Genomic DNA, 57,671 nt, shown 5'->3' on the forward strand with positions numbered 1-57,671 from the left:
GCACGCTCGTTGCCTTCTTTTGCAGCAGTCGTAATATCGCGAAGGTCGCTTGATAATCCGGAAACTCCAAGCAGTCCGCTTTTTTTGTTCAGGATATTCAATACTTCATCCGCAGAAGACCCTGTCTTCTCCATAATGAATGGAATAAGCGCCGGATCGATATTCCCTGAGCGCGTTCCCATAGCAACTCCTGCCAAAGGGGTAAAGCCCATTGATGTATCAATTGATTTTCCGCCTTCGATTGCTGCAATACTTGCACCGTTTCCTAAATGGCAGGAAATCAGACGCAGGTGCTCAAGAGGTCTTCCAAGCATTTCTGCGGCACGTTCAGACACATATTTATGGGATGTTCCGTGGAATCCGTATTTACGAATGCCGTATTTTTCATAGTACTCGTAAGGCAAGCTGTAAAGGAAAGATTGATCAGGCATTGTCTGATGGAATGCTGTATCAAAAACGGCTACTGCCGGTACATTCGGAAGAACTTCCTGGAATGCTTTAATTCCGACAACGTTTGCCGGATTGTGCAAAGGAGCCAAATCCGAAAGCTCTTCAATCGCAGCAAGCGTTTCTTCGTTGATTAAAGCAGAATCACTGAATCTTTCGCCGCCGTGCACAACACGGTGTCCAATTCCTTCAATTTCAGCAAGCGAAGAAATGATGTTCAGTTCCGTCAGCTTGGACAGAAGGATTTTTACTGCTACAGCGTGATCTGGAATATTGGTTGTTTCCGTCTGTTTTTCCCCGTTAACCGTAATCATGAATGTAGCATTATCAAGACCGATTCTTTCTACAAGTCCTTTTGTGACTACTTCTTCACTCGGCATATCAAACAGCTGGAATTTAAGAGAAGAACTCCCAGCATTAATTGCAATTATTTTTGCCATCGTTACCGCTCCTTTAGATAATCGTCCAACAACTTCTTGCAAACGATCCATTCTTATCATTTGTTAAAAATCCGAAAAATATCTGACTTTTCCATTTAAACATTGCCCGGAACACATTGCAATACAAACTCCCAAGTGCAATCGTTTACAACTAAAAGTCAATGTTTTCGGACTTTTCCCCCTATTTTCCCGAAACAAAAAGTCCGGGCAGCCCCCGGACTCGAGATTGTATTAAAATAGCTTCGAAAAATTTGTACCAAGTGTTGAGATGCTTAGAGCAGCCATGATTACACAAATTATGACACCGAAAATCGTAAGGGCAATTGGATGCTTATAATCCCCGACAATTGTTTTTTTGTATGCGGCAATCAGCATGACAGCCAGTGTAATCGGCAAAATCAGCCCATTCAGTGCACCTGCCAGAAGCAATAGCTGAACAGGATTGCCCACGGCTACAAATACAATGGTGGAGATTAAAATGAACCCAATGATTGTTGCCTTCTGGTATTTCTCTACTGCTGAACTGAACGTCTGAATAAAGGTTACAGATGTGTAGGCAGCACCAATGACAGAAGTAATGGCCGCCGCAAGGAGAACGACTCCGAAAAATTTGTAGCCTATGTCTCCGGCTGCATGCTGAAACACAGAGGCAGGAGGGTTATTTTTGTCAATCGTCAGTCCCTGGGCAACAATTCCAAGGGATGCAAGGAAAAGAAAAATTCTCATAAGGGATGCAACAGCAATTCCTGTTACGGCACTTTGATTAACCTGCGGAAGTGATTTTCGCCCTTTAATTCCTGCTTCCAGAAGACGGTGTCCTCCCGCAAAGGTAATGTACCCTCCAACGGTCCCTCCCACTAAAGTGACAATCGCCACAAAGTCGGTTTTTTCAGGCACGAAGGATCGGGTAATCGCCTCTCCTACAGGAGGGCTGCTTGAAAACGCGACATAAATCGTCAGCAGAATCATCAAAAAGCCCATGATCTGTGCAAATTTATCCATCAGTTTTCCAGCCTCTTTCACAACGAATACCGCAATGGCGATCGCCGCTGCAATTATTGCCCCTAACTTCTGGTCAATACCGAAGAGAACATTAAATCCAAGACCGGCCCCGCCGATATTCCCAATATTAAAAGCAAGCCCGCCGAATACAATCAGGATCGCGACAAAGATTCCGAGGCCAGGCAAAACCATATTGGCGATATCCTGGGCCCTCTTTTCAGAAACCGCAATTATTCTCCACACGTTCAGCTGGACCCCGATGTCCAAAATAATCGTAATTAAAATGACAAAGCCGAAAGAAGCGGCAAGTTTTTCTGTATAGAAAGTGGTCTGTGTTAAAAAACCGGGTCCGATTGCTGATGTGGCCATTAAAAAAGCGGCTCCCATCAAGATGCTTAAACGATTTTCTTTCATTTTTTACCCTCCCGTCATTCAACTGATTTTATTTCAATTCCTGATTGCTGCAGTTCTCTTCCTATTTTCTCGGCAAATTCCAGCGCGTGGGCTCCATCTCCATGGATGCACACAGTATCTGCAGTAATCGGTATTTCTTGCCCATCCGTACTCATCGTTTTTTGCTCCAGAATCATCTTCTTTACCTGCTCAATCGCCGTGCCGTGATCTGTTATGAGCGCATGTGGATGTGTCCTCGGCGTAAGGGCGCCTGAGCTTTGATACGTTCTGTCAGCGAATACCTCACTTGCCGTTTTTAACCCCGTTTCCTTCCCTGCTTTTAAGAGTTCGCTGCCGGACAATCCAAATAAAATAAGGGAGGCATCATATTTATATATGGCTTTTGCAATCGCTTTGGCAAGGAAGGGGTCAGCGGCTGCCATATTGTAGAGCGCTCCGTGAGGTTTCACATGATGCATGCGGCCGCCTTCAGAACGGACAAAACCATCAAGGGCCCCGATTTGATACAGAACGATGTCATACGCTTCATCAGGTGACAGTGTCCAAGCCCTTCTGCCAAAGCCCTGCAGATCAGGGAGGCCCGGATGAGCGCCGATTGCAGCATGACTGTCCAGAGCCTGTCTGACTGTCTTTCTCATAACAGAGGGATCGCCTGCATGATACCCGCATGCAATATTCACAGAGGAAACAAGGGGCAGGATTGCTTCATCGTTGCCGATCCGGTAGGAACCGAAGCTTTCTCCCAAATCGCAGTTTAAGTCTATTTGCATGCTATAAAACCCCCCTTTCAAATTTGTCCTTTACCATGGAACGGAGAAATTCAATTTCCTTTTCTCTTTTCACAAGCAGAATTTGCGCTTCCTCGACCGTTGTTTCCTCAAACCTGATTTTCTCTCCGGGCTTGAGCTGTGCAAGAGCCGGCAGGCAGTCTGCAATGACCTGGCCGATTTTCGGATAGCCTCCAGTGGTTTGATGATCAGCCATCAGGATGATCGGCTGGCCGCCTGCCGGAACTTGAATGGTTCCGAACCCAACCGCTTCAGAAAGAAGTTCTCTTTTTTCTTTTAAGGTTAAAACCGGTCCATCCAGCCGAAAGCCCATCCGGTCTGATTGACTGCTCAATGAAAATTCTTCTTTCTCAAAAGCTGTTTGAGAATCTTCTGTAAACCAGTCATATTCTCTTCCCTTTATGTATTTAATTGTTTTGTTATCCGGATTATAGAATGGTTTCATATACCAGCCTGCAGAAATAGCCAAGTCATCCGTATCTTTAAACTCTGCTTTATCCAGTAAATCAGAGTTTTTGATACGCAGTTCATCGTTTACTTTAAGGGCCCGTCCATGAAAACCTCCTATTCCCGCCTTTAGATATGTAGAAAAACTTCCCATCTCCGGTTCAAGATCATAGCCGCCTGCTGCGGCCATATACGTTCTGCATCCCGAAACAGGTGCTCCAAATTCTAGCTTTGCCCCTGCCTTTACATAGACAGGCCGCCATAGCGGGATAGGCTTTCCGCTGATTTTGGGAGAAAGATTGCCCCCTGTCAAAGCAATTACCGTATCTTCTGTGAATTCAATGGTCGGACCAAGGAGTGTCATTTCAATTGTAGCTTCGTCTTCGGAATTTCCGGTTAATACATTGGCAAGGCGGTGCGCATATAGATCCATGGCTCCGCTTTTAATGACTCCATATTTCTGGTAGCCGGATCTGCCCATATCCTGAATTGTGCTGTGCAGACCGGACTGAAGAATTTTTAAACTCATACTAGGACTCCTTTAGACGGTAATATTCTTCTCTGCTGATTGGATAAAACTCCACAGAATCTCCCGCCTGCAAAAGAGTGGGCGGCTCGTTTTCCGGATTAAATAACGAAAGGGGCGTTCTGCCGATAATCTGCCATCCGCCTGGAGTTTCCATCGGATATACCCCCGTTTGAGTACCAGCAATTCCTACGGAACCGGCAGGAATTTTTGACCTTGGCTTACCTTTGCGAGGCGCGGCAATTTTATTGTTCATTCCGCCGAGGTAGGGAAAGCCAGGTGAAAAACCAATCATATATACAGGATACTCTCTTTCAGTATGAAGGCGGATCACCTCTTCTTTCGTTAAGCCATTCAAAGATGCCACTTCATCTAAATCCATGCCAAAATCGTCTTCGTAGCATACCGGAATTCTCACAAGGGAGGAATTTTCGCTTACTGGCGCCTCCTCTCCTATTTCCGCAAGCAGTTTCTCCAATTCGTTTTGGATCAAGAGATGAGATTGTTCAGGTTTGTCTTTAAAATAAAGAAGATTGAAGATAAGTGTAATGTTGGTGAAAGCAGGTATGTACTCAACCAGCCACGGATAATTCTGCTGATCCAGCAAATCTGTAAATTGTCTGATTCTTCCACGAAGCTTTTCACTTGATTCTGTTCCAAACTCAATCAGGAGCGATTGTTCGTTTACCGGAAAAAAAACGGCATGTTCCATTCCATGCGCCTCCCTTCTTCATGATTGGTTTCATTGTACATGCGCAATTTTTTTTGCACAAATCAAATTTTGGCAAAAAAATAGGGGAATATCTTCATTTGTGCAGAAAAACAGTCTTTCATATACTTTCATCTTCTCAAATAAATCATACAAAACATCCTCAAAACCATATATAATAGGAAAAAATGGAATCGGAGAGAGGCAAGAATATGTAAATTTCGGCTGATGCTTTTCATTTGGATGTGTTTAACACCGGTTGATTGGAGTGGAAGGCGTGAGACTCCTGCTTAGAGCAGCGGGACAGGTGAGACCCCGCAGGCGCTAAGCGGCGAGGAGACTCACCGCCCGCCCCGCGGAAAGTGAGCGCCTGCTGGCTGCAAATCAACAGCCAAGTTTAACAGTTAAATTGAGAGAGGAGAGATCCCATGTAAAGGCAAAATCCTTCCTGAGAAAACATAAAAAAAGGGGATTTGCCACTATGAAAACTGCAAACTTCCGCTACTTGTGGATGGGACAAACCATTGCAAATGCAGGGGATATATTCTATGCCGCCGCATTGATCGCTCTGCTGTATCACGTAACAGGATCCGCTTTTTCCCTTGCTGCTGTGCCTTTTTCCATAACAGCTGCCCGTTTCTTAAGCGGTCTGGCTGCGCCCGTCATCATGGATAAATGGAAGATAGAAAACATTCTAGCCTATTCACAGGCAGGAAAGACCGTTTTTCTTCTTCTGCTCGCTCTTAGTCTTTCAGCAGAAGAGACGGTACATTTATTTTTCGTATTTACTTGCATCATTCTGATTTCCACTCTGGATGGATGGGCTGCCCCAGCAAAAAACGCGATGCTTCCTGGCATTGTTCCTTCGGAGGAGCTTGTGAAAGCAAACAGCTTTACAGCAAGCATCGATCAGAGCGTCCAGCTTGGAGGATGGGCGGCAGGCGGCCTGCTGACATCAGCATGGGGCTCCATGACGATGATTTGGCTCACTGCGGCCCTCTATGCTCTCTCAGCGTATCTGCTTGTGAAAATCAAGCTTGGATCTGCGCCTTTTTTCTATGCTCCGAAACAAAAGCTGCGGAATCAGCTGAAGGACGGCTGGCTGGAGATATGGCGGATTCAGCAGCTCAGAACCATTCATTTTATTTTGCTCCTGGAAACAGCAGCCGGAACCGTATGGATCGCTGCCATCCTCTATCTTTATGTAAAGGAGCAGCTTCACCTCGGAGAAGAATGGTGGGGGTATATAAACGCCAGTTTTTTTGCAGGGTTAATTGCCGGGGGTGTATTTGGTGTCCTCTATTCTTCGTGGATGGACCGAAATAGCGGAAAGATTATCATAACGGGTGCTTTCGGAATCAGTGCGGCTACCTTTATTTTTGGAGTAACAGCCATTCCATGGATTGCACTAGCGGCCTCCGCCTTATTCGGGGTGATGGAACAGCTGAAGTCCGTTAGTCTTCAGACTGCCATGCAGCGCAGTACGCCTGCACCGCTTTTAACGAAAATATATTCTGCACAAAGCTCCATGCTTGCATTAACCTTCGGATTAGGTTCGCTTGCAGCTGGAGCAGCGGCCGAAAGAGTGCCTATCTCCGCAATCTTTTTAACCGCATCAGGGATTCTGCTTGTTTCCGCCTTCTACACAATTGGACGGAAGCAACGACTCTCCTCTTAACAAATAGAGATAGGCAATGCTTGCATAGTGCTGATTTTTACTCCTGTTGACTGGATCGCTTAATGCAGCGGGAGATCCCTCAGGCGCAAAGCGGCGTGACGGCTCACCGCCCTCCGGATAAGCGAATGCCTGAACAGCAGCTGCATGTAAAAGAGCTAAAAAGACCGGACTGGTTCAATTCCCAGTCCGGTCTTTTATTATCTGTTCGTATCAAACCATTCATTAATTTGTTTCATCATAGCCTGCATTCCCTCGAAATTTGAGAATTTCGGGAGGTCTGCAAGCATGGCCTGCTTAGGTGCAGACGCTCCTTCTCCTTTTTTCTGAAGAATGAAGATGCTTTTCGCATGCTGTTCTCCCTGGAACATGGAAAGGGGAAGCTGCAGCAATCCCTGAATATAGGCATGCTCTTTAATAAATTCATTTAATTTAGGTGCTTCTTTTGAACTGAATAGCTGATTGGGAATGATAAAAAATAAAAATCCGCCCGGCTTAGCATGGTTCATGCTTTGTTCAATAAAGAGATGGTGGGCATAGGAATGGCCTTCATCTGCTTTCAGCTTAAAAGAGGCCGCTCCTTCATCATTCGGATAGTATCCAACGGGCAGATCACATATCACGGCATCCGCCGGATCTGCAAACAAATTCTGCAGACTGTCCTGATTGTAAAATTGAACAGGGTGTTTTTGAAGATTTGCATTGATATAGGAAAGCTGGATTAACAAATCATCTACATCCACCCCGGTGCTTTCCACCTCATGATCCTTCAGCTGATTTAATACAGAAGTCAGCAGGTTTCCCGTTCCGACAGCAGGGTCGAGCAACGAGAACCGGGTCTGCCTGCTCATGAACCGCTGCACGAGATAGCCGACAAAAATACCAACTGAATCAGGTGTCATCTGATGATTTGGATGAGCTCCCTCTTTCAGTCCTTTTAGCACACACAATTGGAACGCTTTTCTGATTTCTTCTGATTCGTATGTATCAAGCTGGATGTCAGCATATATTTTTTGTAATTTCTTTTTGGCAATTTCACTTAACTCATCTTGCAGAACCTCACCATGGAATAAATTTTCCCCTGTTTCTGCGACTGCCTCTACATAGGATAATTCCAGTTCTTCGGCAAGCTGTTCAGCTGACTCGTTTAATGCGGTAAACAGCCTTTCCATATTTGAAACGGTTTGCATCCACTTCTCCTCCTAGAGCATACTTCCTATCATTTTAGATAAGCTGTGCCTGAAAGACAAGACTTATGCCTCAAAAAACCCCCGGTAATAAAATCCGGGGGCCTTCACGTTGTTTTTTATTTGGCTGCTTTCGCTGCTTCAATCGCTGCTTCATAATCCGGATGGTTTGTTGCCTCACTTACATATTCTGCATGAACAATTTCATCGCTGCTGTTAACGACAAATACCGCTCGGGCAAGAAGGCGGAGTTCTTTAATCGCAACACCGTATGCTTCACCGAATGAAAGATCACGGTGATCGGACAGTGTGATGACATTTTCCAGTCCATTTGCAGCACACCATCGTTTTTGGGCAAACGGAAGGTCATTGCTGATCGTTAACACGGTTACGTTATCAAGTTTCGCTGCTTCTTCATTAAATTTTCTTGTTTGAGCATCGCAAACGCCTGTATCAATAGAAGGAACCACGGAGATAATACGCACTTTTCCATTTGAGTCAGCCAGTGTGACTTCAGACATATCATTGGCCAGAACGCGGAAATCAGGTGCTTTGTCCCCTTTTTTCACTTCGGTCTCGGGAAGAGTTACCGAATTTCCTTTAAATGTAATTTTCGCCATTTTTATTCCTCCTCTAATATCTGTATGTACTATTCAATGATAGCTTGTCATAAGTGGCTTTGCAAACTTAACATTGAATAATTTACTTAATTTTACAAAAATAACAAAAGAGCTTTTTCATCCAGCGATGATCATCATTAGCTGCGGGGATTTTTACACGTAAGCAGCTGCAGAGTTTTACCGGTCCAGCTGTTAAAGGTAAAGTGAAGCCCTCCTTCATTCAGATTAAGCACAAACGAAAAAAAGGAAACGCTTAGATTGCATTTCCCTGTTTTTTAAAAGACGAGGTTGACCTGCTCTGTGATTCGCTTCTGAAAATTTTGAATTGACCTCTATTTCATTCATAATGCTTGGTGATCCGCAATGTGTTCAAGTCCCAAACAGCCTTTAAAAGTCAATATCGTCTCTCATCGATGAAGGCTGCTGCCCTTTTGATTGAGAATCATTTTTTTTGAACATTTTCTGGATTTTTTCAATAGTTTGAGGAGCTGATTCAAGAATTCTTTCGTATAAGTGGGTGCTTTCGTCTAAATGAAGCATTTTTACCCCATTGTGGCCTACAATTAAAAAGGCAATCGGCGTAATGGATACTCCGCCGCCGCTTCCTCCGCCGAAAGGCATTTTGTTTTTCGGGTTATTTCCGCTCACATGTCCGGCTTGAGGCTGTGAAAAGGATTGATCTTCTCCTGCAGGCTGTCCGAATTCACTTCCACCTGCGGCAAATCCGAAGCCCACTTTTGAAACAGTTAAAATGACACTGCCGTCAGGTGTTTCAACCGGGTCTCCAATAATTGTATTTACATCAACCATTTGCTTTAGATTTTCCATAGCCGTCTTCATCAGGCCTTGAATTGGATGGTCACTCATATTTCTGCCCCCTATGCAGGTTTATTGTGTTCTCCAAATATTTTGGATAAAGGTTTATTGGCAAACGACGGTTTCCCGCCTTTCCAATATTTTACGAAACGAATTCCACCGATAATAGCATGTCCGATTCGAAACCTGACTATACCTATTACCTGTATATCCAAACAGAGCCCGTGAAACACGGGGACAACAGAGAGCAGCGGATTTGCCTTTAGCTTCATGTACTGGCCAGCCGCTCCGCAGATGAGCCCTTTAAGCGTCCAGACCATTCCGGCTGCACCGCCTGTAGACGCAGCATCTCCAAGTCCAAATCTGGAATGCCATTCTAATTTGATAATTTCTATATGTTTCAGGAATTTCTTTGTTATTTCATGAAGACCGGTTACATGGGCTGTAAGTTCTTTAATATCTTTCAGACTCGTCTTCACATCTTCTTCCGAAATGTTATCCTTTTTCGTTTTGCCTCCGCTTTCTTCTTTGCCAAGATTCTTTTCCTTCATGACACTTACACTCATCTTGTTCTCATCCGCCTTTATAACCGGCACTTTATACGTGTAGCGGACGATTCCATGCCATGCTCTTAGTCTTACTTTTAAATCATCATTTTTCCCTGACCTGGAATATTCAACCGTAATCGTTAGTTTTGTAACCGACAGCAGCAATATAAAAAATGAGAAAAAAATTATAATTCCATAAACCCAGCTCACTTATATCCGCTCCTTTCAGCATATCATTATCACCTCTTTCTCTTTCTTCTAAACGGAACATAATGCCCGCATTCCCTTTACTCGTTTGCAATTTCATCAAAAAAACCGCTTCCTGTTTAAAGGAAGCGGTTCATCGTTAGTTTTTTTTGAACAGGTTCTCATGAATGACGGCTGTGTCCGCAAACAAGTCATGAAGCGCCTGTTTTTTCTGTGTAAAACCGGCCACTGCATATCCAATCCATATCGTTTTGCTGATAAATCTTCCTACGACTTCCCTGAATAAAACCGTCCCCCATGTTAGAGGCTTTTCTTCCTTAAAGGAAATCACCCGGATTCCGAAAATCATTTTACCGAGCGTCTGATTGAGAAACTTCGTCATAAGAACGAAGTAAAGGAAATAGACCATCAGCTGCAAAAGCGGTTTAGGAGAAAAAAAGGAAGTTCCTCCATCGGCTCCTGTAAGAATGAAAATAGGCTTAATTAAAATCGCATTGATTCCAGCTATGACGGCCAAATCGACGAGGTAGGCCCAAAAGCGTATCCAGAATCCCCCAAATGCAGGCTCCGGCTGGATGGATTCGGGCTGGACGGAGGGCTGTCTCGCATCATCAAATGTTGTTTCCATGAAAACGCCCTCCTTTATTTTGCATACATGTACATTAATCGGCTATTTGACGGTTTTGAGAATAGTTCATACAGACCAAGCATTTGATACTCTTCGCTGAATGCTTTCTTAGCTCCCATTGAGAGAAGGGAATCAAATCCTGAGCTTTGTTTATATTTAAATACCTCAGCATTGGCAAGCTTCAAGTCTTTTTCCATGGATGCAATCGTGTCATCGATATAGCCCAGCTCATCTACAAGATTCTTTTCCTTCGCCTGGCGCCCGTCATAAATCCGGCCATCCGCTATTTTTTTCACATCTTCCGGACTCATTTTGCGCCCTTCCGAAATTACCCCTACAAATCCTTCATATGCATTATTCACCATTGCCTGAAGAATGTCCTGCTCTTCTTTCGTCATATCACGGGTCGGCGACATGATGTCTTTATAAGGACCGCTCTTGATCGTTTGGAACTTCACTCCGTATTGCTTTGCGAGCTCCCCATAGTTTACACCCTCCATGATCACACCAAGAGATCCGGTGAGCGTGTCAGGAGCTGCGTAGATTTTATCTGCTGCGGTTGAAATATAATACCCGCCAGACGCTGCCGTTGTTCCCATTGATACATAAAGAGGAATTTTTGCTTTCTTTTTCAGTTCCATTAAATGCTTATGTATTTCCGCACTCTCTACTACTCCGCCGCCTGGAGAGTTTACATTCAGAATGACCCCTTTAATGGAACGGTCTTTCTGAATGGCTTCGATTTTTTTCAGAAACTCCTGATGATTGTATCCTGAGCTTTGAAAAACAGAGGAGGACTCTCCTGTGTCCTGGATGACACCGTTCACTTCCAGCACGGCAATCCGATTATCAGCTGTGCCTTCTTCAATGACTTCTTCATCAAACTCCGAATCATTCATACTCAATACTTCATTCGCTGCGCTTTGGAACGTTATCACCGTATTAAATATGGCAGAAACGACCACGAGCACAAGGGCAATCCCTAAGGCGGCCCACCTTTTTCCATTCATTCCTTATCCTCCTTCGGTAACAACCAATTTGAAATCTTTTTAAAACTCTTTCCTTTCATCGGTAAAATGAACATGAAAGGAAGGATAAATGGTAAAATAAACAACATAAGACATTGTATCATAATTTTACTCTTCAAGGATAACATTTCCATTTTAAGGGAGGATGTACCATGAACAATCGCCGCAACGTATTTTTTTTCTATCGAAACTCAGAATTACTAGAAGCTAAAGCACAATCTTTGTCAAAGCTAGCCGAAAAATACGGATTTACTGTAGTCCCCCGTGCAGAAGACGCAAGCATCATTGCAAGTATCGGCGGGGACGGAACCTTTTTGCAGGCTGTCAGAAAAACGAACTTCAGGGACGATTGCCTGTATGTTGGAATCAGTACGAAAGGTTCAGCCAGCGTTTATTGTGACTTTGTATTAGATGATACAGAAAAAATTATTGAAGCGATTACCACAGAGCAAATTGAAGTAAGAAAATATCCGGTCATTGATGTAAAGATTGATGAATCCGCTTCCTTCAAATGCTTGAATGAGTGTACCATTCGCTCTGGAATCATTAAAACGTTTGTAATCGATGTTCATATAGATGATATCCACTTTGAAACATTCAGGGGTGATGGAATGATTATTTCAACCCCAACCGGAAGCACAGCTTACAGCAAATCGGTAAACGGAGCCGTGATCGATCCGCTTCTTCCCTGCTTTCAAGTAAGTGAGCTCGCCTCTTTGAATAATAATCGCTACCGGACACTCGGCTCCTCCTTTGTCTTAAGCGGCAGCCGCAGACTTCGGCTTGAGGTTGCCCAGGACGGCAATGATTATCCTGTCATTGGAATGGATAATGAAGCCCTGAGCATCCGAAACGTGAAAGAGATTGAGATCACCTTGAGTTCGTCCATTATCAAAACCGTCAAACTGAAGGACAACTCATTTTGGGAAAAAGTCAAACGGAGTTTCTTATAATAGCAAGAAAAAGGAGTGTCCATTTTATGGGCACTCCCTTTTTCTTTTATTCAGCAGAACTTTTTTTCCGATAAACCATTTCTCCTTCAGCAATCGTCATGACAACTGATGTTTCCAAGAGCTTATCCGGATTTTCCATTTGAAAAGGATCGTGGTCAAGCACTGTAAAATCCGCGTCGTATCCTGCCTCAATCTTCCCTCTTTCCGCCTCTTTATGAATCGCTTTTGCACTTCCGGCAGTATAAAGCCGGATCGCCTCATACATAGAAAGGGCTTCTTTCATAAAGTAGCCGGGCTCATCCGGTGTATGAATGCTTTTTCTTGTTACGGCTGCATGGATGCCGTGCAGCGGATTAATCGGCTCAATCGGGGCATCGGAACCTCCTGCACATGGAATACCTAAATCCAGAAGCGTCTTCCAGGCAAAAGAGTAGGTTAACCGCTCTTCGCCAAGCCGGTCTATAACCCATGGGAAATCACTTGCCGTAAAGCCGGGCTGTATATCAAGAATGATTGGTGTATATCTTGCCCGCTCCATTAAATCAGGTCTTAAAATTTGTGCATGTATAAAACGGTCTTTTTGGCCGGAGGCCGGCGGATGGGCTTTAACCGCATTTAGAGCCATTTCAAACGCTTTGTCTCCAATTACGTGAATGGCTATTTCTTTTCCTATTTTTCTTGCTTTGTAAACAAGCTCATTTAATTCACTTTGAGTATGTACGGCAACACCGGATACATCCGGTTCATCCAAATACGGTTCACTCAGCAGAGCCGTTCTGCCGCCCAGTGACCCATCTGCGAAAATCTTTATGGCTCCGAACTCCATATAACGGTTTTCCGGGATGGCTTTCCGGGCAAATTCATCCATAACGAAATGATGAATCAGGAGATGGGCTTTAAACGGGAGTTCCTTTGACAAAACTTCCTGATAAGCTTTTATTGGAAGGTCCATAGCTCCATAATAGGACAGATCCTCAGAGTGGCCGCCTACCAGACCGTGCCTGAAACAATCATGTACGGCTAAATACAGGGCTTTTTTTATATACTCTTTCGATACAGGCGGCATGGTCTCGAACAGCACGATATCCTGAGCCCGGTCAAGCAAAAGTCCCGTTAAAGAACCATCCTCTCTTCTCTCGATGATTCCGCCCGCAGGATCTGCTGTTTTTTCCGTTATTCCCGCTGCCATTAATGCGGCTGAATTGACTAGAATGGCGTGGCGGCAAATCCGCTTGAGTACAATCGGATGATCGGAAGACATTTTATCCAGTACACTCCGGTCAAACATATACCCTTCCTGAAGCTGATTTTCATTCCAGCCTTCACCAATGATCCATTCTCCGGAGGGAGTTTCTTCAATCTTATGTACGAGTGCTTCCTGAATTTCCTTATGGCTTTCCATAGCGGAAAAATCAAGCCTCATCAACTTTTCGCCGTGTCCGATTAAATGAAGGTGACTGTCTGTAAAACCTGGAAGAAGGGTCATCCGTTCCAGATTTACTTCTTTTGATATGGCTGCCGCATAAAGCGCACGGAGATCATGCTCATTTCCCGCTGCTTTTATTTGACTGCCTTCTGTATATATGGCCTCAACCGTATCATTGGCATTTCCCATCGTATAGACGGTTCCGCCGTACCAAAGAGTTCCCATACATACTCCTCCCCTCCTTTAAAATATGAGTATCTTAGCATATATTTTCCATAAAGAAAACCAGGCGTATGCCCGGTTCCTGTTTTAGACACTTTCCTGAATTTGCTCTTTTTGACGAAGTTCCACTCTCCGGATTTTTCCGGAAGCCGTTTTTGGCAAATCTTCGACAAACTCGATTTTCCTTGGGTATTTATAAGGAGCCGTTAATTTTTTCACATGCTCCTGAAGCATCGGGATAATTCCAGGATCTTTCGCATCTGCATCCTGGCTGAGAACAACAAACGCTTTTACAACGCTTCCTCTTATTTCATCAGGACTCGCAATCACTGCACATTCTCTGACAAAAGGATGTTTAATCAGCGCGTCTTCTACTTCAAACGGACCAATTGTATAACCGGAACTGATGATGATATCATCTGACCGGCCTTCAAACCAAAAATACCCGTCTTCATCCTTTCTTGCTCTGTCTCCCGTCAAATAGTATTCTCCCCTGAATTGCATGGCGGTTCTTTCGGGGTCCTTATAATATTCTTTGAAAAGCGCCGGAGTAGAACGGTGAACGGCTATGTCACCCACTTCGCCCGCTTTGCAGATATATCCCTGCTCATCAATAATCTCGACCGTATTGCCCGGCGTCGGTTTCCCCATTGAACCTGGTTTGATTTTCATTCCTTTCATGACACCGACGAGGAGCGTATTTTCTGTTTGTCCATATCCATCGCGCACTTCAATCTGAAAATGCTTTTTAAATGTATCGATTACCTCTCTGTTCAGGGGTTCACCGGCTGAAACGGCGCTATGGAGCTCTGACAAATCAAACCTGGAAAGATTCTGTTCCTTTGCCATCAGTCTATATTCCGTGGGCGTACAGCATAAAACGTTAATCCTCTGGTCCTGAAGCAGCTGCAAATAGCGCGATGCTTCAAATTTACCGTGGTAAATAAACCCTGTTGCGCCCATCCCAAGAACGGATAAAAACGGACTCCAAATCCATTTTTGCCATCCTGGACCTGCGGTAGCCCAAACTTTATCTTCTTTCTTAATAGAAAGCCAGTTGGATGCAGCTGTACGCAAATGGGCATAAGCCCATCCGTGAGTATGGATTACTCCTTTTGGATTTCCGGTCGTTCCTGACGTATAGGATAAAAATGCTGTACTGCCGCTTTTCGTATCAGCAAAAGCAAGTTCACCTGACTGAACGTCCATTTCTTCTTCTAGTGATCTCCATCCCGGCTGTTTCGCTCCAATTACCCACTTTAAAAGGGGAGAGGCTTCTTCCACTTCATTCGTCTGATTTGTAAATTGATCATAGCAAATGATTCCCTTTACTTCCCCGTGAATAATTCTGTAGCGCAAATCTTTTGGCCTCAGGAGTTCGGAACTTGGTATAACGACGATTCCCGCTTTTAGAGCCCCCATATAAACGGCATACGCCTCTAAAATTCTCGGAGTCATGATTAAAAGTTTGTCGCCCTGCCTCATCCCCGCCTCAATTAAAGCGCTTCCAATTCTGTTTGCTTTGTTTATTAATTCTTTGTATGTAATCTCCTTTTGGGTTACCCCATTATCCCAAATCAATGCTGTCTTCTGCATCTCTGCATTCTGTTCTATTTCTTTTATAAGATTATAATGTTCAGGTGCTAGCAGGCTTTCCCGGTTCATTTTATTCCCCCTACTTCTTTTGTTATGTTAATTATACAAAATATTTATAAAGTTTTGAATAATATTACAAAAATTTATTATGAAAGAGTTTTTCAAAACACAAAAAGAGAGCAGGGTTTCCCCTGCTCCTGTAGCCATGTTTATTTATTATTTTTGGTATCCGCTCATGTTTGATTGAGCGTAAGAAACTAGACGCTTAGTGATCTCTCCACCTACAGATCCGTTAGCGCGTGCAGTAGTTTCTGGTCCAAGGTTCACTCCGAATTCAGAAGCGATTTCGTATTTCATTTGATCGATCGCTTGCTGAGCGCCTGGAACTACCAGTTGGTTAGAGCTGCTTTGTCTGCTTTGTGCCATGTGTTCTCACCTCCTTGTGAATATAGAGTGTGTAATAACACATGGCTTCATTCTTTAAATCTTCCTGGTAATTGTTAGTAAAATACAGGACTGGTAAAGAAGCTTAAAGCAGACTGTTTAAATCCGCATCTTCTTCCATTCTTTTTTGATCAAAAAGAATCGTTTCCGTTTTTTCTACAGCTGCTTCCGTAAGGCTCTCAAAGTCTACAAAGCTTTCGTACCTGTTCGCTTTGTCAAGCTTCGGTCTTGTTTTCGGAGCCGATGGCGAAAAGATGGTGCAGCAATCTTCATATGGGCGAATGGAGATCTCATACGTCCCGATCTCCTTGGCCATCTTAATGATTTCAGGTTTATCATAGGAAATGAGGGGTCTGATTACAGGTGTGCTTGTTACATCATTAATGGCATACATGCTTTCAAGCGTCTGGCTCGCTACCTGGCCAAGACTTTCACCCGTCACGATCGCAAGACCGCTGTTCTTCACACGAAGCTGATCTGTAATGCGGAGCATCATCCTCCGTGTGGATGTCATCGTATAGTTTTCGGGCACCTGCTGCTGAATTTGTTCCTGAATCGCCGTAAACGGAACGATGTGAAGCTTTATTTTTCCTCCGTACATGGAAAGCTGCTCGACTAGATCGACTACTTTTTGCTTCGCACGTTCACTTGTATAGGGTGGACTGAAGAAGTGAACAGCTTCAAGTTCAACCCCTTTTTTCATCGTCATATAAGCTGCTACAGGGCTATCCAGGCCTCCGGAAAGCATAAGCATTGCCTTTCCGCTTATTCCTGCCGGAAGACCTCCGGGACCAAATGTATCCTGGAACATGATGTATGTCCCTTCAGCTCTCACTTCCACTTTGATCTCATGGTCCGGATTTTTTACATTAACCGTTAAACCTTCTGTATTCGAAAGAATATAGCCGCCGATTACCCCATTCAGTACGTCAGACGGTACAGAAAAGGTTTTATCTGCCCGTCGCGCACTGATTTTAAACGTATCTCCCGGTTTAAATACCGATTTGATGGCTTCCAGAGCCGTCTGCTTAATTTCTTCCACTTCGCTTTCGCACTTGGCTGCAAGGCTGAAAGAATGAATCCCGAAAATTTTGGTCAGCCTTGATGATATTTCTTGATGAGGCTCGCCATTTAATTTAACAAAGATTCGGTCCCGGTTCGATTGAAACCGGAGAGCCGGGAAATCCTTTAAAACTTCCTTCATATTTCTTCTTAGACGGTCAACAAATTTGCTGCGGTTTTTCCCCTTAGTGGAAATTTCACCAAACCGTACGAGTATATGTTCAAATTGCATCGCTTTTTACCTCTTCATTTTCATAATATATGGAATTGCCTGTTCCAAAGAAGCGAACAGCTTTTCCAGTTTTGAATCATCCGTATTCATTGCCAGGCTGATCCGTATGCCGCTTAAGGCAGCATCCTTGCTTTTATTCATAGCAAGGAGGGTTGGACTCGGCAAACTTTTTCTTGAGGAACACGCTGAAGTGGTGGAAACAAATATATCTTTTTCTTCAAGCATGTGTACGAGAACCTCAGATTTAATACCGGGAACAGAGAAATGAATAATATGAGGCGCAGATTGTTCAAGAGGGGTATTGATTTCGACCCCGTTGATTTCACGCAGCCTATTTAGAATTTGTCTCTTCGTCTCCTCCACAGCAGGTCCATGCTTTCTGAAATCCTCCATAGACATACGCAGTGCTTTTGCAGCCGCTGCTATTCCTGCCACACTCTCAGTACCGGATCTAAGCTGATTTTCCTGGTCTCCTCCTGACAAAAGCGGAGTAAGGCGCAGCCCTTTTTTTATAAAAAGGATCCCCGTTCCTTTAAGTCCATGAAATTTATGGGCAGAAAGTGTGCATAAATCAATGCCCGGGTGACTTAGATCCAGCGGCACCTTCGCAGCGCCCTGAACATGATCTGTATGAAAGGTGACATTCGGATAATCCTTTAATATATTTGCGATTTCCTGTATCGGCTGGATGGTTCCTACTTCATTATTCACATGCATAATGGAGACGAGAATCGTATCTTCTTTCAGTTCACGCTTCAGCTGTTCCGGAGAGACTCTTCCATTTTCATCTACTGGAAGAATAGTAAGCTGAAAGCCAAAATCTTTTTCAAGCTGCAAACAGGATTCCATGACAGAAGGATGTTCAACAGCTGAAGTGATAATGTGCTTTCCTCTTTGTTTTTTTGAAAATGCCGTTCCTTTTATAGCCAGGTTATTGGCTTCTGTACCTCCAGATGTAAATACAATTTCTTCTTCCCTTACATGCAGGAGATTGGCCGTCTGCTTCCTTGCCTGTCTTAAAAGGTGTTCAGCCTGGCTTCCCAGCTTGTGCAGGGAAGAAGGATTTGCAAAAAACTCTTTCGTAATTTTTATATAGGATTCCATTACTTCTGGATAGGGTTCGGTCGTGGCACTGTTGTCTAAATATAGCATTTTCATTCCTCCAAGAATAAATGCACACATCGTAATATGTTACCATATTGGCTACAATAATGAAATGGAGAAATATATGCGTTGACCTGGTTAATTTTTTGAATATAATTAAAATTGAAACAGTTGAACAATTCGACATTTTTTATAAAGCTGTGTTACGATCTTACCGGTATGTATCGTCGGAATCAGGAGGCTGAACATGAAACAAGGTTTGTCATCAAAAGAAACATTTGTCGTCGGGCTAATGCTATTTGCCCTCTTTTTCGGAGGAGGAAATATGATTTTCCCGCCTTCGCTGGGACAGGCTGCAGGAACAAATGTATGGATTGCCATCACGGGATTTCTTATAACAGGGGTAGGTCTTCCTCTGCTCGGTGTCATCGCTATTGGTCTTACCGGTTCAGATGTCCAAACTTTAGGAAGCAGGATTCACCCTGTATTCGGTATTGTATTTACGATCATCCTTTACTTAGCGATTGGCCCTCTATTCGGGATTCCTAGAACAGGAACGGTGGCCTATGAAATCGGAGTTACTCCTTTTCTTTCTGAAGGGATGGCTAAGAGCGGCTTCTCTCTGGTGCTTTATACGGTGCTTTTCTTCGGTGTCACCTACTGGCTTTCTTTAAACCCAAGCAAGCTTGTAGACCGGATCGGAAAGCTGTTGACACCCGCACTGCTGGCAATTCTTGCTTTATTAGCGATTAAGACAATTGCCACGCCAATGGGATCACCCAAGACTCCTCAGGCTGCTTACGAGAACGGCCCGTTTTTCAAAGGTTTCTTGGATGGGTACTTGACTATGGATACCCTTGCCGCACTCGTCTTCGGGATTGTGGTCATTAACGCAGTAAGAGATAAGGGTGTTACCAGCAGCAAAGCCATTACGAAGGTCTGCATCCAGGCGGGGCTTATTGCTGCGGCAGGATTGGCGATCGTCTACTTGTCCCTTGGCTATCTCGGAGCAACCAGCGTTGATGCGATTGGGTACAAGGACAATGGAGGACTTATATTGTCCCAGGCAGCGAATGTTCTGTTCGGGTCTTTAGGAAACATCGTATTGACCCTTGCCATCACTTTTGCCTGTCTGACAACGAGCGTCGGACTAGTCTCTGCATGCGGTCAATATTTTTCGAAAATTCTACCAAAACTATCGTATAAGATAATCGTATTCATTCTTACGGTATTTTCGGCGGTCATTGCGAATTTCGGCTTAACCCAGCTGATTACGTTTTCTGTGCCGCTTCTTACCGCTATTTATCCTCTGGCCATTGTGCTTATCCTGCTTTCGTTTATAGACCGGATCTTCAGCAGAGCTCCAGAGGTTTATGCATGCAGTCTATTATTTACCGGTGCTGTAAGCATAATAGACGGGCTCAAAGCAGCAAAAATTGCCCCGGGCGGTCTGATTGAATTTTTCGGAACGTTTATCCCTTTATTTAATCAGGGTATCGGATGGCTTGTACCGGCTGTGGCAGGAGCTGTCATCGGATATGCCATTGCCCTTATCCGCAGACCTCATTTAAAAACAAAGGGGAGTCATTAATTAAATAAAACCCGGCTTAGAACCAGCCTAATAAACCAAGGCGGCTGCCCGGTAAGTCCGAGTTTGTACTCTTTTCTACAGTTCATTCGTTTAGGTGATTTCCGCTGCAGGCACTCGCTTTCCGCTTCAATCAACAGGGTTTAAAAAATTATCAACATGCTTTAACATAGCGAATAAAAAAACCGAACGATTATTTGAAACTCTGGTATAGAGCTTCGTAATCGTTCGGTTTTATTGTTTTTCATGCTTTTTCAAAGAAATATTCGGCTTAAGGACAACCATTTTAGTTATGTCCCAGCCTCTTTATTTTCTCTAATCAGGGCTTTTCACACCGCTTTTTTTATTTGTTTTTCAACTCTTCCAAATCTTCCTCAACAAGCATACCAATTTTTTCAAACGAACCTGGTTCCACTGTTTCGATGGCTGTTGCTGCTTTTTTTAATGAGCTTTCATACTCATAATGTCTGAACAGCTTCTCCGCCTCGTTCAGTTCTTTTGAAAGGTTATCATTGCGGCTTCTGAAACGGTTCCCGTATTGAATGATTTTTTCTACATAATAAACCTGTTCAATCATGTCTTCGGTTTGTTCATGAACCTTTGCTGAAGCAGCAACGGCATCTTCCAGAAGAATATTAACGGCTACCATATCAAGAGGGATTTCATCCAATTTTTCCGATACGTGGACAATGGTCCTCTGAGCTTCTCTCAGAAGATCCGTATATTGTGCCGGCAATCCCGGAACATTGCTTTTGCTTATGAGTCTCGCTGAATCATTAAGCAGCCTTCTTGCTTCTGTCAGCTGTTCACGTGCCGCCCGTTCCTCTTTTCGGAGGGCATGAAGCATTTCCCTGTATTCAGCATGCTCCGCCTTGACTTCAGCTGTCTGCCTCTCCAGTTCAGTCAGTTCTTCTTTCAGCAGGGAATACGCAATTTTTTCGTTCGCCATTCGATCCTGAATATGATAAAACCGCTTTTGAAGAGCCGCTACCTGTTTATCGATGCTGCGAAGTCTTGATGTATCTTCTTCACTCAAATGGTAGCTTTTCTTAACTGTATCTGTTTCCTCTTTTGAAACAAGCTTAGCCGCTACAAGCTCATGAAGAGCTCCTTCTGTCTTCGCTGTTTCTGTCAGCACATAATGATTAGCATGTACTTCTTTCTCAAGCAAATCGTACATCGTTTCAATGGAGTCATGAATCTCCTGTAAGCTCTCACTGATTCCCTCAAGATCGAGTTCCCTGATTTTCTCCTGAAAAATAACCAGTGTGTCAGAAATCCGCTCTGTCTCGCTTTGAATCTGGATGTGATCCAATACATAACCCTGCTCTGACATTTCCTTATATCCATCTCTTATTTCTGCCAGCTGATTCGGAATTCCTGTCTGACAGTCTGAGAGCATAGCCGGAATCGCTTCAATCTTTTCTCCCAAATCGATCAGGATCTCATTTTGCTTGATTAGAATATCTCTTGCTGCCAAATAATTCCCGGCATCAGTTTCTGCTTCGAACCGCTTCAATTCCTCGTACACTTCATACAGTTCTGCCTCAAGCTTTGCATGCGCACTTCCAAATGTATGGCTATGAGCCAGCAAGGTCTTCTTCGCTTTTTTAAATTTCTCTTTCACATCTTCAATTTCGCTGCTGTTTCGCTCTTCACTCGTTACAAGCTCATAGATTTCTTCAATGATCTGCTCAATGTTCTGGTCTGCAGCATCAAGCATCCTTTCAATATGAACAAGTACTTCTCTCGATTTCTTGAAGCGGTATTTATCTGCATGGTCTTCCGCATCGAACAAAAGCTCTTCTACCTCAGGAAGCTGGGCCGTAATAATTTCGTCCCACTCCTGTCTCCATTTTTCAAACAACTCTTCAGCTTGTCCGGTCATTTTAAGCTCTTTGACTCTGGACATCTCATCCGCAAGCGAACGATTCATAATTTCTATTTTCCTTGCTTCAAGCCGGTCAACTTCGCGGTATATATTTTTTCTGATAAAATAACCGGCTGCGAAGAAAAGGACAAGCGCTGCCAGTAAACCAATAACGACTTCCATAATGGGCCCCCTTGCTGTATATAAGAAAAAGCACAAGCCATGTATAGCCCTGCGAGCTGCTCCCGGCTTACAGAGTAACCAGCCTGCTGCGTGTCCGATACCGGCCCCCTGCATCTGAAACAGGTGCTGCCAGAACCGCTGCTTTACAGTTTTCGCCATAATCAAAACGCCGTGCCGGATGCAAGCTTCCGTTTTCCCGGCACCGGCAGCATGATTTCATTTCATCATCACGTGCACATTTTATGTATAACTATTGCAAAAGTTATGTGATTTCAATGTTTTTATGATACCATGTTAACGATAATTTTTGACCAGTTTTTTTAATTTTTTACATCCCATTATCCGCTTTATATCAAGGGGGGAAGGATTTTGTTAAAAAGAGACGGACATATTCATACTCCATTTTGTCCTCACGGCTCCCCGGACAGCCTTAAAAGCTATGCCGAAAGAGCCATTTCGCTTGGTTTTAAAGAGATTTCGTTTACAGAGCACGCTCCTCTTCCGGAGGGATTTTCCGATCCTGTCCCCGAGAAGGACAGTGCTTTGCCGATCGGGCAGCTGGAACCCTATATATATGCGATTCAAGACGTAAAAAAAGCCTATTCAAAGGAAATCAAAATTAACTTGGGGTTTGAAGTAGATTTTATCGAAGGCTTTGAAGCTGCAACGTCCGCATTTCTGAACGATTATGGAGAAACAATGGATGATTCGATTCTTTCCGTCCATTTCCTGCGGAAGCACGGGTCCTATTATTGTCTCGATTACAGCGAAGAAGGTTTTGAAGAAATTTGCCGGGCTGCAGGGTCCATCGAAGACACCTATCATCTTTATTACCGGACTGTAGAAAAGTCCATTCTTGCCGATTTGGGAATCTGGAAGCCAAAACGGATCGGACATATCACCCTCGCACATAAATTCCAGAAACTATTTCCTGCACCCGCTCAGGATCTCGAACAAATCAGAAGCCTGCTTGATTTAATAAAATCGGGAGGCTATGAACTGGACTACAATACGGCGGGACTTAGAAAAAAACATTGCCAAAATGCCTATCCATATGACAGCGCTGCAAGGCTCGCCATTGAAAAAGGCATTCCGCTCGTCTTTGGATCTGATGCCCATATCGCTTCAGATACCGGAGCCGATTATTCTTTCTATGAAAAATTAATTACAGGATAACCTCTCTTTTCGGAGTCAGCATAGAAATCATCCAGCTCTCAAGCTCATGGAAATACTGTTTTACAAAGTAATCTTCATGAGGCTGAAGGTAAAGAACTTCAGCAATGTACTGGGGCTGAAGAAAAGGCATCGTCAGCATCCCTTTCAGCTGGACGATGAAATGTCCAATCGGAATCTTGTTCAAACTGCCGTCTCTCATTCCCTCTTCCAGCAGGGAACTTAGCAGAAACTTTTCTTTCAGCATATACGTACTCATTACCTCCCGGATAAGCATCGTATCAAGGGTAATTTCCCGGTAAACAAACCGGGTTAATTGACGCCGTTCATGCTGGTAGCTTAAAATGTTTAAAACCAAGTGTATCAGCCTGCTTACCGCACTTTTATCAAGATCAGCGAGAATGGCTCCGTCCATGGCGCTTAAATATCCTTCATAAAAATCAGAGACAAGATATTCCATCAAGCCGGTTTTGCCATTGAAGTAGTAGGAAATGTGAGCTACATTTACGCCTGCCTTTTTGGCAATGGCCCTGACGGAAGTTCCAGTGAATCCATTTGTATTGAACAGAGAAACGGCTGATTGAATAATTTTTTCCTTTGTCACATTAAAGGTTTCCTGTTTCATCCGGCTCACTCCTTGGATTCTTTCCTACTTCTTTCCATAAAGGCGGAGAGAATCCTTTATGATTTTCTCGACAAACTTCCTTTTACGGGGAGTTCTGCTCGTTAGATTTAAATGAAAGAAGGAGATAAAACATGTTTCATGTCGAAAAGTACTCAAATAACACGAAAGAAAATTACGAACTTGTTATCAAACAGCTGAAGGCTTTGCTTGAAGGCGAACCCGATCAAATAGCAAATTTTTCTAACGCTTCCGCTTTGCTTAATCAGTTTCTAACAGAGGTTAACTGGGTCGGCTTCTATTTAATGAAAGACGGAGAACTTGTCCTCGGCCCATTCCAGGGACTGCCTGCCTGTGTCAGAATCCCAGTGGGGAAAGGCGTCTGCGGAACGGCTGCAGCCACAGGAGAAACCCAGCTCGTGGAAGACGTCCATCAATTCCCTGGTCACATCGCCTGTGATGGCGCGACCAATTCGGAAATCGTCATCCCTTTAATTAAAAATGGAGAAGTGATCGGTGTACTCGATATCGACAGTCCCATTAAAAATCGTTTTACTGAATTGGACAAAGAATACCTTGAAGGGTTCACAGAAGCACTTCTTCCGTTTATTTAACGGACGGGACCAGGAAGACAGCCAGGTTAAAAAAGCCGCCGGCTGCACGATTAAGCCATTTCAATTGCCGCAGCGAGCTATTCATATGCAACGGACGGAAAACTTGTTGCCATAGGCTGGTACAAAAGGTTTCCCGCGAATAAAAAAACCGAACGATTATTTGAAACTCTGGTATAGAGCTTCGTAATCGTTCGGTTTTATTGTTTTTCATGCTTTTTTCATAAGAGATATTCGGCTTAAGGACTACAACTTAGTTATGTGCCAGTCTCTTTTATCTTTCTTATTTCCTGTAAAAGTCCGTTGCATCAATTGCTTTTGTATTATTCCATTTCACAGTTGTCCTGAACGACTACTTGATCCTTTCCATTGCTTTTCGCTTTGTACAAGGCTCTGTCCGCTCTTATAAACAGCTGTTTGGGTGTATCTTCCCGTTCTGCATCCCACCAGGAAATTCCGCACGATACCGTAATGGAAGGAGAGGTAATTTTCCTTACACGTTCCACCAGACGATTCGCCACGGCAATGCCAGACTCCACCTCTATCTGAGGAAGGTAAACAGCCAGTTCTTCTCCGCCCCACCTTGCTCCTACATCGTGTTCCCTCACATTGCTTTTAATAATGTTCCCTACTTGAATAAGTACCTCATCACCAGTCTGATGGCCATACGTGTCATTGATTTTTTTAAAATTATCAATGTCAATTAACAGGAAAACACCATTTCTTTCCTGACTCATGGATTGGCGTATCCGCTCGTTTAAATAGTTTCTTGAAAACAGCTTTGTCAGATTGTCTGTCTTTACAAGCGCTTCCAGCTCTTCCCGGAGCATTGAGTTGGTCAGGGCAAGGGTAGAATGATGAATGAGCGACTGCAGCAGCTTAAATGTGTCAAAGGTAAAATGATAAGGTGATTCATGAACCGCGATTGCAAATCCTTTCACCTGTTCATTTTCCATCATCGGTACAGCCATCAGACACCGGTAGATACCAGGCAGATTCAGGGCAGACAAATTCCCGATAAAAATCCCCTCTTTTTCATTCTCGATTTTTGACAGAACGAAAGTAAGGTAGGATTCGGATTCAGACGTGATAAAAAATCCGGTGCTTCCCGGCAAAAGCTGATACTGCCCGGAAGAGCCCCGATAAAAGAAACCTGCTTCTTTTGCATTAAACGAATGGATAATCCGTTCGGACAAAAACTTCATCGTCTCTTTGAGCGGCAGGTTCTTATTTAACTGATGAGAGGTTTCATTAATGAGCCGGAGGTCTTCGATCAGCTTTCTTGACTGCTGGTAAAGCTGGGCATTTTCCATCGCATTGCCGGCAGCGTTTGCAAGCATCATAATAAATTTAATTTCCGATTCCTTCAGCGGGCTGATTTTATCAGAAATGATCTCCAGTACTCCATAAACTCCCTGGCGTCCTTTTAGCGGAACGTAAACATGCAGTTTTTCAGCGGAGGTCCTGTCCATTTTAATCGTACCGGTTAAAAAAGCCTCCATCGCACTGTCCGCTGATCCTTTTTCATCGAAATACAAATCTTTGGTGGGCAATTGAAGCTGACTTTCATTGTCATGGGATAAAAACAAATAAAATATATAGGAGGAATACATACTCTGAAGAACTTCTATCAGTTCAAATAGAACCTGATCCTTATCCATTGAAGAATGAAACCGCTCTGTCACTTCATACAGACGGGTATGCTTCTGGGAATTCGTCATATTCATTTCGGTTTCTCTGCAGTAAAAAAGAAATTCCGTACAGGCTGTGCTGATTAAAGTCCGTTCATTTCTGTCAAGCAAATCAGATCCGGCCATCTCTAAAACAGCGAACCACTCTTTACCCGGTTCCCCAATCAAAATTCTGCACTGGTTCGTTCTGCTGGTAAAACCATTTTCAAATAATTCATTCCCTTCTTCAGCAGAAGAATAGGAAGGATGCGCTGATCCTGTGCTCGCTGTAAAATATGGGAGCAAAGGAACGTTCGCAGAATAATAGCAGGAAATCGATACTTGTTCCGCGTGAAACAAAGACTTCAGTTCAAACGCAAGCCATCGAGTCGCTTTTTCAATTGAATGATCTGCTCTTTCATTATATAGGTAAGCAAAAAAACGGCCGTTCAGTGATGCAGCCTTGCTAACAATTTCTTGCATGATGACCACCCGTCAAATTCCAAATTAAGTAAAATATGATATTTTTATTATATCATAAAACCTGATCTTTCCATAGATGAACTTTCCCGGTTAACACACTGGCTAAACGGCGCTTGACTTATTATCCTCCACATTATATAATGCTTGATGTTGTGTAAAATATTGCAGCCTCAGAATCGCATAGATGTCCCCATTTTGTTCCCGTGCCTGACACGAGGTGCATCGAGTAACTCCCTGCTGCTGGAGCGAGGGTGCATGAAAACATAATGGTCATACATGTAAGGTTCGGTCTGGTTTTTATTTTATACAAAATAAAAACACAAGGAGGAGTCATATAATGTCTCGTTATACTGGCCCTAGCTGGAAACTATCCCGCCGTCTTGGAATCTCTCTAAGCGGTACAGGTAAAGAATTGGAAAAACGCCCTTACGCTCCTGGACAACACGGTCCTGGACAACGTAAAAAACTTTCTGAGTACGGTCTTCAATTGCAGGAAAAACAAAAACTTCGCCACATGTACGGAGTAAACGAGCGCCAGTTCCGCAACACGTTCGTTAAAGCTGGAAAAATGAAAGGGATCCTTGGTGAAAGCTTCATGGCTTTGCTTGAATCCCGCCTTGACAACGTTGTTTACCGTCTTGGTCTTGCGCGCACTCGCCGCCAGGCACGTCAATTGGTAAACCACGGACACATCATGGTTGACAACGCTCGCGTTGACATTCCATCTTTCCAAGTTAAAACAGGTCAGGTTATCACGCTGCGTGAAAAATCCCGCAACCTTGATATCGTGAAAGAAGCTCTAGAAGTAAACAGCTTCGTTCCTGAATACTTGACTTTCGATGCTGACAAGCTTGAAGGAACTTACACTCGTCTTCCTGAGCGTTCTGAGCTTCCAGCTGAAATTAACGAATCTCTTATCGTTGAGTTCTACTCTCGTTAATCGATTTGAAGAAAAAACCGCTGAACTTTTGTTCGGCGGTTTTTTTTTATGGTTAAATTAGTGGCTCTATACTATTTGTTGGGGTACCCAAACAATTGCGTAAATAAAATACACGCAGATATCCATTCCTTTATACTTGAATTGTCGAGAAACAAGTAGAAAAGAAATGGAGCTGCGTGTCCTTGAATTTTACCATGAATATTCCCGGTTTAAAAGATTGTCTCCTCATCAAGGTGGAAGAACGTGACGGAAAAGTCTTACTTCATGTAGAGATGGAGCTGAAGCGCCAGGTGTGTCCGGGCTGCGGGCAGAAGACGAAACGCGTTCATGACTATAGACTTCAAAAAATCAAACATCTCAAGTGGTTTGAACGACTGACGGAAATCTGGTACCGACGCAGAAGATTAGCCTGCAGCTGCGGGAAGCGATTTTCAGAGAGAAACGTCATCGTTGACAGCGTACCTCCATTGAATTTAACCAAGCCTTGTCCATCCGTGTGATCCAAGCCAAAACATTTAAAGAGACAGGAGACAGGTTTGATGTCTCTTCGACGACCTGTATTCGTCGATTTGACCGATTGGCTCAAACCCAAATCCGTAAAGTCGACACGCTTCCTCCTGTCATTGCCATTGATGAATACAAGGGCGACACACAGGAAGGAAGGTACCAGTTAATTGTCGCCGATGGGGTAACCAAAAAACCACTGGATATTTTGCCGAACCGTTCCAAGAAAACCATCAAACACTACCTTCAGAAGCATGGGAACGAAGTTCGTGTGGTCATCATGGATATGAGTCCCTCCTTTAAAGCAGCCGTTCATTCGGCACTTGGAAAGCCTATCATTGTGGCGGATCGGTTTCACTATTGCCGGTATATTTTTTGGGCTTTAGATGCGGTAAGAAGAAGGGTTCAGAAGGATTTTCATCCTTACGATCGCAAGAAATGCAAGCGCATGAAACATGTCTTTCATAAGCGGAACGACAAACTTTCAGACCAGGAAAGATGGTACCTAAGCCGGTATCTGGAGATGTCTGAAGAGCTTCAAGCAGCCTACAACTTGAAAGAAACGTACCGGACCTGGTTTGAAGAAGCGAAGGAAAAAGGCCAGTCTGGGATTATGGAAACGAAAAAGGCGCTGGAGAGTTTCTATGCGGAGTGTGAAACTTCCGGGATTGCAGAAATGAAAAAAGCGACCCAAACCTTCCGCAATTGGCAGGTAGAGATTCTCAATAGCTTTGTCTATGGCTATTCCAATGGTTTTTTAGAAGGGATCAACAATTCCACAAAAGTGTTGAAACGGAATGCCTATGGATTTCGAAATTTTACTCGATTCCGTGCGAGAATCTTATTGCAACATCAGTTTAAAGGAATGGGTCTTCATATTGGATAAGGGCGGCAGTTTTCACTGCCACCCCAACATTTGACGGAGAACCAAATTAGTTAAGTGTTTGCACTGACCCTCAGTGCAGTAACGCGATGAGGGAACAAGCAACGAGCATCCCACCCCCTATTCCCCAACAACTCTCGTCTGGCGGGGACGAAGGTTTAGTCCTTTAGCAGACCGGGGGTCAGTGCAATGCACTGACCCCCAATATGGTACCGCACTGGGGGAACAAGCAACGAGCATCCCAGCCCTTATACTTGAACAACTCTCGTCTGGCGGGGACGGAGGTTTAGTCCTTTAGCTGAGCGGGGGTCAGTGCAACCAGTAAAATCAGTCCAATCAGTGCAACCCGTACAATCCCCCCCCACAAAAACAGAAAAAAGCACCCTGATCCATGGGTGCTTTTTTCAACCGATTAAAACTGTACCATCGTATACTTCTTTTTCCCGCGTCTGATAATGGTAAATTCATCATCAATCCGGTCCTCTGCTTGCAGCACATAATCCAGTTCCTGCTTGCGCTCACCATTAATATAGACGGCACCGTTTGTTACGTCTTCACGAGCCTGTCTTTTGGAAGGCGAGATGCCGGCTTCGATTAACAGGTCAATCAGGCTAATCTCCTTGCTGCTCGCCTGATGGGACGGAACGTCTTTGAAGCCTTGCTTGATTTCTTCTCCGCTAAGCGATTTAATTTCTCCGCTGAACAGCGCCTGGGAAATACGGATGGCCTGGTCAAGCGCTTCCTGACCGTGAACCATCGCTGTAACTTCTTCTGCCAGCCGCTTGTGAGCTGCTCTTTTTTCAGGAGCCTCCTGAACTTCTTTTTCAAGGGCATTGATCTCCTCATGAGAAAGGAATGTAAAGTACTTCAGGTATTTCACGACATCCCGGTCATCTGCGTTGATCCAGAATTGATAGAACTCGTACGGAGATGTTTTTTCCCGATCAAGCCAAACAGCGCCGCCCTCTGTTTTTCCAAACTTCGTGCCATCTGCTTTTGTTACAAGCGGAATGGTCAGACCGAACGCTTTCGCCTCTTCTTCCGTTTTACGGATTAGCTCAAGACCTGCTGTAATGTTCCCCCACTGATCGCTTCCGCCAATTTGAAGTTTGCATCCCTGATTTTGGTACAGGTTCAGGAAATCGTATGACTGCAGGATCATGTAGCTGAACTCTGTGAATGAAATACCCGAGTCAATCCGCGTTTTAACCGAATCTTTCGCAAGCATGTAGTTCACACCAAAGTATTTTCCTACATCTCTTAAGAAAGCAATGACATCCATTTTTCCAAGCCAGTCAAAGTTGTTCGCAATTACAGCAGGGTTCGCTTCCGCTTTGAAATCAAGAAATCTTGAAAGCTGTTCTTTAATCCGGTCGGACCATAGCTGAACGATATCCTTTGTATTCAGTGTACGCTCCGCCTTTTTCCCGCTTGGATCCCCGATTAATCCTGTTCCTCCTCCAACAAGGGCGATTGGATGATGGCCCGCCTGCTGAAATCTTTTCAGCGTCAGGATCGGAAGCATGTGGCCTATGTGAAGGCTATCCGCCGTCGGATCAAATCCGGAGTAAAGTTTGATGGATTCTTTATTTAACAGTTCCTCAAGACCAGCTTCATCTGTAATCTGGCTGACCAGTCCTCTAAATTTTAAATCCGACAATAATTCATTCATGTGACATACTCCTCTTCGTTTTGATGAAAAATAAAAAAGCCCCTTCATTATAAAAATGAAGGGACGAATTTCGTCGCGGTACCACCCTACTTAAGAATGGTTCACAAATAACCATTCTTCGCTCAATCAGATAACGGCCTTCAGCCGTCCTCGGCCGCCTATTGCAGCTTTGGATGCTCATGGAATGTAATTCGCAGACTGCCTGTGTACTGATTTTCACCGGCCATCAGTTCTCTGAAACAGGGAAACAGCTGCTACTGTATACCAATCGTTGCTCAATATTCACATAATGAATTTTTACCATAATACATGCCATTCTGTCAAATCTGATTTTCCGACAAATGATACAAATTTTCAGTTAATTTTGTGTTATAATATTTTTGCTTCAAGGGGGAGGATTGAAATGGAGAAATGGACACAGAAATGGCATAAGAACTCCAATACTCGCATGATTTGGATCAAAAGACTTCGAATTGCTTACGGGGTCCTGTGGAATACGGCCTTAATTGCACTCATCCTTTTTACTGCAGCTGCCGTTTTTGCCGGCAGCGCAGGCGCCGGCTATTTTGCCTCACTCGTGAAAAATGAAGAAGTTCTCAGCTATGATGACATGAAGAAAGATATTCATAATTATGAGGAAACGACGGAAGTTTACTTTGCTAACCAGGAACTGGCGGGGAAGCTCAGAACAGATCTATCCAGAACAAAGGTAAAACTTGAGCAGATATCGCCGCATTTGGTCAAGGCGATAGTCGCTACAGAAGATGAGTTTTTTTATCAGCATAACGGGGTCGTTCCCAAAGCTATATTCAGAGCACTTTATCAGGAGTTTACGAACTCTTCTATGCAGAGCGGAGGCAGCACCCTGACCCAGCAGCTGATAAAAAACCAAATTCTGACGAACGAAGTCTCCTTTGACCGCAAAGCAAAAGAAATCTTGCTTGCTCTCCGGCTGGAACGTTTTTTTAAGAAGGACGAAATCCTTGAATCCTATTTAAATATGGCTCATTTCGGAAGGGACAATGCAGGGAAAAATATAGCAGGGGCTGAAACAGCCGCTCAGGGAATATTCGGAATCAGCGCAAAAGACTTGTCCATTGCACAAGCGGCATTTATTGCAGGACTTCCGCAAAGCCCTTTTGCGTATACTCCCTATACAAATGAAGGAACGTTAAAAAAGGACCTGACCCCCGGCATTTCCAGAATGAAAATTGTGCTTCGCCGGATGCTGAGTGAGCAGGTCATTTCAATGGCTGAATATGAAAGCGCTTCTTCTGAGGATATAGCCAAACAATTTAAAAAACCAAATAAGAGCAGTATGAATAACAAATATCCGTTTCTGACAGATGAAATAGAAAAGAGAGCAAAACTGATTTTAATGGATTACCTTGCAGATAAAGACGGATACCTTCCGGCAGACCTTACCCGCGACCGGAAACTGAGAGATGATTACCTCGCTCTTGCTGACCGTCAATTAAGGCAAAATGGCTACCGCATTTATACGACGATTGACAAAGACATTTATGAAGCGATGCAGCAGGCGGCAAAAAATTACCAGGATTACGGTCAAATACACCCTGTGCAGAAGAAAAACCCTGATACGGGCAAAACAGAAACCGTACAGGAACCAATTGAACTCGGGGCCGTTCTGATCGAAAATAAGAGCGGCAAAATCCTTAGCTTTGTCGGCGGCCGGGACCATGAGAGAAAACAAGTAAACCATGCGACCTCGACTTTAAGATCGATTGGATCAACGATGAAGCCGCTCTTATTCTATGCTCCCGGTATGGAAGAAGGGTTTTTGCAGCCGGGAAGCTATTTAGCTGACTTGCCATATGAAAAAATAATGAACGGAAAACCTTACGCTCCTAAAAATTCAGGCGGAGTGTTTCACGGTTTAGTAAGTGCCAGAACAGCTTTGGCTCACTCTTACAATGTACCTGTTGTCAGGGGCTACGAGAAACTCATGTCCTCAAAACCGCTAAGATATTTATACAAAATGGGAATCACATCGATCCCGGAGGAGAATAACAATTTCCTGGCCCTCCCTCTTGGAGGAGGAGGCAATGTTACAGTAGAAGAAAATGTGAACGCATATGCCACCTTTGCCAATGGGGGAAAATTCATTGACGGCTATTTAATTGAGAGCATTGAGGGAACCGATGGAACCGTCATATACCAGCACGAGACGGCTGCTGAAGATGTTTTCTCTCCCCAAACGGCCTATCTCACAATTGATATGCTGAGAGATGTCCTTTCTGAAGGAACAGGAAAGCGTGTGCCTTCTCTTCTGCAATTCAATTCGGACTGGGCCGGGAAAACCGGTACAACTCAGGACACTCATGATTCGTGGTTTGTAGCTTCCAATCCTAATATTACGTTCGGTACATGGATTGGCTATGACACGCCATCATCCATTTTGACGTATCACGGGAAACCATACAGCCGCCGCAATCAGGAAGTATGGTCCTCCTTAATAAACGCAGCCTACGCAAAAAAACCAGACCTGATCGGACCGGAGACACCGTTTAAAATGCCGGAGGGTGTAGCAGAATTTTCGTATTGTACGCTATCCGGCTCGCTTCCATCCGATCTTTGCAGACAGGCCGGCCTTGTTAAGTCTGATTTATTTAATGTGAAATACGCACCGGAGACCGTTGATGATAGTTTAAAATACGGTAAGTACATTCTGCAGGATGGCGCTGCATATGAAGTGCCTGACAGCGCTCCGCAGGATTTTGTTTATGAGGGACCTATCATTAATAAGGAGCTATTAGACCGGTTTGGGCTTGAATCACCGGAAGATTTATACAAGTATACAAAAAATCTGGGGAGGCTTGTCGTCTATTCAGGAAAACGCGCGGGGATTAATGGTCTTCGTCCATCCCAACTAACAGGTGTGTCAATTGACGGGTCAACCCTGAAGTGGAATGAATCGGGAAGCAGTGATGTGCTTGGGTACAGGGTCTACATGTCCTCCCGGGGAACAGGCAGCTATACGAAAATTGCGAGTATTTCCGCTTCAGACGGAACGGGTCTTACAGTCAGTGCCCTTCCTGCCTCCTATTATGTTACCGCTGTAGATGCAGAAGGAAAGGAATCTCCTCCTTCTCCAGTCGCAAGCACCGCCAAGCGGCCCGCCGCGAAGAAAAAAGCATCTAATTATAAAAACCGCAATGAACGAATTAAGAATGACGGGGAGCCCCGAGCGGCTACCGGACAAGATGGAGAAGCATCAGGTACCATCATTCAGCAATAGATATAGGCAAAAGAGCCAGACCTCATCAGGTCTGGCTCTTGTTCTTTTAAATTACCAGCCGAAGCCCCCGCCATATCCGCCGCCGTATCCGCAAGTTCCGCAAGATCCGCAAGATCCTCCTACATAGGACGCGCCGATGATAATCAATAGAATAAACAGGACAACAACTAATGCAAATCCGCTGTTACCGCAGTATCCGCCATCGCTCATTTTATTAGCCTCCCTTCTGCATTTTCAAAATAGTATATGGCCTTCCTTCAGAATGTGGAACGGTTCTTGCTTCCCAATTCCATTTACATAAGCCCGGATAGGTTTCAAAATGATTTTATGAAGGGTAAACATATGCATAAGAACCCCATAACAGGAGGCTATTTATGACGTTCATCAAAGAACTTATTCATCGTATACAAAAACATGATTTGGGCGATTTGGCAGCCGTTTTAGCCTATTATTTTCTGCTGTCCCTTTTTCCGCTCCTCATCTTTTCACTGACACTTCTCCCCTATTTCTCAATTGAGCCTCAAACAGTCGGGAAATTTGTGAATCAATTTGCTCCGGGGGAATCTGGCCAGCTATTAGAAGATCAAATCACTTCCCTGCTTTCTTCCCCGAATGGAGGACTGCTTTCCTTAGGGATTATCGGAACCATTTGGTCAGCTTCAAATGCCACAAATGCTGTGATGAGATCGTTAAACAAAGCACACATGGTAGAAGAGTCCCGGGCATTTTGGAAAGTAAGAGGGATGGCGATCTTACTGACGTTCGGACTTGTCCTGGGATTGGTTGTCACCCTCGTCCTTCCGATATTCGGTGATGTCATTCTTTCGAATGTAAAGGGAATCTTCCCTGCAACACCTCTGACCGACAGCCTGTTCACAGTGATCCGCTGGCTGATTGCTTTTGTGCTCATGGCAATGGTTCTCGGCATGATTTATTACTTTTCTCCCAATATCGGTCTCCGCGTAAAGGATGTATATCCCGGAGCTATTGCCGGTACTCTTTTGTGGCAGCTGCTGTCGTTTGGTTTTTCCCTGTACGTAAGCCAGTTCGGGAATTATCAGGCTACCTATGGAAGCCTGGGAGGCGTAATTGTCCTGCTGTCGTGGCTTTATTTATCAGGATTTGTGATTCTTATTGGCGGAGAAATCAATGCGATCCGCTTTTGTAAAAGAACAAGTGAACATTGTTACACTGAAGAGCTGGATGATCAAAAAAAAGCTAGCTTTTAAAAAAATGGAAAAGAACTGAAGAGGAAATGATTAAAACCAAACCCCGTGAGCGCTTCGTTTACGAGCATCCAGGGGGTTTGGTTTTTCTACGTATTTTTGAATATACAGGCTGATTGGAGCGGTTGGTGCTTGACTGCTGCTTAGCGCAGCGGATCAGGTCAGACTCTGGAGGAGCAGAGAGATTACCGCCCCCCCAAGTAAAGAAAAGAGCCTGCTAACACCAAGTTTAACAGTGCTTAGTTACAAAAGCTTCACACTCTCATCAGCCGATTTAAACGGGAAGAAACGATATGGAAAAATCCACTCTCCTTCGTGCGGTGCGATGAACAGAAAACATAATAATCCGCTTTTGAAACATACCGGAAAAGCCTGGTTGAGGAATAAAGAAAGCTGATCAGACTTCCAATCGTAAACCCCACTCCATAACTTCCATTTCCCGCAGGAAGCAGGATCAGCGTAAACAATGCAATACCTGCAAAAAAGACGGCGGAAGTTCGAAAAGCACCCATACGGTCATCAAAATACAATAAAAGAAGCATCATGACCATTGTCATCCCGTTGCAGAAAGCACCAATCAGCGTAAGCCTGAATATTCTCAGCACTTGTTCATTCCCCGCAAACAGCGGCAGGATGCTAATCGAGAGAAAAAGGATGGCAAGGGATATAAACCCTTGATTTCGAATCAGCCTTTCCACCTCCTGTTTCAAAACCAGGAGCATGCTGGTTTTCGATTTCTTAATCTGCGTTAATGTTCCTCCTTCATTTATAAAGGAAAAGAAAGCCCGATACCTTTCATAAAAGCGTGTTTCAATGGACACAACAAAAATGACATAGGTTGGAAGGATTGTCAGATAAGCATAAAACAATGCCGTATCATAGTCCGGGTGATATCTGAATGTATCCAGAAGCCATTCTCCGCCGTTTGCCCAAATCAGCCAGTTGCTTACCCATAACCCTGCATTATAGAAAACCCCTGTCAAAGCAAGAAGCGGATACTTGTCAAAGTAAGATAAGTATTCAAATGGCATCGCAGCTCCTCTGCTCGGAAAGGTTCTCAGCATAGCGTAAATGAGCCAAAGAAAGGTTACAGCCATACCGGCAGTAAAACTTCCCATCATGACCGATGCCGAAAGCCACTGCCCTGCAGGAAAGGGATTCCATTTCAGCAGGCTGAACATACATAAAACAGAAAAGATCCCTCCAGCCAGAAAAGCGAAGGCAATAGACTGATAGTTTTTTGCACCGGAAAGGTAAAGCAGCATAATCCATATAAGATTCAACAGGACAAATAAGGCAAGCATCCAGCATTTATATCCCCAGTAAAGCGGAGATAACAAAGCAAAGACAAACCATAAGACAAAAGCCATGACAATCGTCACTGACGAAAAACCCAAAAATGAGGGGAAAATTTTTTCTTCCTTTTTTTCATATAAACAATCTGCTGTATACCTGGTTACAACAAGCTGCTGAAATCCAAAAAGCACTTGGGAAAACATAAAGCAATAGGAAACAGATATCATAAACAGCTGTTTATTCTCTGCATTAACTCCGGGTACTGCCTTCAGCAGAAGCTGCAGAACAAGAATGGTGGAAATGACAATCAGCCAGGGCCCTGCAGTAACGAACAGCGAATACAGATAAGCTTTCAGCCGGGATGAATAATAATCTTCTTTAAATAACTTTTGAAGCTGAAATCCGATGCCGGCCATTCTTTTCACCTCTTTCCATATAAAGATTTCTGTAAAAAGAAATGACGTCTTCAAGCAGATAATCGTTTTTCACCCTGCTCAGTCCATTCCGGCCCATCCGGCCAAGAAGCTCCCGGTGATTCATAAACCATCTTAAGCGGTCGGCAAGCTGATCCGGCTGAATAGGAGGGATGACAAAGCCGCAAGCTCCGTAAGGATCCCCTTCTCTCCCCTCAATGAGTTCCCTGCAGCTTCCCACATCTGTTGCAACCCACGGTTTGCCCGCAGCCATTCCCTCAAGGATGGCAAGCGGCTGTCCTTCTGATAAACTGCTGAGCACGCAAACATCAAACCCCATTAAATAATCACTGACATTGACCCGGCCGGTAAAAGTGATGAAGTCTTCAAGCTCGAGACTCCTTACTAAATCTTTACACTCCCGGGCATACTCCGGCATTTCTTCATCCGGCCCAAGAATCGACCAATGAAAAGCGTACCCCCACCTTTTAAGGGTATTGGCAGCATAAATCATGGTTTTTATATCTTTAATCGGCACCACTCTGACAATGGCTCCTATATGAAAGACATCTTTTTTCTCCTGAACCGTTAAAGAAGAATTGATTTCGATTCCGTTTGGCACAATCAATGTTTTTTGAGGCGGTGCCCCCTGTTCAAGCTGATATTCTCTGTTCTTCTCGAAGAGCGTAATAATATCCGATGCCTGTTCATATGCATGTTTGGATAAATGATGAAATAGCTTAATCCACCTTTTCTTGTATAGAACAGGAATCCATGCAGACTGCAGGATCTCCTCTTCCCTTTCCCGCGAGTAAATGCCATGTTCCGTAATGATGAAAGGAATACCTTGGACGATCGAGATATACGTCCCGATTAATCCTCCATATCCTGTAGAAGCCGCATGGATGACATCAACTTTGCTGTATTCCTGCTGAAGGAGGTGCATAATCGGTGTATACATCGATTTCCACATCCACATATAATCAAGAAATGACCCATAAAGCTCTTCATATTCATAACAATCCTGAACAAGCTGATAAAACGCTTCGCTTTCAAAAAACTCTTCAGCAGTACCGATTTTTCCCTTATCTCCAAGAATCATCAGCGCTTTCGGGTCATGGCTTTGGAACGTAAACCATTTAAACAGGAGCGCTAATTCCTCCTCAGAGAGAGTTGATTTTTGTTTTCTAACCGGTGCCTTTCCTTGCAGCTCTATATTTTGATGATGAACCGTATTGGGTGTCCGTTCATACTTTAAGTCTTTTTCTTCTTTCTTTTCCGGTGTAATGGTGAAAAGAGAGAACTGTATTTCTTCCATTCGGGTAATGAGGGTATGGATCCAGCTCGATACACCTCCGCTTACATAGGGATAACTCCCTTCAGCAATGATTCCAACTCTCATCTTTATTCCGCCTCTTTCCACACAACTTTTGCATCGGGCTTATTCATTGTGAGCAAATAGAGCCCAGGCTGTCTTTCTTCTATTTTTCCAAAATGATATTGGGCTGGTTTCAGCTTTTTGCCTTCCTCTATCCTGATTAAGAATAATGATGGGGAAGGCACTTTGTATCCATGAATTTCAATCCCTGAATCGCTGTATTCAACGTTCCATTTCCCTTCCTGATAAGCTGCAAGCCGTTCTTTTGCCCCGTACTGCGTGTATCCTTTCAAATAAGGAAACTGATCATGTAAAAATTTCTGCATTTTTACATATTCCCCTTTAAGGCTTTCCCAGCTTTGGTTTTTGGACCGTTCCTCATCCAAAACGTCATCAGGATGAATAAAGTGCGAAAAAACCCCCATGTTCGCTGCAGCATCTGCAAGCTGGAACTGGTCTTCTTTCGTAAAAGAATAACCGCTGTTGATTCGCGGGAAATGATAAAGATCCTTGTAGACGGAATCATATCCGAACTCCTGAATGAGGCTTCCGTTCGAAGGATCTCCTGTATAAAGGCTCGAAATCACTTCGAGGCCGGGCATTGTATGCCTTACAGCTGAAATTCCAGACCGGTTAAGCAGGTTGGATGGCGGAACGTATGTTTTAAATGTCTGATCGGAAAACAGTTCTTCCTGAACCGTTCTGAGCTCCAGGAGAGCTTCTTCCATTTCCTTTTGCGAATCCCAGTACCGGTAGCCGAATTCCGATGAAACCGGTTCACTTCTTGTTACAAGCGATTCATGGTTATAGCCGTGAAGAGCAAGCTCTCCTCCGGCCGAAAGGAGCTGTCTGCCATAAAGAAGCAAATCTTTCTGACTCATCTCGATAAGCTGGCTGCTTCGTACATGAGGCTTGTCAAGATACGTTCCAATCATCGCCCCGGTGTAGGGAAAATCATATTTCCCGCTGATAGCTTTCATATCCGGCCACCATACTTCGCGGTAAAACTCATCATAAGCCATTCCGTAATCCCTTTTAATTTTTTCTGCTTCCCTTTTAGCAATCGGCGCAGGGAAATCATCGATGAACATCACTTTCTCACCGGCCTGCCCCGAGACAAATGCAGGGAACGCAAGGCTGATTGCCTGCACGATAATTCCCCGTGTACTCTTATCCTGAAGGCCTGTACCATTCCAATTGACCACTCTGCCTGCTCCGTAATCACGTGTCCAGAGCAGCGGAATTTTTTCTGCCGTAATGTATGTTTTCGCTTCAGGGACCAGCTCCGCTTTTAGCATGCTGTTTGAGAAATAGTCCGATGCAGAATCCAGATTGGGGTAACCGTTAAAAAAAGAATCGGAAAAGGCAATGCCTTTTACTTCATCATCAAAGCCTTTTTCCTGTTTAATGCCGAGTAAATCATACCATTCCGGATCCGCAAAACGGTTGGCAGCAAACAGTCTGCCTCCGTCTTTAACAAATTTGCCGATTTGGCCGGCATTCCATCGTGACGTGTCTTCTCCGGTCAAGATGATCATTGTATATGGATCACCTTGAATCCCCCCGGTTTTCTCGGGCGGGAGGACCTCATATCTGACATTCGCGTAATGCAGCGCCTTTTTTATATTGTGATAGGTACCTTCACTCAGCTTGTTTCCTTTCTCGGGTTCAGCTACGTAAATCCTCATATTGCCTGGTGAAGTTCCCTGTTCAGGAGTGCCGGACGTCATATACGTAATTTCTTCTGCAGGGAAAACTTTTTTGCCGATTGGCAAATTCGCATAAAAATGGTCTTCATTCATATATAAAATTCCTATCAGCAGGAAAACAACCGCAATTGAAGTAAAAATTGCAAAACGGGGAACCCTTCCTGTCATCTGTTATTTCCTCCCAAATACTGAATAATCTTCTGCTGCCTGATTGGAAAAGAGTTTATATCAGGATGATTTCGAAGCCGGACCGCCAATTCAAACACTCTATCCCAACTGCCATTTTGGTAAGAAATTTGCAGCCAGCCCCACATGACTTGGGCCGATTGCGGCTGTTCATGAAGCAGGCTTTGGAAAATCTGTTCACTCTCCTGCGGATTTTTCTCAAAGATTAGCATACCGAGCGCTTCCCTGTATTGAAAATCTTCGGGGAATTCAGCAGCAGCTTCTCTCAGAAACCCTTCATAATCCAATTCAGTCTTCTCCCTGATGGCACTGGAAAGCAATTCGCTGGATAGGTACTCCTTATAAGTAGATAGAAGCTGCTGGTAGGTAATGGGATGTTCCGCAGACAAGTCTCTTTTTTGCTGGGTAATTTGATTGGCCAGCCGGTCTTGAAGGACATTCGTAATCGTTGCAGCATAATGAACCGCTTCTCTATCCGGATGGTTCAGTCCTTTTTTAATAATTTTCTCCTGGCTGATGGTTTTTTCATTGGACATATTTAAAAGCAGGCTTTTCATCATCCACCCGTTTCCAGAGGAATAACCGCTTGCGGAAAGCAATTGGCGGTCCTGGTTAAGCGTCTCTCTTAAATTTTCAAAATTATAGACCTTGTTCTGAATATAGCTCGAGTATTCATCCATGAATGACCCATCCTGATTCTTCACAAAGAGGCGCAGCAAAATAAAGCCGAATATAAAACCAATGAACGGGAGAAGCAGAGAAAGCATGACCCAGAGCATAAGCAGACCATGCTGATCCTTCTCCACTTTTCCGGCAAAATAAAAACGGGCAGCAGCAAAAGATACGGCACACCCGATAACAGATCCGGCACCTAATAAGATCATCATGTAATAGAAGCCACCTCTTTCCGTATAGCATTCTGGAGTCTTTCCCTGACTGCCGGCTCATTGGCCGGATCAACTCCCGGCAAAAGAACATAGAGAATTCCTGCCTCCTCATCCCATCCGGCTGAATCCAGTTCCCTTAGCTGCTTTTTCATCAGGAGATCGATTTCACTGATCATCAGACGGTCTGTTTTTAATTCAAAAATAACAAAAGGCTGACCGATTTTTTCCGCGCGTTCAAGTTCTGCATTAAACCGTTTAAAAAAGGAAGCGAGCTGATAAATACCGGTTCCCGGATATCGCTGATGCTCATTTTTTTCCCTTTCATATGTATAGGCAAAACTTAACCGGCTTCCCATCCATTTCAGGCACCAGTCGAGCCATTGAATATGCTGGGAAGTACAGGCATTGAGATCAATTCCATCAAGTGCGAGAATATATCTCATTTCCCCGTAAACAAACACAGGGCCTGCCGCAGCCGGAGACGCTTCATCGTCCTCCCTTGATCTGAACATTACATGCTCTTGCCCTTTTATTACTTTGCCTATTAAAGATGGGACCTCATCAAGCCAATAATCTGACTTGAGCCTGCCCTCTTGATTTGTGTTAATTTTTGAGCGGATTGAATCTCCTTGACTGGATATCAGGTACAAACAAAGCTGCCTGCTCGTAAACCTTTGGTTAACGATACGGACCATTTCATTAAAGATCGTATCTGAATCAGTAGAATTAAGTGCCGTAATCATCTCGTACATGTCCGCATATTGATCCTCTGACTCTAAAAATCGCTTTCTATACGTCTCGTTTATATTTAATGCTTCATCCAGAGTCTCTTCTAAAATCTTTTTTTCCTCAAGAATTTCCTCATACCCATTTGTTATATCAAAATAACGTTCTTGTTGAGAGTTTCGTGATAGCCCCGTGAAAAGGAGCAGAAAGAAGAATAGCGAAATGACCAGCATATTGGATAAATCTGTGAGATAAAGATAGAGATCGCCTCCATTGCCGATTTCAAATGCAATGGAAGAAAAAACGGCGGAACAAAAAGGAACAATCCCAAAATAAATACCATATCTTAGTGAAATAAGGACGATAGCTGCAGACCATAAGACCTCGCTCAACATCGGAATATTTTCTGAAAAAAAGTGAAGAAAAAAGAGATTGGCAAAAGATAATCCGAATGACTCAGCCAATTTTAATATAATATTGGATTGTTTGTAGATCATATGAATCACTGCTTTCACAAAAAAATTAGTTGAGTTCAGAAAAATAGGCTGATATGATTAGGACAAAAGGTGATGGGCAAACTTGCTGAAAAGCAAGGACGCAAAGGCATGGGTCGTCGATTTCCAATCGGAAATACCGATCGCCAGCCTGCGAAGCTACCATCCCTCGTTAAAAAACGGAGGGATTACAAATGAATAATGTAATCAGATTTTTTGTATTGGCTTTTTTTGCTGTATCCAGTTTTATTTCTTTATCTCCCGCTGCCTCTGCCCTTACGACAGCTACATCTCCCGCTGCTTCTGTCCAAAACGCTGCAAATTCCACAGGAGTTTTAAAAAACGTGAAAACCTACAAAATTTTCTACGATGCTCCTACCCCATCGATTATCAAAAAGATGCAGGCCTATGACCTCGTCATAATAGAGCCCCTTCTTTACACCAAAACCCAAATTGAAACGATTAAGAAACAAGGTACAAAAGTTTTCGGCTATATCAACTCAATGGAAGCCGATAACTGGAACACTGCATTCATGCAGAAGCTTACACCGGAAGATTTTTATCAGCAATCCACTCAAAAATACTATATTCAGCAATGGGATTCCTATCTGATGAATATGAGTTCTCCTCATTTCAGACAATTGCTCTTATCAGAAATTGGAGCTCAGGTTGCCGCTAAAAATATGGACGGGGTCTTTTTTGACACAGTTGGAAACATAGATGATTATTTCAGTGATCAGCCAGCTGAGCTTGCGAAACAGCGGTCAGGCCTGGAACAGCTTTTAAAAAGTGTTAAAACGATGTATCCATCCCTCGGAATCATCCAAAACTGGGGAATTGATACTCTGAAAACAACAAGCGCAAACTATGTTGATGCAATCATGTGGGAAAACTTCAGTCATAATGTTGTGTCTAAAGATGAGTGGTCAAAAAATCAAATAGATCAATTAAAAGCGCTTCAGCAAGAGAAAGGAATCACGGTTCTTACTGTTTCTTTTGAGCAGCACTCTAAAAGTGCATGGTTTTCTGAGCAGCAGGGATTCCTCCATTACAAAGCAGTTAAAGACTTTAACAGATGGTAATTACTATAGCGGGCAAAGAATTCAGGTAAGATTCGACAATTAGTAGTTCTCCATCCTCTTTTATGGAAAAGGACTTACATTATTTGTAGCACAGCAAAGGAAAGCTCGCAACTTTCAGATGTACCAATAAAAAAACCAGACGAATGCCGATGTGCCAGTCTGGTTTTTTTAAAGGAAAAATCTCTCCCCCTGTATCATCTTACCTACTCCAAATCACTTAGTCTATTCTATATAACAGGAATTCATGTCAAAAGTAGGCTTTATTTTACGATAGGTTATACACTCTTTACTCCTATTGGGTTCTATTAACCTGATCACTGGAGCCAGCGGACACACTTGCCTGCAGGCTTTCATCATCCGGTTTAACAGAGCTTCTTCCTGAATAATGACTGTTTTACTCAGGGCTTTCAGCTTCGCCGTGAAGCACCTCCCTTTCCCCTTCTGCCCATTTGTTTGCGAGAGCTCATAGAAAAAAGACTGCGGTAAAATCCGCAGTCTCTCTTTTATATCTTCACAGGCCTTTTCCAGAATCCGACGATAAGGGCCGTGATAATCGATCCTATCAATATCGCTAAAATATATAAGAATGGATTCCCGTCTACTACCGGGATTACAAATGCTCCGCCGTGAGGTGCCGGCAGTTTGATATTGAAGAGCATAGATAGGGCGCCTGCTGTCGCTGCACCAATGACGGATGCTGGAATGACCCTTCCCGGATCCGCGGCAGCAAATGGAATTGCCCCTTCTGTTATAAAGGTTGCCCCCATAATGTAAGCCGTTTTCCCCGCTTCTCTTTCTTGTTTCGTAAACTTGTATTTAAAGAAGGTTGTAGCCAGTGCCATTCCGAGTGGCGGTACCATTCCCCCTGCCATTATGGCAGCATGAGGAGCGAAGTTTCCTGCATCAATCATGGCAAGACCGAATGTATAAGCTGCTTTGTTCAGCGGTCCTCCCATATCGACGGCCATCATTCCTCCAAGAATTAAGCCCAGCAGTACAAGGTTCCCTGTGCCCATTCCCATGAGCCAGCCGTTCAGCAAATCCATTAATGCTTTTGCTGGCGGGATAACAATGACCAGCATGATGACTCCTGTAAACAGGATACCGAATAAAGGATAAAGCAATACCGGTTTGATGCCTTCAAGGGATTGCGGCAAACGGCTGAACGCCTTTTTCAGGAAAAGAACAATATAGCCTGCCAGGAAACCGGCAATCAAACCTCCAAGGAAGCCAGCATCCCCTGTTGATGCCAGCAGGCCGCCGACTGCACCGGGTGCAAAGCCCGGCCTGTCTGCAATACTCATCGCAATAAAGCCTGCCAGAATGGGAATCATCAGTTTAAAAGCAGTTCCGCCGCCGATGGTATTTAATACATAAGCAATTTGATTGTAGCTCGGATCATTGGGGTCTGCAGATTTAATCCCGAACATAAAGGAAATAGCGATGAGGATACCGCCCCCGACCACAAACGGAAGCATATTTGATACACCATTCATTAAATGCTTATAAAATCCTGTTCTCTGCCCTTTTTCCTTTCGGCCATCTCCGCTTTCTCCCTGGCTCCCCTGGCTGTTTTTATAAATAGGACCATCCTGTTTCAAGGCTTTTTCTATTAATTCACCCGGCTTTCTTATTGCTTGTGCAACAGGTACTTCAATGACTGTTTTTCCTGCGAATCTTCCCATCTCGACTTGTTTATCCGCAGCAACAATAATCGCGGAAGCCCTTTCAATTTCGTCCTCTGTTAACCGGCTTTTCACCCCGCTTGAACCATTGGTCTCTACTTTGATGTGAATCCCCATCTCCTTGGCTTTTGCTTTCAGTGAATCTGCTGCCATGTAGGTATGGGCGATTCCGGTCGGACAGGCCGTTACCGCCAGAACAAGCTGGCCAGACGATTCTGAAGCGGACGGCTCCTCTTTTCCGGCCATTTCATCTTCCTTTGAATTGATCGCTTCCAGTATCTCGCTCTCAGACTCGGCGTTCTCCAGTTTTTTCCGGAAATCAGGATCCATAAGAAAGCTTGATAAAGAAGACAAGGTTTCCAAGTGTGTCTGATCCGCCCCTTCTCCGGCAGCAATCATGAAGAACAAATGACTCGGCTGTCCATCGAGCGACTCATAATCAATTCCCGCCTTTGAACGGCCAAATGCAATGGCCGGCTTCTTGACTGCTTTGGTTTTCGCATGCGGAATCGCAATTCCTTCGCCAATTCCAGTCGTGCTTTGAGCTTCACGTGCCAGAATCGCTTCTTTATATAATTGACGGTCTGATAACTTTCCGGCGTGATCCAGCTGATTGACGAGTTCGTCAATCGCTTTTTCCTTGGAATCAGCTGTTAATTGCAGCCGGATCGTTTCTTTTGTCAGCAAATCCGTAATCCTCATTTTTATATCCCCCTCATCCAATTTTCTCTATTTTAACTTCCTTATATAATTTTTCAGCCTCTTCTTTTGTACAGAGATCATGTGAGAATGCTGTAGCGCTTCCTGCCGCGGTTCCCCGCTGAAATGCTTCCTCAACCGTGTCTTGTTGTGCCAGCGATGCGAGAAAGCCTGCGACAACGGAATCACCTGCGCCTACTGAATTTTTTAACACTCCTTGGGGAACCGATGCCTTTAGTACGCAGTCTTCATTAACCAAGACGGCTCCTTCTCCGGCCATTGAAACAATTACATTCTGAACGCCAAGACTGATAAGCTTTTTACCGTAGTAAGCGGCTTCATTTACATTCGATACGGTCGTATGGAACAGTTCACCCAGTTCGTGATGATTTGGTTTGATTAAAAGAGGTGAGTGACGGAAAGTTTCTTCAAGCGCCGGCCCTGTCGCATCTATGACTGTCTCCACCCCTGCTTTTCGGCATATTTCCGCAGCCGTGCTGTAAAATGTCAATGGAATGGAGGAAGGAATACTTCCAGCCAGGACCAGTAAATCCCCTTTTTGCAAACGTGTTATTTTAGAAATGAGCTGTTCCTGCTGCTCTAATGTAATTTTCGGACCTGCTGCGTTCACTTCGGTTTCTACACCGGTCTTAAGCTTTACATTAATTCTTGTATGGTCTGCAGCTTCTGTAAAATCTGCCGTAATCGCTTCTGATTCAAGGAAATTTTTTATAAAATCGCCTGTAAATCCTCCTGAAAAACCAAGTGCTGTGCTCTCTGTTCCAAGACGTTTCAGGACTCTTGAAACATTAATGCCCTTTCCGCCCGGGAAAAGCTTCGTTTCCTTCGAACGATTCAGACTGCCTAAATGAAATTCTTCAAGCTGAATTAAATAATCAATGGAAGGATTCAATGTACATGTATAAATCATGGTGTGCTCACAACCTTTATCTCAGTTTTTTCGGTGTATTCAGCAAGTAAATAGTCATCCAGCTTCTCTGTAATGATGATGGCTTCGTGAAGCTCCGCAATTTTTGCAAATGTAATCTCATCGAACTTGCTGCTGTCTGCGAGGATATAGGCCTTTTGAGAACAGCGGATGGCACTGGTTTTTACTGCTGCTTCTTCAGGATCGGGTGTCGTATAGCCTGAATCGGCATGGATTCCATTTACACCCATGAAACATTTATCAAAGCGGTATTCAGTTAAGCTTGATATAGCACGGGCCCCAATAAGCGCTTTTGTCGTTTGTTTCATATATCCGCCTATTAAGTAAGTAGGGATATGGTGGCTGGCCAGCGATTCCAAGTGCGTTAAACCATTCGTCACGACCATAATATTTTTCCCCGCTAAGTAAGGAATCATCTGTAAAGTAGTGGTTCCGGCATCAAGAAAAATACGATCTCCGTCTTTCACCATTTCAGCTGCGTATTGACCGATTTTTTGTTTACTCTCCAGATTGATATCCGATTTTTGCTCAATATCCGGCTCTGTCCCTTTTTGATGCAGAACCTCTGCTCCGCCATGGACTCTTTTCAGCTTCTTTTCTTTATGAAGCTGGCTTAGATCTCTTCTTATTGTTGAATCAGAAGATTGAGTTGCATCCACAAGCTCCTGAATATTCACAATCTCTTTCTCTTCGATCAGTGCAAGGATCCTGCTGTGGCGTTCCGACGTTATCATGCAAGCACCTCCAGTCAGTTTAATAGGGCGTTTTCCTTATGACCACATTGTAACGAAAGCCCTTTCAAAAATCAATCAATTTCAATCAAAAACAATCATTTTATCCCTTTTTATATTCATTTACAGTCAAAAACATTCATTTCCTTCTTAAATGATTTTTACGCTTGGCTGTTGTTTTCCGCTGGAGGCTGCTCCCCTATTGTTTTACCTTCCATTCCAGTCAGCCTAAATGATGGAATCCCAATAAAAAAGACGAAACACCCGGAATGCTCAGCACATCGTTCCGGGTGTTTCGTCTTTAAACAATTTCCTATAAAACAGATTCTTTTTCTCTTAATCTTCCATAGTGGATAAATCACCTGCAGGCAAATCCAGCTCCCAAGCCTTCAGCACCCTTCGCATGATTTTCCCGCTTCTTGTTTTAGGAAGCTTATCTTTGAATTCTATCTCTCTTGGTGCGGCATGGGCAGCAAGCCCTTTCTTCACAAAGGTACGTATTTCTTCACTTAATTCATCCGAAGGCTCATAGCCATCTCTCAGTGCAATGAATGCTTTTATGATTTCTCCGCGGACCGGATCCGGTTTGCCGATCACACCAGCTTCTGCAATCGCCGGATGTTCGACAAGCTTGCTTTCTACTTCAAAAGGTCCGACACGCTCACCTGAAGTCATGATCACATCATCGATCCTGCCTTGAAACCAGAAATACCCGTCTTCATCCATATAAGCGGAATCCCCCGATACGTACCAGCCGCCGGGCATAAAATACGATTCATACTTCTCCTGATTGTTCCAGATGGCATACATCATGGACGGCCAGCCTTTTTTTATGGCCAGATTCCCCATTTGATAAGGAGGAAGCTCGTTCCCCTGATCATCTACAATGGCGGCCTTTACTCCAGGCACCGGTTTTCCCATCGAACCCGGTTTAATTTCAAGACTTGGGTAATTGCAGATGGTCTGGGATCCGGTTTCTGTCATCCACCATGTATCATGGATCCTTTGGCTGAAGACTTTTGTTCCCCACCGGATTACTTCCGGATTAAGAGGTTCACCCACGCTCAAGATATGTCTTAGACTGCTGAGATCATACTCTTTGATAATTTCATCTCCCGCTCCCATGAGCATTCTAAAAGCTGTAGGGGCGCTGTACCACACCGTTACACCTAAATCTTCAATGGTCTTATACCACGCTTCAGGGTTAAATCTCCCCCCGACGATGACATTAGAAGCTCCATGGAGCCAAGGTCCAAAGATGCCATATACCGTACCTGTAACCCATCCCGGATCAGCCGTACACCAGTAAACATCCTCTTCTTTCAAATCGAGTACCCATTCAGCTGTCTGATACTGCTGAATCATTGCCCTTTGTACATGGAGAACCCCTTTCGGCTTTCCGGTGGATCCTGAGGTATAATGCAGCAGCATTCCATCCTCCGCCTCAAGCCATTCCACGTTAAAGTTTTTTCCGGCTTTTTCCATTTCTTTATGGAAGTTAATATGTTTACTTGTTTCGTCCTGATCTCCGACTAAAATAATGTGTTTTAATTCCGGCAGTTCATCATGCGGAACCCGGTCAAGCAATTCCGGAGTGGTTACAATGACTTTCGCTCCGCTGTCATAAAGACGGTCTTTTACGGCTCCCTCCATGAATGCTTCGAACAGGGGCCCTACAATGGCGCCCGCTTTAACCGCTCCTAAAATAATAAAATAGAGCTCCGGTGTTCTTGGCATGAAGACAAACACACGGTCTCCCTTTTCTACATCGGCAGCCTGGCGCAGAACATTTGCCGCCTGATTGGATAAATCCTTCATTTCTTTAAACGTATATTTTTCGTTTCGTGAAGGGTCTCGATAATAAAGCGCAACTTTATTTTTCCGATGGGTTTCTGCATGACGGTCAATCGCTTCATATGCTGCATTTAATTTTCCCGTTTGATGCCAGGAGAAATTTTTCTCTGCATCGTTCCAGTTAAAGTTCTGATAGGCTTCATCGTAGTCTTTTAGATTATAGTTCCCCTTCGACGCTGGCAGCGCTTCCAATTTCATCCCTGAATCCCCCTCAATTCTTGATTCAACTAATATTATAGTATACCCATCTAATTTTCTCAATTTTTAAACTACAGGAATATGAAAACGCTTTAATGTTTGTAGTATAATAGAAGGAAATGCCGATCAGGTAAGCTTTAGGCAAAGGAATACAAGGCGGGTGACCGAATGGAACATAACAAAACCTATAACGCAATGGAAATAAAAACTCCCAATGGCTCTATCATTATTGAAGGGCCCATATCTTCCGGAAAACTTGCAAGCTATGAATTTCATAAGGATTTAATTGCGTTCAGACCTCCCGAACAGCAGCATAAGGCGCTAATCGGAATTGCAGAACTGCCTGAAGGAAGAATCCTGGTTGCCAGGGACAAGCACACTATTGTCGGATATGTTACCTATTTATATCCTGACCCTCTGGAAAGATGGTCTGAAGGAAACATGGAGAACCTCATTGAACTTGGCGCCATAGAAGTCATACCCGATTTTAGAGGGTACTCTGTCGGGAAAAACCTTCTTCGCGTATCGATGATGGATGATCAAATGGAAGATTACATCGTGATTACAACCGAATACTACTGGCATTGGGATTTAAAAGGAACGTGCTTGAACGTTTGGGAATATCGTAAAGTGATGGAGAAAATGATGAATGCGGGAGGCCTCGAATGGTACGCAACAGACGAGCCTGAAATAAGCTCTCATCCTGCGAATTGCCTAATGGCAAGAATCGGGAATCGAATCGGCCCCGATTCGATTCAGGCATTCGATAAGCTCCGTTTCAAAAATCGTTTTATGTATTGATGAAATCCATTCGTATCTTCTGATTTTCCAGAATGGACAGTGAAGGGTGTAAAGGGGATGGGATTAGCATGATTGTCGATCAAATCATGACGAGGCATGTATTTACGCTTGATCCGCAAGATACATTGGCGCGGGCAATTGAGGTAATGAAAGAAAACCGGATTCGGCATATACCGATTGTGAATAAAGAAGGTTCAGTGGCTGGTATTGTTTCGGACCGGGATGTTAAAGATGCCAGTCCTTCTGTATTTCAGATTGCAGAAAAAATGGACGAGCTGAATCAGCCTCTGGAAAACATCATGAAAACAGATGTCATAACCGGTCATCCTCTCGATTTTGTCGAAGAGATTTCTTCCATCTTTTTCGAGCGGAAAATTGGCTGTATGCCGATTTTAAAAGCGGGAAAACTGGCGGGCATAATTACAGAGACGGATCTCCTGCATTCTTATGTCCAGCTGACTGGTGCCAATCAGCCGGGCTCACAAATTGAAGTGAAGGTTCCAAACCGGGCGGGAATGCTTTCAGAAGTGTCAGGAGTCTTTCAGCAGCGCAATATTAATATTGCAAGTGTGCTCGTCTATCCAGACAGGGACCAACACTACAAAGTTCTCGTTTTCCGGGTACAGACAATGAATCCGACAGGCATTATATCCGATTTGGAAGCGGCGGGGTATCATGTCCTCTGGCCCAATATGCCGGGGATGAACGTATGAGGGATTCCATATTCATTTATTCAGAAGAATACATGAAATACCAGTTCAATCAGAATCACCCTTTTAATCAGCTCCGGGTGAAACTGACTTTGGATTTACTGAAAAAAATGGGGAAGCTGGATGACAGCATGATTGTGCCCGCAAGAAAAGCCTCATGTGAAGAGCTTGCGCTTGTACATGATATGAAATATATCCAGGCTGTCCAAAAAGCAGGGAAAGGGCAGCTGGGGGAAGAAGAAGCGCTCAATTATGGCATTGGAACAGAGGACACCCCCATTTTTGAAGGAATGCATGACGCCAGTGCTTATCTTGTGGGTGGTACGCTTAAAGCAGCTGATGAAGTTATGTCAGGAAAAGCGAAGCACGCTTTAAATCTCGGAGGCGGACTGCACCACGGCTTTCGGGGCAAGGCATCCGGCTTTTGCATTTATAATGACAGCTCGGTTGCGATTAAATACATGCAAAAGAAATACAACGCCCGGGTTTTATATGTGGATACAGATGCCCATCATGGAGATGGGGTGCAGTGGACTTTTTATGATGATCCATCTGTTTGCACCCTCTCCCTGCATGAAACGGGACGCTATTTATTTCCCGGCACAGGCAATATTACAGAGCGAGGTCATGGTGCAGGATACGGCTATTCATTTAACATTCCGCTTGATGCATTTACAGAAGATGAATCATGGCTTGATGCCTATAAAAAATCGTTTAGAGAGATTATCCGGTTTTTTAAGCCTGATGTTATTTTCACACAAAATGGAGCAGATGCTCATTACTATGATCCGCTTACTCACCTTTCCTCCTCTATTGAAATTTATAAAGAAATACCGAAGCTTGCCCATGAATTAGCGCATGAATATTGCGATGGCAGATGGATTGCCGTCGGCGGCGGCGGATATGATATTTGGAGAGTTGTCCCAAGAGCATGGTCCATGATTTGGCTGCAAATGCAAAATGAAATTCCAGAAGGAGCTTTGCCAAAGGATTGGCTCTCAGCATGGAAAGACCAGGCTCCTGTCCCGCTGCCTCCGCTTTGGGAAGATCCGGAGGCTCTCTATAAACCGATTCCCCGCAAACCGGAAATCGAAGAAAAAAATGCCCATACGGTGTTTAAAGCATTGCAGATTATTCAAAAGGATGAAAGGACTCAGAACAATGTAAATGGCTAAATGAAAAAGGGGCTGGGACATAACTAAAATTGTTGTCCTTATAGCCGAATATTTCTTTTGAAAAAGCACTGTTTAACTTAGCTGTTGATTGCAGCTAGCAGTCGTTCGCTTATCCTTGGGCGGGCGGTTGAGCCTCCTCCTGGCTTCGCCACTGCGGGGTCTCACCTGTTCCGCTGCTCTAAGCAGGAGTCTCACGCCTTCCGCTCCAATCAACAGGTGTTAAAAATTAACAGCATGCTTTACCTTAGCCTTTGAAAAAAGCTTGAAAAACAGAAAAACCGAACGATTACGAAGCTCTATTTCAGAGTTTCAAATAATCGGTCGGTTTTTTCAGCCGGAAATCTTTTGTCCCAGTTGTTTCTCTTATTTAGTGGACTGGCGCACTTCAATGCGGTGTGGAAGCTCAACCGCCTTTTCATCTACAGTCTCTTTATTCATCAGCTTCGTCAGCAGTCTCATTGCTACTGCTCCGATATCATAGGTTGGCTGGACAACGGTTGTAAGCTGAGGCCGGACCATTGTAGCCAGACGTGTATTATCAAACCCGATGATTTCCACATCTTTAGGAATATTGTATCCCCTGTCCTGAGCAGCATGAATAACGCCTAAAGCCATCTCATCGGTTCCCACGAAAATAGCCGTTGGTTTATCTGCCAGTTCCTCAAGCTTCTCAAACGCTTCAATACCGGAATCGTACGTGTAATCCCCTTCTGTTACAAGCTCTTCATCAAAAGAAAGGCCGGCTTCATTCAGTGCGCGTTTATAGCCTGCAAGTTTTTTTTCGCGGTTTGTCGGTTCTTCCAAAGGACCTGATACATATCCAATGCGTTTGTGTCCTTTTTCTGCAAGCATGGTTACCGCATCAAAAGCACCCTGTTCATAATTAATATTCACAGAATGTGTTTCATTCTCCATATCAACCGAGGCTGCAAGAACGATGGGAACAGGGGAACGTTTAAATTCTTCCGTGTGGGCGCTTGTCACGTTTCCGCTCATAAACAGAATTCCGTCTACCTGTTTGCCCAGCATGGTATTAAGCAAATGGAGTTCCTTGTCGAGGTTTTGATCAGAGTTGCTTAAAATGATGTTGTATTTGTACATAGTGGCGATGTCTTCTATTCCTCTTGCAAGTTCTGCATAAAAGATACTGGAGATATCCGGAATAATTACACCGACTGTTGTTGTTTTTTTGCTTGCAAGTCCCCTTGCTACTGCATTTGGACGATACCCAAGCCGTTCAATCGATTCGAGCACCTTTTTGCGTGTTGTCGGTTTTACATTTGGATTGCCATTCACGACACGTGATACGGTTGCCATCGAAACATTTGCTTCCCGCGCCACATCATATATGGTGATATTGCTCATTTTTATACACTCCTTTAACTTGCCTGCATGTCCTGTTTATATGTAGTATGAGCAACTTATCAAAATAATTGCAGTTTCGCTCTATTTCTACATTCATGTACTTAATCATACGATACTATGAAAGCGTAAGCAACGAATTTACAACGTTTTAACGCGGATTTTGAATACTCAGTTTCATTAAGCGCTTACTTCCGCCTATTCTGGAAAACTTTGCTTCATATCGGGTGAACTAAGGCAGGATTTCCTTAGGAGTGCTGTGCGGATGATGTGTTTTCATATATCCTCCTGTTTTCCATTATTGCAGCTGGCAGGTGCTCGCGCCTTCCACTCCAATCAGCAAGTGTTAAAAATCGGCATCAGGTTTTAGAATAAAAAAAGAAACAGCCTGCTCTGCAGCAGGCTGTTCCCCAAAATTATGCTTTTGCTTTCACCATCGGTCTTAGCTCAGAAATCCAATGATCGAATTCGTCAATATTCATTTGCTGTGCAGAATCGGAAAGTGCAACGGCCGGGTCAGGGTGAACCTCTGCCATTACTCCGTCTGCTCCAATTGCAAGTGCAGCTTTTGCAGTTGGAAGAAGAAGATCTTTTCTTCCTGTGGAATGCGTTACATCCACGAATACCGGTAAATGAGTTTCCTGTTTTAAAATCGGCACAGCTGATATATCCAGCGTGTTGCGGGTTGCTTTTTCATATGTGCGGATACCGCGCTCACAAAGAATGATTTGATCATTTCCTTGAGCAATAATGTACTCAGCTGCATTCATGAACTCCTGCAGTGTTGCAGCAAGCCCTCTTTTCAGAAGCACTGGCTTACGGACGGCCCCTGCCGCTTTCAATAGCTCAAAGTTTTGCATGTTGCGTGCACCAATCTGGATAACATCTACATAATCAAGAGCAACTTCAATATCAGCAGGATTTACGATTTCACTGATAACCGCAAGATCGTATTCGTCCGCTACCTTTTTGAGAATTTTCAATCCTTCTAATCCTAATCCCTGGAAGTCGTATGGGCTTGTTCTTGGCTTGAACGCTCCGCCTCGAAGAATTTTAATTCCTTGTTTTTTAGCTGCTGCTGCCACTGCCGCAACCTGCTCATAGCTTTCAACAGCACATGGGCCGACAATGAAGGATTGCCCTCCGTCGCCAATTGGCTCGCCTTTTACCATGACCACTGTATCTTCCGGCTTTTTCTTCCGTGACACGAGCAGGGCTTTGCTGTGATCATCTTCCTGGAGCTCCAGTCCGGCTTTGAAGATTTCTTTAAATATATGCTGAAGAGTAGATGGTTCAAACGGTCCATCATTAGACTCCAGAATTTGGTTCAGCATTTTGCGTTCACGTACCGGGTCATAACGATTAACACCCTGCGTTTCTTTTGCTTTTCCAATTTCCTGAACCAGTCTGCCCCGTTCATTGATTAGTTTGAGAATCTGAAGGTTTATTTCGTCTGCTCTTTCTCGAAGTGCTTCTAATTCTGCGTGACTCATTCTACTCATCCTTTCGCTGTATCTTTCTATTACGCAAGTTATGAATCGCTATGTTCACGCCCGCGTTTCTGATTAGTGTTTATTATAAACAACTTTTCTTTCGATGTCACGAAAAAATTCTTTATCATTTAAACGCTTTTAAGCGATAAAGCATTTTATTCACCAGACAGCGTGTTTGTGCCTATTTTCATTAGTAATGTCCGCCTTCTGTTTCGGTTTCTGCCAAGATACTCCGGGGAGCTGTCCAGTAAGTCCGTTTTAAAGCTCTCGCCCTTTTTGGCGAGAGCAGCCGCCTGCCGGGTCGCAACCATCCCGCTGCTCCCGCAGAGTCCCGCCCTTTCGCTTCATCACCCTGTTCAAACAAAAAAAGGGAACCGCTAAGAATGCGTCTCCCTTTTTTGTACATGAGCCTTTTCAGGCAACCCTGTCACCATTTTACGTTTAAACAGGAATTTATAAAGCCGAGGCTTTTTTTAGTGAATCCGCGGTTATGTTCCAATGGGATGCATTCCATATGGCTGCTCCGTGGTCAATCAGCAAAGCTTGCGGAGATTCATGCTTCACACCCAGTTTTTCTGCAATGTAAGCGGAAAGCTCCCGGGACTCCTGCACATGGAGATAATAGGTTTTAACATCTTCTCCAAGGCTGGCATCGTACTCAGAGAACTGTCTAAATGCTTCCTTACTGATTGGGCATGTGAGGCTGTGCTTTATAAACAAGAAGCGATTATGCTGCTCTAGAAGTTCTTCAAACTGGCCAATATCGTTAATTTGCTGTTTCAACTTTGTATCCTCCTTTATATAAAAAACCGGCAGAAATCTTTTCTGCCGATCTTCGCTTATTACTTTGAGTTGGTTATTCCAGATGGTTCAGCTGAAGTTTTCGAAGCTTCCTTTTCAGCCAGTTCACGTGCTTCCTGCAAAACATTTTCCTGTGAATCAAAGGCAGCTGGCCGTGTTGAAGCAGCTGCTTCGTCTGCCAGTTCATCAATAGCGGAAATTTCTGCATCAAGCGGATCCTGATCAGCAGTCTTTTCTCCGCCCCGGATATCTTTGACTTTGCTCATGAGCTGGTTTGAGTGCATGCTCACAGTTTGAGAAAGGGAAGCGGTTTTTTCTTTCGCTTTATTTGCCCACTCCGAGCTTTTTCCTAAAGCATCATTTGTCATTTTGTTGGTTTTCTCAGCTACCATGTTAGCCTGGCTGCCGATATCCCCTCTCAAATCTTTTCCTGACTTAGGAGCAAGCAAAAGGGCAGCTGAAGCTCCAACAATTCCTCCGATAAGTGTACCAATCATAAAATCTTTGCTATTGATCCCATCTTTGCTCATCCTAATTCCTCCTCAATATCCCGTTCTTCTGTTAATTCATGGTTGAAGCTTTTGTTTTTTCTTTTTTTACTTTCCATTTTTGCCAGATATCCATTGCTGCATTGCTCCACTGAACAACCTGTGAAATTTGCTCTTTGTTTTTATCCAAACCGTTTGAAACGGTTGTAGATACGTTGCTTACAGATCTGTTAAGCTGCTGGATGGATTGTCCTACTCCCTGAACAGCATTAACAACTGTGTTTAAACGTTCAGATTTCTGCTGAATGTCATCTGCCAGCAAATTGGTTTTATGTAGGAGTTCCGTCGTTTCCGTCGTAATTCCCTGAACTTGTTTCTCCAGCCCTGACATGGTCCCTGCTACGTTATCCAGTGTCGCCTGTACAGATTTCAGCGTCCTTGCAACAAATATGACGAGCACTGTAAAAGCCACTGCTATTAGTGCAATGCTTAAATATAAGATGATTTCCAAGAATGGGCACCTCCCGTTAATTTAATAACCATTTACCCGTCACATGACATTATAAACATTTATAACATTTTCTATTAGCCAATTCTACATATGAAACCTTAATTCCTTTTCATAAAAAAAATTTTCCCCGCGCTGATAAAAATAAGAGAAGAAAAATTCAATTTTTTGTACATTTTTCAGTTAAAATAAGATAGAAACTACATAATGGGGGTTAAATAATGAAAGATCCGCGTATACAGAAGCTTGCCTACAACCTAATTCATTACTCAGTCAGACTCCAAAAGGGCGAGAAGGTTTTGATTGAAAACTTCGGTCTTCAGAGGGAACTGGTTACTGCTCTTGTAAAAGAGGCTTATGAGGCAGGAGGCTTCCCGTTTGTGCTGCTGAAGGATCAGCAGGTAGACCGTGCCCTTCTTATGGGAGCGACAGATGAGCATTATTCTAAGATCGCAGAATATGAAGCAGCTGTGATGAAAGATATGGATGCCTATATTGGATTGCGTTCAGGAAACAACATCAACGAGCACGCAGATGTGCCAGATGAAAAAATGAAGGTCTCCAGCAGAACCATCGGAAAGATGGTGCATGGTGATATACGTGTTCCAAGCACCAGATGGGTCGTGCTCCGATATCCGACACAGTCTATGGCGCAGCTGGCAAAAATGAGTACAGAGGCATTTGAGGACTTTTATTTTGATGTGTGCAATCTCGATTACAGCAAGATGGATGAGGCGATGAACGCTCTCGCAGAACGTATGAATGCAGCGGATCAAGTCCGGCTGACTGGACCCGGAACAGATCTTACCTTCTCCATTAAAGATATTCCGGCAGTGAAATG

General features: G+C 43.9%; 47 protein-coding genes, 2 pseudogenes, 1 riboswitch and 1 other annotated feature (2 of these 51 running past the window's edge). Of the genes and pseudogenes, 14 read left to right on the plus strand and 35 right to left on the minus strand.

The genetic code is table 11. The annotated features are described in order from the left end of the window. From CEF21_RS16950 to pxpB, 5 genes are all read right to left on the minus strand, one after another. Nucleotides 1-887, minus strand: the 5' portion of a protein-coding gene (locus CEF21_RS16950; protein WP_123918406.1) for an acetate kinase. It extends 298 nt beyond the left edge of the window; the window shows 887 of its 1,185 coding nt (coding positions 1-887); its start codon is at nucleotides 885-887; its stop codon lies beyond the left edge, outside the window. 231 nt (nucleotides 888-1,118) lie between these two features. After that, the gene (locus tag CEF21_RS16955; RefSeq protein ID WP_123918408.1) at nucleotides 1,119-2,303 is read right to left on the minus strand and encodes an NRAMP family divalent metal transporter; all 1,185 of its coding nucleotides are present in this window, start codon (nucleotides 2,301-2,303) and stop codon (nucleotides 1,119-1,121) included. Between the two features lie 14 nt (nucleotides 2,304-2,317). Beyond that, nucleotides 2,318-3,073 carry a LamB/YcsF family protein gene (locus CEF21_RS16960; RefSeq protein WP_123918410.1) on the minus strand — a complete coding sequence of 252 codons (756 nt, stop codon included), beginning with the start codon at nucleotides 3,071-3,073 and terminating at the stop codon, nucleotides 2,318-2,320. A gap of 1 nt (nucleotide 3,074) precedes the next feature. Then, nucleotides 3,075-4,067 (minus strand): 5-oxoprolinase subunit C family protein, encoded by a 993-nt coding sequence (locus tag CEF21_RS16965; protein ID WP_123918412.1) that lies wholly within the window; start codon nucleotides 4,065-4,067, stop codon nucleotides 3,075-3,077. A gap of 1 nt (nucleotide 4,068) precedes the next feature. Next, nucleotides 4,069-4,776, minus strand: a complete 708-nt coding sequence (gene pxpB, locus CEF21_RS16970; RefSeq protein WP_123918414.1) for a 5-oxoprolinase subunit PxpB — start codon at nucleotides 4,774-4,776, stop codon at nucleotides 4,069-4,071. Nucleotides 4,777-5,254: 478 nt separating this feature from the next. On the opposite strand from pxpB, the gene CEF21_RS16975 reads away from it, so the two are divergent. Next, nucleotides 5,255-6,451: an MFS transporter gene (locus CEF21_RS16975; RefSeq protein ID WP_123918416.1), complete on the plus strand. Its 1,197-nt coding sequence runs from the start codon at nucleotides 5,255-5,257 to the stop codon at nucleotides 6,449-6,451. Between the two features lie 197 nt (nucleotides 6,452-6,648). On the opposite strand, the gene CEF21_RS16980 is transcribed toward CEF21_RS16975, so the two are convergent. From CEF21_RS16980 to sppA, 6 genes are all read right to left on the minus strand, one after another. Then, nucleotides 6,649-7,620, minus strand: coding sequence for a class I SAM-dependent methyltransferase (locus CEF21_RS16980; protein ID WP_123920345.1), 972 nt, complete (start codon nucleotides 7,618-7,620; stop codon nucleotides 6,649-6,651). A 134-nt stretch (nucleotides 7,621-7,754) separates the two neighbouring features. After that, nucleotides 7,755-8,255, minus strand: a complete 501-nt coding sequence (gene tpx, locus CEF21_RS16985) for a thiol peroxidase (protein WP_123918418.1) — start codon at nucleotides 8,253-8,255, stop codon at nucleotides 7,755-7,757. Nucleotides 8,256-8,642: 387 nt separating this feature from the next. Then, nucleotides 8,643-9,122 carry a GerW family sporulation protein gene (gene ytfJ / locus CEF21_RS16990; RefSeq protein WP_123918420.1) on the minus strand — a complete coding sequence of 160 codons (480 nt, stop codon included), beginning with the start codon at nucleotides 9,120-9,122 and terminating at the stop codon, nucleotides 8,643-8,645. Nucleotides 9,123-9,133: 11 nt separating this feature from the next. Beyond that, entirely contained in the window at nucleotides 9,134-9,829 is a 696-nt protein-coding gene (locus tag CEF21_RS16995; protein ID WP_123918422.1) for a DUF2953 domain-containing protein, read from the minus strand. A gap of 136 nt (nucleotides 9,830-9,965) precedes the next feature. Beyond that, a complete protein-coding gene (locus CEF21_RS17000; RefSeq protein WP_123918424.1) occupies nucleotides 9,966-10,454 on the minus strand; it encodes an RDD family protein in 489 nt (162 codons plus the stop codon). A gap of 14 nt (nucleotides 10,455-10,468) precedes the next feature. Further along, nucleotides 10,469-11,464 carry a signal peptide peptidase SppA gene (sppA, locus tag CEF21_RS17005; protein ID WP_123918426.1) on the minus strand — a complete coding sequence of 332 codons (996 nt, stop codon included), beginning with the start codon at nucleotides 11,462-11,464 and terminating at the stop codon, nucleotides 10,469-10,471. Nucleotides 11,465-11,634: 170 nt separating this feature from the next. Between sppA and CEF21_RS17010 the strand changes: the two genes are divergently transcribed. Further along, nucleotides 11,635-12,435 (plus strand): NAD kinase, encoded by an 801-nt coding sequence (locus CEF21_RS17010; RefSeq protein ID WP_123918428.1) that lies wholly within the window; start codon nucleotides 11,635-11,637, stop codon nucleotides 12,433-12,435. A gap of 46 nt (nucleotides 12,436-12,481) precedes the next feature. On the opposite strand, the gene CEF21_RS17015 is transcribed toward CEF21_RS17010, so the two are convergent. The 5 genes from CEF21_RS17015 to CEF21_RS17035 all read right to left on the minus strand — a co-directional run bounded on the left by CEF21_RS17015 (nucleotide 12,482) and on the right by CEF21_RS17035 (nucleotide 18,569). After that, entirely contained in the window at nucleotides 12,482-14,086 is a 1,605-nt protein-coding gene (locus tag CEF21_RS17015; RefSeq protein WP_123918430.1) for an amidohydrolase, read from the minus strand. 84 nt (nucleotides 14,087-14,170) lie between these two features. Beyond that, nucleotides 14,171-15,748 (minus strand): acyl-CoA synthetase MbcS, encoded by a 1,578-nt coding sequence (gene mbcS / locus CEF21_RS17020; RefSeq protein WP_123918432.1) that lies wholly within the window; start codon nucleotides 15,746-15,748, stop codon nucleotides 14,171-14,173. A gap of 147 nt (nucleotides 15,749-15,895) precedes the next feature. Next, the gene (locus CEF21_RS17025) at nucleotides 15,896-16,105 is read right to left on the minus strand and encodes an alpha/beta-type small acid-soluble spore protein (RefSeq protein WP_123918434.1); all 210 of its coding nucleotides are present in this window, start codon (nucleotides 16,103-16,105) and stop codon (nucleotides 15,896-15,898) included. A 103-nt stretch (nucleotides 16,106-16,208) separates the two neighbouring features. Beyond that, nucleotides 16,209-17,417: a tRNA uracil 4-sulfurtransferase ThiI gene (gene thiI, locus CEF21_RS17030; protein ID WP_123918436.1), complete on the minus strand. Its 1,209-nt coding sequence runs from the start codon at nucleotides 17,415-17,417 to the stop codon at nucleotides 16,209-16,211. A gap of 6 nt (nucleotides 17,418-17,423) precedes the next feature. Continuing rightward, complete coding sequence (locus CEF21_RS17035) at nucleotides 17,424-18,569, minus strand: cysteine desulfurase family protein (RefSeq protein WP_123918438.1); 1,146 nt, start codon at nucleotides 18,567-18,569, stop codon at nucleotides 17,424-17,426. A 199-nt stretch (nucleotides 18,570-18,768) separates the two neighbouring features. Between CEF21_RS17035 and brnQ the strand changes: the two genes are divergently transcribed. Next, complete coding sequence (gene brnQ / locus CEF21_RS17040; RefSeq protein ID WP_123918440.1) at nucleotides 18,769-20,112, plus strand: branched-chain amino acid transport system II carrier protein; 1,344 nt, start codon at nucleotides 18,769-18,771, stop codon at nucleotides 20,110-20,112. A gap of 340 nt (nucleotides 20,113-20,452) precedes the next feature. Here the strand turns inward: brnQ and ezrA are convergent, their stop codons facing one another. Further along, nucleotides 20,453-22,162 carry a septation ring formation regulator EzrA gene (gene ezrA, locus CEF21_RS17045; RefSeq protein ID WP_164462232.1) on the minus strand — a complete coding sequence of 570 codons (1,710 nt, stop codon included), beginning with the start codon at nucleotides 22,160-22,162 and terminating at the stop codon, nucleotides 20,453-20,455. 369 nt (nucleotides 22,163-22,531) lie between these two features. Between ezrA and hisJ the strand changes: the two genes are divergently transcribed. Then, complete coding sequence (gene hisJ, locus CEF21_RS17050) at nucleotides 22,532-23,338, plus strand: histidinol-phosphatase HisJ (protein ID WP_123918444.1); 807 nt, start codon at nucleotides 22,532-22,534, stop codon at nucleotides 23,336-23,338. On the opposite strand, the gene refZ is transcribed toward hisJ, so the two are convergent. Further along, nucleotides 23,328-23,960 carry a forespore capture DNA-binding protein RefZ gene (refZ, locus tag CEF21_RS17055; protein ID WP_123918446.1) on the minus strand — a complete coding sequence of 211 codons (633 nt, stop codon included), beginning with the start codon at nucleotides 23,958-23,960 and terminating at the stop codon, nucleotides 23,328-23,330. The genes hisJ and refZ overlap by 11 nt on opposite strands. Before the next feature lie 131 nt (nucleotides 23,961-24,091). On the opposite strand from refZ, the gene CEF21_RS17060 reads away from it, so the two are divergent. After that, nucleotides 24,092-24,571, plus strand: a complete 480-nt coding sequence (locus tag CEF21_RS17060; RefSeq protein WP_123918448.1) for a GAF domain-containing protein — start codon at nucleotides 24,092-24,094, stop codon at nucleotides 24,569-24,571. 320 nt (nucleotides 24,572-24,891) lie between these two features. Here CEF21_RS17060 and CEF21_RS17065 read toward each other — a convergent pair whose 3' ends face one another. Continuing rightward, nucleotides 24,892-26,721, minus strand: coding sequence for a sensor domain-containing diguanylate cyclase (locus CEF21_RS17065; protein ID WP_241156697.1), 1,830 nt, complete (start codon nucleotides 26,719-26,721; stop codon nucleotides 24,892-24,894). A gap of 337 nt (nucleotides 26,722-27,058) precedes the next feature. On the opposite strand from CEF21_RS17065, the gene rpsD reads away from it, so the two are divergent. Next, nucleotides 27,059-27,661, plus strand: coding sequence for a 30S ribosomal protein S4 (gene rpsD, locus CEF21_RS17075; protein WP_123918452.1), 603 nt, complete (start codon nucleotides 27,059-27,061; stop codon nucleotides 27,659-27,661). Between the two features lie 194 nt (nucleotides 27,662-27,855). Then, nucleotides 27,856-29,051 (plus strand): annotated as a pseudogene (locus tag CEF21_RS17080) (ISL3 family transposase). Nucleotides 29,052-29,460: 409 nt separating this feature from the next. Here CEF21_RS17080 and tyrS read toward each other — a convergent pair. After that, nucleotides 29,461-30,720, minus strand: a complete 1,260-nt coding sequence (tyrS, locus tag CEF21_RS17085) for a tyrosine--tRNA ligase (protein ID WP_123918454.1) — start codon at nucleotides 30,718-30,720, stop codon at nucleotides 29,461-29,463. Nucleotides 30,721-30,776: 56 nt separating this feature from the next. Beyond that, nucleotides 30,777-31,001 (minus strand) — a binding site (T-box leader). 122 nt (nucleotides 31,002-31,123) lie between these two features. On the opposite strand from tyrS, the gene CEF21_RS17090 reads away from it, so the two are divergent. After that, a complete protein-coding gene (locus CEF21_RS17090) occupies nucleotides 31,124-33,979 on the plus strand; it encodes a transglycosylase domain-containing protein (RefSeq protein WP_164462233.1) in 2,856 nt (951 codons plus the stop codon). A 126-nt stretch (nucleotides 33,980-34,105) separates the two neighbouring features. Here CEF21_RS17090 and CEF21_RS21970 read toward each other — a convergent pair. Beyond that, a pseudogene (locus CEF21_RS21970) lies at nucleotides 34,106-34,189 on the minus strand (YjcZ family sporulation protein); the annotation flags it as partial. A gap of 164 nt (nucleotides 34,190-34,353) precedes the next feature. Here CEF21_RS21970 and CEF21_RS17100 point away from each other — a divergent pair. Next, on the plus strand, nucleotides 34,354-35,208 hold the full coding sequence (locus tag CEF21_RS17100) for a YihY/virulence factor BrkB family protein (RefSeq protein ID WP_123918460.1): 855 nt from the start codon (nucleotides 34,354-34,356) through the stop codon (nucleotides 35,206-35,208). Between the two features lie 251 nt (nucleotides 35,209-35,459). Here the strand turns inward: CEF21_RS17100 and pelG are convergent, their stop codons facing one another. The 5 genes from pelG to CEF21_RS17125 are packed head-to-tail and all read right to left on the minus strand — an operon-like array spanning nucleotide 35,460 to nucleotide 42,297. Beyond that, nucleotides 35,460-36,917 carry an exopolysaccharide Pel transporter PelG gene (gene pelG, locus CEF21_RS17105; RefSeq protein WP_123918462.1) on the minus strand — a complete coding sequence of 486 codons (1,458 nt, stop codon included), beginning with the start codon at nucleotides 36,915-36,917 and terminating at the stop codon, nucleotides 35,460-35,462. Next, nucleotides 36,880-38,316, minus strand: coding sequence for a GT4 family glycosyltransferase PelF (gene pelF, locus CEF21_RS17110; protein ID WP_123918464.1), 1,437 nt, complete (start codon nucleotides 38,314-38,316; stop codon nucleotides 36,880-36,882). Before pelF ends, pelG begins: the two co-directional genes overlap by 38 nt. Nucleotides 38,317-38,318: 2 nt before the next feature. Continuing rightward, nucleotides 38,319-40,169 (minus strand): DUF2194 domain-containing protein, encoded by a 1,851-nt coding sequence (locus tag CEF21_RS17115; RefSeq protein ID WP_123918466.1) that lies wholly within the window; start codon nucleotides 40,167-40,169, stop codon nucleotides 38,319-38,321. Further along, complete coding sequence (locus tag CEF21_RS17120; RefSeq protein WP_123918468.1) at nucleotides 40,166-41,074, minus strand: hypothetical protein; 909 nt, start codon at nucleotides 41,072-41,074, stop codon at nucleotides 40,166-40,168. Before CEF21_RS17120 ends, CEF21_RS17115 begins: the two co-directional genes overlap by 4 nt. Beyond that, nucleotides 41,071-42,297 carry a nucleotidyl cyclase domain-containing protein gene (locus CEF21_RS17125; protein ID WP_123918470.1) on the minus strand — a complete coding sequence of 409 codons (1,227 nt, stop codon included), beginning with the start codon at nucleotides 42,295-42,297 and terminating at the stop codon, nucleotides 41,071-41,073. Before CEF21_RS17125 ends, CEF21_RS17120 begins: the two co-directional genes overlap by 4 nt. Before the next feature lie 65 nt (nucleotides 42,298-42,362). Further along, nucleotides 42,363-42,453: riboswitch (cyclic di-GMP riboswitch) on the plus strand. Nucleotides 42,454-42,488: 35 nt separating this feature from the next. Here CEF21_RS17125 and CEF21_RS17130 point away from each other — a divergent pair. Beyond that, nucleotides 42,489-43,376: a glycoside hydrolase family 191 protein gene (locus CEF21_RS17130; RefSeq protein WP_123918472.1), complete on the plus strand. Its 888-nt coding sequence runs from the start codon at nucleotides 42,489-42,491 to the stop codon at nucleotides 43,374-43,376. A 503-nt stretch (nucleotides 43,377-43,879) separates the two neighbouring features. Here CEF21_RS17130 and CEF21_RS17135 read toward each other — a convergent pair. The 4 genes from CEF21_RS17135 to acsA all read right to left on the minus strand — a co-directional run bounded on the left by CEF21_RS17135 (nucleotide 43,880) and on the right by acsA (nucleotide 49,492). Beyond that, nucleotides 43,880-45,763, minus strand: coding sequence for a PTS fructose transporter subunit IIABC (locus tag CEF21_RS17135; protein WP_123918474.1), 1,884 nt, complete (start codon nucleotides 45,761-45,763; stop codon nucleotides 43,880-43,882). Between the two features lie 13 nt (nucleotides 45,764-45,776). Then, nucleotides 45,777-46,691 (minus strand): 1-phosphofructokinase, encoded by a 915-nt coding sequence (gene pfkB, locus CEF21_RS17140; RefSeq protein ID WP_123918476.1) that lies wholly within the window; start codon nucleotides 46,689-46,691, stop codon nucleotides 45,777-45,779. Next, nucleotides 46,688-47,443: a DeoR/GlpR family DNA-binding transcription regulator gene (locus CEF21_RS17145; RefSeq protein ID WP_123918478.1), complete on the minus strand. Its 756-nt coding sequence runs from the start codon at nucleotides 47,441-47,443 to the stop codon at nucleotides 46,688-46,690. The genes pfkB and CEF21_RS17145 overlap by 4 nt, the downstream gene beginning before the upstream one ends. A 333-nt stretch (nucleotides 47,444-47,776) precedes the next feature. Beyond that, nucleotides 47,777-49,492 (minus strand): acetate--CoA ligase, encoded by a 1,716-nt coding sequence (gene acsA, locus CEF21_RS17150; RefSeq protein ID WP_123918480.1) that lies wholly within the window; start codon nucleotides 49,490-49,492, stop codon nucleotides 47,777-47,779. Between the two features lie 168 nt (nucleotides 49,493-49,660). Here acsA and CEF21_RS17155 point away from each other — a divergent pair, with 168 nt between their 5' ends. From CEF21_RS17155 to CEF21_RS17165, 3 genes are all read left to right on the plus strand, one after another. Next, nucleotides 49,661-50,293 (plus strand): GNAT family N-acetyltransferase, encoded by a 633-nt coding sequence (locus CEF21_RS17155; protein WP_123918482.1) that lies wholly within the window; start codon nucleotides 49,661-49,663, stop codon nucleotides 50,291-50,293. A gap of 68 nt (nucleotides 50,294-50,361) precedes the next feature. Continuing rightward, complete coding sequence (locus CEF21_RS17160) at nucleotides 50,362-51,006, plus strand: acetoin utilization AcuB family protein (protein ID WP_123918484.1); 645 nt, start codon at nucleotides 50,362-50,364, stop codon at nucleotides 51,004-51,006. Further along, on the plus strand, nucleotides 51,003-52,178 hold the full coding sequence (locus CEF21_RS17165) for an acetoin utilization protein AcuC (RefSeq protein WP_123918486.1): 1,176 nt from the start codon (nucleotides 51,003-51,005) through the stop codon (nucleotides 52,176-52,178). The genes CEF21_RS17160 and CEF21_RS17165 overlap by 4 nt, the downstream gene beginning before the upstream one ends. Nucleotides 52,179-52,541: 363 nt before the next feature. Here the strand turns inward: CEF21_RS17165 and ccpA are convergent, their stop codons facing one another. The 5 genes from ccpA to CEF21_RS17190 form a co-directional block, all read right to left on the minus strand. Next, complete coding sequence (gene ccpA, locus CEF21_RS17170; protein WP_123918488.1) at nucleotides 52,542-53,543, minus strand: catabolite control protein A; 1,002 nt, start codon at nucleotides 53,541-53,543, stop codon at nucleotides 52,542-52,544. 413 nt (nucleotides 53,544-53,956) lie between these two features. Then, nucleotides 53,957-55,033, minus strand: coding sequence for a bifunctional 3-deoxy-7-phosphoheptulonate synthase/chorismate mutase (locus CEF21_RS17175; protein ID WP_123918490.1), 1,077 nt, complete (start codon nucleotides 55,031-55,033; stop codon nucleotides 53,957-53,959). Between the two features lie 453 nt (nucleotides 55,034-55,486). Beyond that, complete coding sequence (gene ytxJ, locus CEF21_RS17180) at nucleotides 55,487-55,816, minus strand: bacillithiol system redox-active protein YtxJ (RefSeq protein WP_123918492.1); 330 nt, start codon at nucleotides 55,814-55,816, stop codon at nucleotides 55,487-55,489. 59 nt (nucleotides 55,817-55,875) lie between these two features. Next, nucleotides 55,876-56,364 carry a YtxH domain-containing protein gene (locus CEF21_RS17185; protein WP_123918494.1) on the minus strand — a complete coding sequence of 163 codons (489 nt, stop codon included), beginning with the start codon at nucleotides 56,362-56,364 and terminating at the stop codon, nucleotides 55,876-55,878. Nucleotides 56,365-56,395: 31 nt separating this feature from the next. Beyond that, nucleotides 56,396-56,833, minus strand: a complete 438-nt coding sequence (locus CEF21_RS17190; protein WP_123918496.1) for a DUF948 domain-containing protein — start codon at nucleotides 56,831-56,833, stop codon at nucleotides 56,396-56,398. A 218-nt stretch (nucleotides 56,834-57,051) separates the two neighbouring features. On the opposite strand from CEF21_RS17190, the gene CEF21_RS17195 reads away from it, so the two are divergent. Further along, nucleotides 57,052-57,671 carry the 5' portion of an aminopeptidase gene (locus CEF21_RS17195; protein ID WP_123918498.1) on the plus strand. It continues 499 nt past the right edge of the window, so the window shows 620 of its 1,119 coding nt (coding positions 1-620); it begins with the start codon at nucleotides 57,052-57,054; the stop codon falls past the right edge of the window.

The sequence above is a fragment of the Bacillus sp. FJAT-42376 genome, from assembly GCF_003816055.1.
Lineage (GTDB): Bacteria > Bacillota > Bacilli > Bacillales > Bacillaceae > Metabacillus_B.

What these genes read in the sequence shown, in the direction of transcription:
- CEF21_RS17160 (WP_123918484.1), top strand. Translation starts at nt 50,362, where the DNA reads ATGATTGTCGATCAAATCATGACGAGGCATGTATTTACGCTTGATCCG.
- CEF21_RS17025 (WP_123918434.1), bottom strand. Translation starts at nt 16,105, where the DNA reads ATGGCACAAAGCAGACAAAGCAGCTCTAACCAACTGGTAGTTCCAGGC.
- CEF21_RS17065 (WP_241156697.1), bottom strand. Translation starts at nt 26,721, where the DNA reads ATGCAAGAAATTGTTAGCAAGGCTGCATCACTGAACGGCCGTTTTTTT.
- CEF21_RS17060 (WP_123918448.1), top strand. Translation starts at nt 24,092, where the DNA reads ATGTTTCATGTCGAAAAGTACTCAAATAACACGAAAGAAAATTACGAA.
- CEF21_RS17185 (WP_123918494.1), bottom strand. Translation starts at nt 56,364, where the DNA reads ATGAGCAAAGATGGGATCAATAGCAAAGATTTTATGATTGGTACACTT.
- CEF21_RS17090 (WP_164462233.1), top strand. Translation starts at nt 31,124, where the DNA reads ATGGAGAAATGGACACAGAAATGGCATAAGAACTCCAATACTCGCATG.
- CEF21_RS16975 (WP_123918416.1), top strand. Translation starts at nt 5,255, where the DNA reads ATGAAAACTGCAAACTTCCGCTACTTGTGGATGGGACAAACCATTGCA.
- pelF (WP_123918464.1), bottom strand. Translation starts at nt 38,316, where the DNA reads ATGAGAGTTGGAATCATTGCTGAAGGGAGTTATCCCTATGTAAGCGGA.
- pxpB (WP_123918414.1), bottom strand. Translation starts at nt 4,776, where the DNA reads ATGGAACATGCCGTTTTTTTTCCGGTAAACGAACAATCGCTCCTGATT.
- CEF21_RS17120 (WP_123918468.1), bottom strand. Translation starts at nt 41,074, where the DNA reads ATGATGATCTTATTAGGTGCCGGATCTGTTATCGGGTGTGCCGTATCT.
- ezrA (WP_164462232.1), bottom strand. Translation starts at nt 22,162, where the DNA reads ATGGAAGTCGTTATTGGTTTACTGGCAGCGCTTGTCCTTTTCTTCGCA.
- CEF21_RS17145 (WP_123918478.1), bottom strand. Translation starts at nt 47,443, where the DNA reads ATGATAACGTCGGAACGCCACAGCAGGATCCTTGCACTGATCGAAGAG.
- CEF21_RS17155 (WP_123918482.1), top strand. Translation starts at nt 49,661, where the DNA reads ATGGAACATAACAAAACCTATAACGCAATGGAAATAAAAACTCCCAAT.
- CEF21_RS17115 (WP_123918466.1), bottom strand. Translation starts at nt 40,169, where the DNA reads ATGACAGGAAGGGTTCCCCGTTTTGCAATTTTTACTTCAATTGCGGTT.
- acsA (WP_123918480.1), bottom strand. Translation starts at nt 49,492, where the DNA reads ATGAAATTGGAAGCGCTGCCAGCGTCGAAGGGGAACTATAATCTAAAA.
- tyrS (WP_123918454.1), bottom strand. Translation starts at nt 30,720, where the DNA reads ATGAATGAATTATTGTCGGATTTAAAATTTAGAGGACTGGTCAGCCAG.
- rpsD (WP_123918452.1), top strand. Translation starts at nt 27,059, where the DNA reads ATGTCTCGTTATACTGGCCCTAGCTGGAAACTATCCCGCCGTCTTGGA.
- tpx (WP_123918418.1), bottom strand. Translation starts at nt 8,255, where the DNA reads ATGGCGAAAATTACATTTAAAGGAAATTCGGTAACTCTTCCCGAGACC.
- CEF21_RS17035 (WP_123918438.1), bottom strand. Translation starts at nt 18,569, where the DNA reads ATGCTATATTTAGACAACAGTGCCACGACCGAACCCTATCCAGAAGTA.
- CEF21_RS17135 (WP_123918474.1), bottom strand. Translation starts at nt 45,763, where the DNA reads ATGAGGATTACGGATTTGCTGACAAAAGAAACGATCCGGCTGCAATTA.
- refZ (WP_123918446.1), bottom strand. Translation starts at nt 23,960, where the DNA reads ATGAAACAGGAAACCTTTAATGTGACAAAGGAAAAAATTATTCAATCA.
- CEF21_RS17015 (WP_123918430.1), bottom strand. Translation starts at nt 14,086, where the DNA reads ATGGGAACTCTTTGGTACGGCGGAACCGTCTATACGATGGGAAATGCC.
- pfkB (WP_123918476.1), bottom strand. Translation starts at nt 46,691, where the DNA reads ATGATTTATACATGTACATTGAATCCTTCCATTGATTATTTAATTCAG.
- CEF21_RS17010 (WP_123918428.1), top strand. Translation starts at nt 11,635, where the DNA reads ATGAACAATCGCCGCAACGTATTTTTTTTCTATCGAAACTCAGAATTA.
- CEF21_RS16980 (WP_123920345.1), bottom strand. Translation starts at nt 7,620, where the DNA reads ATGGAAAGGCTGTTTACCGCATTAAACGAGTCAGCTGAACAGCTTGCC.
- CEF21_RS17000 (WP_123918424.1), bottom strand. Translation starts at nt 10,454, where the DNA reads ATGGAAACAACATTTGATGATGCGAGACAGCCCTCCGTCCAGCCCGAA.
- mbcS (WP_123918432.1), bottom strand. Translation starts at nt 15,748, where the DNA reads ATGAACCGGGAAAGCCTGCTAGCACCTGAACATTATAATCTTATAAAA.
- CEF21_RS17100 (WP_123918460.1), top strand. Translation starts at nt 34,354, where the DNA reads ATGACGTTCATCAAAGAACTTATTCATCGTATACAAAAACATGATTTG.
- CEF21_RS17130 (WP_123918472.1), top strand. Translation starts at nt 42,489, where the DNA reads ATGAATAATGTAATCAGATTTTTTGTATTGGCTTTTTTTGCTGTATCC.
- CEF21_RS16960 (WP_123918410.1), bottom strand. Translation starts at nt 3,073, where the DNA reads ATGCAAATAGACTTAAACTGCGATTTGGGAGAAAGCTTCGGTTCCTAC.
- pelG (WP_123918462.1), bottom strand. Translation starts at nt 36,917, where the DNA reads ATGGCCGGCATCGGATTTCAGCTTCAAAAGTTATTTAAAGAAGATTAT.
- ytfJ (WP_123918420.1), bottom strand. Translation starts at nt 9,122, where the DNA reads ATGAGTGACCATCCAATTCAAGGCCTGATGAAGACGGCTATGGAAAAT.
- CEF21_RS16955 (WP_123918408.1), bottom strand. Translation starts at nt 2,303, where the DNA reads ATGAAAGAAAATCGTTTAAGCATCTTGATGGGAGCCGCTTTTTTAATG.
- CEF21_RS16965 (WP_123918412.1), bottom strand. Translation starts at nt 4,067, where the DNA reads ATGAGTTTAAAAATTCTTCAGTCCGGTCTGCACAGCACAATTCAGGAT.
- sppA (WP_123918426.1), bottom strand. Translation starts at nt 11,464, where the DNA reads ATGAATGGAAAAAGGTGGGCCGCCTTAGGGATTGCCCTTGTGCTCGTG.
- thiI (WP_123918436.1), bottom strand. Translation starts at nt 17,417, where the DNA reads ATGCAATTTGAACATATACTCGTACGGTTTGGTGAAATTTCCACTAAG.
- brnQ (WP_123918440.1), top strand. Translation starts at nt 18,769, where the DNA reads ATGAAACAAGGTTTGTCATCAAAAGAAACATTTGTCGTCGGGCTAATG.
- ccpA (WP_123918488.1), bottom strand. Translation starts at nt 53,543, where the DNA reads ATGAGCAATATCACCATATATGATGTGGCGCGGGAAGCAAATGTTTCG.
- CEF21_RS17165 (WP_123918486.1), top strand. Translation starts at nt 51,003, where the DNA reads ATGAGGGATTCCATATTCATTTATTCAGAAGAATACATGAAATACCAG.
- CEF21_RS17125 (WP_123918470.1), bottom strand. Translation starts at nt 42,297, where the DNA reads ATGATCTACAAACAATCCAATATTATATTAAAATTGGCTGAGTCATTC.
- CEF21_RS17175 (WP_123918490.1), bottom strand. Translation starts at nt 55,033, where the DNA reads ATGAGTCACGCAGAATTAGAAGCACTTCGAGAAAGAGCAGACGAAATA.